We start from the raw sequence: 54,288 nt of genomic DNA on the forward strand, positions 1-54,288 counted from the left end.
CCCCGCTCTCGCGGGGGTTTCTTGTTCTGGAGGCGGAGGGGGAGGGATTCGAACCCTCGGTAGAGGGGGTACCCCTACAACAGTTTTCGAGACTGCCCCATTCAACCGCTCTGGCACCCCTCCGTAGGCCACAAGGGCCGACCGGCAGGGTACCGCGTCTTGCGCCAGAACGACGTCCCGACTGCCCCCGGGCCCTCCCGGACTGGCCGTTCGGACGAGCGAGGCGCGGTCCGACCGCCCGTCGCGAGCCCGTCCGGGACTCAGGCGACGAAGGCTAGGGCGGTCACCAGCACCGCCGCCTGGGCGAGTGCCGCCGCGGCGCCGCAGGTGTCGCCGGTCAGTCCCCCGAAGGCCCGCCGGGCCCCGATCGTCATCAGCACCCCGACGACCGCGGCCACGGCGACGGCGACCAGGCCGGGCAGGAGCCCGAGCGCGGCGACCGCGACGGCGACGGTGAAGACGGTGGCGGCGACCCCGGTCACCGGTGTGATCCGCATCAGGTGGACCGAGCCGTCCGGGCGAGCCGGACGGCCGAGCAGCGCGTGGACCAGGATCGTCCAGCGTGACGCCGCCCCGGCCACGACCAGGGCGAGCACCGCGTCCTCGGTGTCGAGGCCGCGCAGCGCGCTCCAGCAGACGAGCAGCCAGATCAGCAGGGCGGCGGCACCGAAGGTCCCGATCCGCGAGTCGCGGAGGACCGCCAGCCGCCGTTCGCGGTCGCGGAAGACGCCGAGGCCGTCGGCGCTGTCGGCGAGCCCGTCCTCGTGGAGGGCGCCGGTCAGGACGATCGTCGCCCCGAGCCCGAGCGCCGCGGCGACACCCGCCGGACCGGCTCCGGGCAGCAGCGCGGTCAGCGCCAGGACGCCACCACCGACGGCGCCGACGCCCGCGCCGACGAGCGGGAACCACGGAACCGCCGCCGCCAGCCGCGGCAGCTCGTCGGGGCCGAACGGCACCGGTATCCGGGTCAGGAACCCGACCGCGTGGCGGGGTCCGTCGAGCAGCGGCATCGGCATTGGGGACGGAGGCTATCCGCCGGGCCTCCGGCGGGTCCTGGGCCGCGCTCGCCGCCGGCGCTTGCAGACTCTTCGGATCGTCCGAAGAGTGTCCGACGGGCCTCGGCGCGTGACCCGTTCGGGTCGTCCGAAGGAGGTCCGACGATCGTGCGGTTGCCGCCCTCTCGGGTCGTCCGAAGAACCGACGAGCGCCGCGGTCCGGCACCGTGGAGCGGCGGGAACGGCCGGTTCGCCAAGCTGTTGGAGATGAGCGACGGACCAGAGCGATACGTCCGGCCGGCGACGCCGGAGGGGTTCGACGCGTCCCGCGCTCGCGAGCGCGCGGACGATCCCGCCGGTTGGCGCTTCCCCGACGCGGCCCGCGACGCGCTCCAGGAGGTGATCGCGGCCCGCCGCGACATCCGCCGCTTCCGTCCCGACCCGATCCCCGACGAGGTCCTCGAACGGGTCCTGACCGCCGCCCACCGCGGGCCGTCGGTCGGGCTGATGCAGCCGTGGCGGTTCCTGCTCGTGCGGGACGACGAGACCCGGGTCGCGATGCGCGGCCTGGCCCAGCGCGAGCGGCTGCGGCAGGCGGACCGCTTCAGCGACCGCGCCCGGCACTTCCTCGACCAGAAGATCGAGGGGATCGTCGACGCACCGCTCGGGCTCGTCGTCTGCTGCGATCCCGGTCGGCCCGACGTCGAGGTGCTCGGCCGCGGGACGATTCCCGAGACCGACGTCCACTCGACCGCCTGCGCGATCCAGAACCTGTGGCTCGCCGCTCGCGCCGAGGGCCTCGGCGTCGGCTGGGTCAGCTTCTACCGGCGGGAGGACCTGCGGAGCCTGCTCGGGATCCCCGATCGCGTCGACCCGCTCGCCTGGCTCTGCGTCGGCTGGCCGGACGAGCGCCCGGTTCGGCCGGGCCTCGAGGCGTCCGGCTGGGCGCAACGGGCCCCGCTCGAGGCGGTCGTCCTGCACGAGCGCTGGCCGGCGGAGGACGTCCTGCCGATCGGCGGGGCGGTGCCCGTGCAGGGGGCCGAGGACGAACACGGCGCTGTCGCCGCCGACGACGCCGAGGCAGGCGCGCTGGCGGCAGGTGGTTCCGGGGCCGCCGCCGGACCGGAGCGCGACGACGCGCGTTCGCGACCGGCGGCGCCGACCGTGGCGGTGACCGACGCCTCGCGGACGCCGCACGAGGCGCGCCCGACTCCCGCCGAGACGATCCCGGCCGAGATCGCCGCGTTGGTCGCGGCCGTCAGCGCTCCCGACGAGCGGGCCGCCGCCGCGGTCCGCGACCGCGCCGACCAGCTCGTGAAGCCGTCCGGCAGCCTCGGTGCGCTGGAGCAGACCGTCGAGCGCTGGGCCGCTTGGAGCGGCGACGTGCCGGCGAGCCCGCTGCGCCCGGCGATCCTCGTGCTCGCCGCCGACCACGGGCACGTCGCGCGGGGGACCTCGCTCTACGCGGGCGACGTGAGCGGGCAGATCGCCGCCGCGGCCGCGCGCGGGGGGACGGCGATCGGCGTGCTCGCCCGCCACCACGCCGGGATCCTGCTCGTCGCCGACCTCGGCCTCCACGGCCCGACCCCCGTCGGCGTGCGCCCCGCGCGCGTCCGCGACGGCGGCACCGGCGACCTGACCGTCGCGCCGGCGATGAGCGAGGCCGAGCTGGTCGCGGCGATCGCGACGGGGGCGCGGCTCGCGGGTGAGCTGCTCGACCGCGGTGCGCGCTGCCTGCTGCCCGGAGAGATCGGCATCGGCAACACGACCTCGGCGGCGGCGCTGGCCTGCGCGCTCGCCGGCCTGACCCCGGAGCTGGCCGTCGGCCGCGGGGCGGGGGCCGACGCGGCCGGGTTGGAGCGCAAGCGGGCGGCGGTCCGGGAGGGCCTGCAACGAGCGGGCTGGCCGGGGACGCCGCTGGCCGCCCTGCGGGAGGTCGGCGGGCTCGAGCTGGCGGGCCTCGTCGGGGCGATCCTCGAGGCCGGACGGCGCCGGATCCCGGTCGTCCTCGACGGGTTCGCGGTCGGCGTCGCCGCGCTGGCGGCGGTCCGGCTCTGCCCGCTCGTCCGCGAGGGCCTGGTGGCCGGGCACCGCTCGGCGGAGCCCGCCCACGGCGCGGTCCTGGCCCAGCTCGGGCTCGAGCCGCTGCTGGACCTGCGGTTGCGGCTGGGGGAGGCCTCCGGCGCGGCGCTCGCGCTGCCCCTGATCGAGCAGGCGGGGCGGCTGCACCGGGACATGGAGACCTTCGCCGAAGCCGGGGTCGACGGCCCGGCCGGCTGAGCCTGGAGCCACCGATCCTCGACCGACCATCGGTGGATCGAGGCTGAGGCCGCTCGCCGCCGCCCTACCCGGCGCGGTCGGGGGCGGGATCCGGCCCGTCCGCGGCGGGGGGCCCGGTCGCCGCGTCGCCCGCGGGCAGCTCCGGCGTCGGCTCGTCCTGCTCGCGCTGCTTCTCGCGCCGGCGGCGCCGGGACCCGGATCCCGGCATCTTGTCCGCCAGCGTGCTCAGCGGCTCGAGGTTGTCCTGCAGGCCCTCGGCGGCCTCGACCAGCCGCTCCAGCAGCGGCACGATCTGCTCCATTCGCAGCTCGATCTCGTCGACCTGCTTGTGGACCTCGCGGACCTCGGCGGTGAGGTCGTCGATGCTCGACATGCTGCGCCCGAAGTCGAGCATCAGGTTGTCGAGCAGGCCGATGTTGCGCAGGTGGCCGTCGACCCCGAGGCCCTCGGCCACGCGGGTCACCGCCACTTGGATCGGCCGGAGCGGGTTCGGGGGCACGGACCAACGCTACCGCGCCGCGATCGACCGAACGGCAGGTCGCCGATCAGCGGCGCTGCGGCCCGCGACGGGCGCGGAAGAACGCCCGCAGCAGCTCGGCGCACTCGTCCTCGAGCACCCCGCCGACGATCTCCGGCCGGTGGTTGAGGCGCGGCTCGCCGGTCACGTCGAGGACGCTGCCGCAGGCACCGGCCTTGGGGTCGGTGCAGCCGTAGACGACCCGCGGGATCCGCGAGAGCACGATCGCGCCGGCACACATCGCGCACGGCTCGAGGGTCACGTAGAGGGTGGCGTCGAGCACCCGCCAGGATCCGAGCTCGGCGGCGGCCCGCCGGAGCGCGAGGATCTCGGCGTGGGCGGTCGGGTCCTCGTCGCGCTCGCGCTCGTTGTGACCGCGGCCGATGATCGTCGCGTCGGGGCCCTGGCCGAGCACGACCACGGCGCCGATCGGCACGTCGCCGTGGCGTTCGGCCTCGTGGGCCTCCGCGATCGCCTCGTGCATCCAGCGGACGTCATCCTCGGTGGAGGCGACGACCAGCCCCGACGGGCTCGCGGGGGTGGGACGGGGGCTGTCGGCCGGTGCGGGCACCGGCCGATGATCGCAGGCCCTGCGTCCCGGATGCGGTCCCGGAGACGCATCCGGCGCCGGTCGGATCGGGCGCTAGCATCGGCCGCGATGAGCCTTCCTCGCTGGATCCCGGAGCTGAACACGATCTACCGGGCGGAGACCCTCGGGCAGCTCTCACTGACGTTCACGGGCGGTCGCACCGGGTCGGTCGACGTGCTCGTCGGCGACGCGGATCCGCCGACGGCGCTGGTCGGGACGTTTACGGCCCACCCCGGGGCCAGCTTCAGCACGGTCCTGCGGCCAGGCGAGTTCTGGACGCTGGTCGCGAGGACCAACCGCCGGGGGGTCGCGACCGTCGCGGTGCGCTGCGTCTTCACGCCGTTCGTCTGAGAGGCCGTCGGCGGTGGTCGCGTCGGCGGGCGGATCCGCGACGGCGGCGCGCGTCGGGCGGGGCGCGGGCCGGCGATGACGCCCGGCGCGCGACACCCGCCCGCTGGCCGCTAGGTCGTGCGGACGATCAGGACCGAGCAGGGCGCGTGGTGGCTGATCTTGTTCGGCACGGAGCCGAGCAGGAAGCGCTTGGCGCCGGTCATGCCCTTGTTGCCGACGACGATCAGGTCGCTGCCGAACTCCTCGGCGACGTCGAGGATCGCGTCGGCCGGATCGCCTTGACGGGCGTAGGTCCGGACGTCGCCGACACCAGCGGTGATGGCGTTCTGCTTGGCCTCGTTGAGGGTCAGCTCGACGTCCTCCCGCTCGTTGACCATCCATTCGACGTCGGCCGGGGCCTGCTTCGCCTCTTCACGCAGGCGGGTGCCCGAGACTGGCTCGTAGGCCGAGACGATCTCGAGACGGGCATTGAGGGCGGCCGCGATGCCGATCGCTTCTTTGACTGCCTGGTTGGCGGTCTCCGAACCGTCGGTTCCGACCACGATCGAGCCGAACATGGAACTCCTTGAGGGGCTGCTGACGGGTGCCGAACCGGCAGCCTCGCCGCCGGCCGGCCGATCATCGCACACGGATCGCTGCCGGCGTGCGTCTTTGTGTCCGATCTCAGGTCCAGATCGGCTGGCCGTCACGCCCAGAGCTTGATTCCGGCGATCACGATGCTGATGATCACGCAGACCACGAGTACGACCTGCATCCAGAACCACGTCGGCGGCATCGGGCAAGGGTACGGCGTGCGTGCGAGGATGGGCGGCGACGCATGGTCCGGCCAGATCGCCATCCCCACGTTCGCGGCCCCGGAGCGGGAGCGCGGGCGACCCGATGCTGATCGGACCGGACCGGAAGCGGGCCAAGAAGCGCGACCGCCCGAAGAAGGACAAGAAGCGGGCCAAGTCGGCCGCGAGGGCCGCGGCGGTCGCAACGACGCCGGTCACCGAGGTGTCGTCCGTCGCCGCTGCTCCTGCGTCGATCGCGAACGCCGGCGAGGCCTCGAGCCCGGCCGGCGACGTCTCCGCCGGCTTGGAGCGGGAGCCGATTGCAGGATCGGCGGTCGCGACGGGCAACCCTGGGTCGGTGACCACCGCCGCTGCCTCCGCGACGACCGCTGACCTGACGACGCTCGGCGCACCCGAGCCCGAGCCGATCGCGGACCCGATCGCGGTGCTGCTGGCCGGGATCGACCGAGCGCGCGACCGCGTCGACGGACTGCTCGACCTGGCGCAGACGCTCGCCGGCCCGCCGCTGGCGTCGCCGCCGGTCGGCCGGGGCCTCGGCCTGCAACTCGTGCCGGACCTCTCCCCGGAGCCGGCGGTCGACGAGGAGCCTGCGGCGACCACGACAGCGACCGCGACCGAAGCGCCGGCGCCGACGGTCGCAGCGGTGGCCGTCTCCGCGCCGGCCGCCACGCCGCCGACCGCGAGCGCGACGCTCGTGGCCCGTGAGCTGCTGGAGCGGGGGATGGACGCCAACGGCGTCCGGGATCGGTTGCGCGACGGCTACGGCGTGCCGGACCCGGACGCCGTGCTCGCCGCGCTGGCCTAGCCGGCGCCGAGCCCGGGGCGGCGTGCCGCTCCCGAGAACGGCCCGGCCGTCGCCGCGCCCCCGGAAGGGACGCGGCCGCCTGCGAGCGACTAGCTCGCGGCGGGGGCGGGCAGCCGCGAGAGCGAGGCGATCGTGCTCGCGCAGGCGCGGGCCGCCTCCTTGCCCTTGGTCACGAAGTGCTCCGAGAAGTACCGCAGGTGCTCCGCGTGCTCGTGGAAGTGGTGCGGGGTGAGGACGGTCGAGATCACCGGCACGTCGGTCTCCAGCTGGACCTGCATCAGGCCGCTGATGACGGCGTCGGCGACGAACTCATGGCGGTAGATGCCACCGTCGACGACCAGGCCCGCGGCGACGATCGCGGCGTACTGGCCGCTGCGGGCGAGGCGCTTCGCGTGCAGCGGGATCTCGAAGGCGCCGGTCACGTCGAAGACGTCGATCCGGTCCTCGGGCACGCCGAGCGTGGCGACCTCGGTGACGAACGATCGCCGGCACTGGGCGACGATCTCGTGGTGCCAGGAGGCCTGGACGAACGCGACGCGCAGATCGGTGACGGTCTCGGGGGCGGTCATGGGTGCTGCTCCTGTCCGGGGGGACGAGCCCCGTACGGGGCTCAGTCGCGGGTGGCGTCCCGCAGGTACCGATCGTAGCTGCGCGGGGTGGGTGCCCGACCGGAGACGGCGAGCAGCGCGGTCGGGCCGCTGGGCAACAGGGCGACGGCCTGGCGCAGCTCGCCGCGGTCGACGACGCCGGGCCGCGCGATCACGATGATCCGTCCGGCGGCGCCCAGAGCGAGCAGCTCGCGGGTGTCGGCGACGGGCAGCAGCGGGGCGGTGTCCAGCACGATCGTCACGTCGAGCGCGGCCAGCTCGGCGAGCACGCGGCCGGTGTCGGCGCTGCCCAGCAGCTCGGGGGCGTTCGGCGGCAGCTCGCCGGCCGGCAGCAGTCGCAGCCCGGGCTCGACCTCGACGAGCAGGTCGAGCACGGGCACGCCGCCGACGATCGCGGCGGTCAGCCCGCGCCTCGGGGCCGCGTTGGCCGGAGTCGACGCCGTGGGCGCCACGCCGAGCGCGCGGGCGAGCCCGGGCCGTCGCAGGTCGGCCTCGACGGCGACCACCGGACGGCCGGCGCGAGCGAGCGCGCGGGCGAGGCCCGCGGCCACCGTCGTCTTGCCCTCGCCGGGGGCTGCGGACGTGACGGCGACCGTGCGGGCGGCGGCGCTGGCCGCATCGTCGGGGGCGAGCGCGAGCGCGGCCCGCAGCATCCGGAACGCCTCCTCGGCGCGTCGCCGGTCGACGTCGCTCGTCCCCGGCGGGGGCACGTGCGCCACGAGCGGGAGCCCGGACAGGCGCTGGGCCTCGCTGCCGTCGTGGAGGCGTCGCCCGCCGCGGAGCAGCAGCAGCCCGAGCAGGCCACCGACGAGCAGCCCGGCGGCGGCGCCCGCGAGCGCTGGCCACCAGTGGTCGGGATCGAGCAGGACGCCGCCGGCGGCGCCGGCGACGACGAGCAGGAGGCCCAGGAAGAGCGCGAGGAGGCGGCGGGACACGGTTAGTCGGAGAGGTTGCGGAGGCCGTCGTTGATGCGGCGCCGCGCGGCGTTGACCTGCTCCTCGACCGCGGCGGTCTCGGTGTTGAACTCGGTCTTGGCGCGGAAGGTCGCTTGCAGATCACGATCCCGCAAGGCCCGGCGGAACGCGTCGAGCGGGGCCTTCCAGCGCTGGAAGGCGGCGATCAGCTCGGCGTGCGGCTTGGCCACGGCGGCGGGGGGCTCGATCGTCTCCAGCTCCCGCGAGACCTGGGCGATCCGGCGGCTCAGACGCTGGACGGCGCGCTCGACATCGGGCCGCTTCTCGGCCGCGTCGGCGGTCTGCTTGAGGCTGCCCAGGTCGCGCTCGAAGCGGGACTGGACCTGGTTGACCCGGTCCGCGTAGACCCCGGCCTGCCGGACCTCCTCGGCCTGCCCGCCGCAGCCCGCTAGCGCCCCTGCGGAGACGAGCAGCGCCAGCACGGCCAGCAGCGGGACGCGCAGTCGAAGGGCTCCCCAGCGGTGACCGAACACGCGCCGGACGATACCCGGGCTCCGGCGCCGCGGGCGAGCGGCGCGCGAGGCCGTCGTCGGTCGCGGGTCAGCGGGGCAGCAGCTTGCCCGGGTTCATCACCCCGACCGGATCGAGCCGGTCCTTGACGGCCCGGAGCAGGTCGACCCCGAGCTCGCCGAGCTCGTCGCGCATCCACGGGGCGTGGTCGGTGCCGACCGCGTGGTGGTGGGTGATCGAGGCCTGGTGGGCAGCGATCGCGTCACCCGCGGCCCGCTTGGCGACGAGCCAGCGGCTGCGCGTCTCGGCCGGATCGTCGCCACCCTTGGCGACGACGGTCAGGTAGAGCGAGGCGCCCTCCGCGTAGACGTGGCTGACGTGGCCCATCACCAGCACCGGTGCGCCGTCGGGGCTGCCGAGGGCCTCCTGGATCGCGCTGGTCAGGCCGGCGCGGAGCGCGTCCAGGCGCGACCAGAGGGTGACGGTCTCCAGCGTCTCGACGAGCACGCCGAGGTCGAGCAGGCCGTCACGCAGGTAGGGGGCGTGGAAGCGTCCGCGGTGCCAGGCCTCGCCGGGCTCGCGGCCGAGCGGGACACCGCCGTGGGCCCGCAGCAGCCGCGCGGCTCGCTCGGCGCGGCCGTCGACGGTCGCGGCGTCGGGGCCGTCCCAGCCGACGATCACCGTGCAGCCGCCCTCCACGGGGGCCTCGGCGGCCGGTCCGGCGCCGGTGCTGGTGGTGGCCGCGCCGAGCGAGACCTCGCCGGCCTCGGGCGGGTCCTCGGTGACGGTCGCCAGGCGCATCGCGGACTCGACCTCGTCCGACATCCGGACGACGGTCGGGCGCTCGCCGGAGCGGGCAAGGTCGCGGAGTGCGGCGGAGCCGGCGGCGAACGAGGGCAGCGACCAGCCTTCGTAGCGGCTGGCCTCGGGGAGCGGCTGGACGCGGAGGGTGACCTCGGTGATCACGCCGAAGGCCCCCTCGCTGCCGAGCAGGAGCTGGCGCAGGTCGGGGCCGGCGGCGTTCGGCGGGCGGTGGCCGAGCCGGAGCTCGCCGGAGGGCGTCGCGACCCGCAGGCCGACGACCATCTGGTCGAAGCGCCCGTAGCCGGACGACGCCTGGCCGCTGGAGCGGGTCGCGGCGTAGCCACCGATCGACGCCCGCTCGTAGGACTGCGGGAAGTGGCCGAGGAAGAAGCCGTGCGGCTCGAGCAGCGCGTCGGCCTGCGGGGTCAGCAGGCCGGCCTGGAGGGTCGCGAGCCGGTCGGTCGGGTCGAGCGCGACGAGCTGGTTGAGCCGCTGCAGGTCGAGGGCGACGACGGCCTCGAGGTCGCCGCGGAGCGCCCGCAGGCCGCCGACCACGCTGGTGCCGCCGCCGAACGGGACGACCGCCAGTCGCAGGCCGGCGCAGAGCTCGACGAGCGCTTGGACCTGCTCGGGGTCGGCGGGCGAGAGGACGGCGTCGGGGGCGTCGTCGAGCCGGCCCTCGCGGAGGTCGAGCAGGTCGGGGGTGCTCTTGCCGCCGGCGTGGCGGAGGCGGCTGTCGTGGTCCTCGCGGACGTGCTCGGCGCCGAGCAGGGCGACGAGCTGCTCGCGGGCGGCGGCGGGCAGCTCGGTCGCGGGCAGGCGGACCTCGGCCGCGGCCGGAGCGGCGGCGACGGTCTCGCCGCTGATGCCGAAGGCGCCGCGCAGCAGGTCGAGCATGCCGCCCGCGATCTGCTCGTCGTGGGCGGGGTCGCCCCAGCCGGACCAGGACATCGGGAAGGCGTCGCGGTGCGTCGTCGCGCGAGCGGAAGCGGACTGGGGGAGCGGAGCGGTCACGAGTGAACAGTTGCACTTTGGGTGTCAACTTGTCAATATCTGGTCGCGATGATCGATCTGCCTGACGTCCCGGGATCCCTCGATCCGCGGATGCGGTCGGAGCAGCTTGCCCGCCTGGGTGACGGTGCCGACGTCGATCTGGTGGTCGTCGGCGGCGGGGTGACCGGGGTCGGCACGGCCCTCGACGCCGCCTCCCGGGGCCTGCGGGTGGTCCTGCTGGAACGCCACGACCTCGCCTTCGGGACCAGCCGCTGGTCGAGCAAGCTCGTCCACGGCGGCCTCCGCTACCTCGCCTCGGGAGCGGTCGGCCTCGCCTTCGAGAGCGCCCGCGAGCGCCACGTCCTGCTGACCCGGACCGCGCCGCACCTGGTCCGGCCGTTGCCCAACCTGCTGCCGCTGAACGCCGCGCTCGGGCCCGTCGACGCGCTCGTGACCCGCGCCGGCCTGGCCTTCGGGGACCTCCTGCGGGTCGCGGCCCGGACCCCGGCGTCGGCGCTGCCGCGGAGCCGACGCGTGACCGCCGCCGAGGCCCTGCACCTCGCTCCCGGCCTCGACCAGGACCGCCTGCGCGGCGCGATCCTCGGCTGGGACGGGCAGCTCGAGGACGACGCCCGGCTGGTCGTCGGGTTGGCGCGGACGGCGGCCGCCCACGGCGCCACGATCCTCACCGGGATGCGGGTGACGCGTGCCGCCGCCGGCACGGTCGAGGCGGTCGACGAGGCCAGCGGCGAGACCCTCCGCCTCAGCCCGCGGGCGGTCGTCAACGCGACCGGGGTCTGGGCCGGCGAGCTCGACGACGGGATCGCCCTCCGCCCGAGCCGCGGCACCCACCTGGTCTTCGCCCCCGCGGCCTTCGGGGGCATGCTGCGAGCCCAGGTCTCGATCCCGTTGGAGGGCGAGTTCGGCCGCTTCCTGCTCGCGCTGCCACGCCCGGACGGGACCGTGATCCTCGGCCTCACGGACGAGCCGGTCGACGGTCCGATCCCCGACGTCCCCGAGCCCTCGGCCGCCGAGGTCGCGTTCCTGCTCGAACGGGGCTCGCAGGCCTTCCGGGTCGCGCTCGACGCCGACCAGGTGATCGGGGCCTACGCCGGCCTGCGCCCGCTGGTGGCGGGTGGTGCCGACGCGACGGCCGACCTCTCCCGCAGCCACGTGGTCCGCCAGGGCACGAGCGGCGTCGTCACCGTCACGGGCGGCAAGCTCACGACCTACCGCCAGATGGCCGAGGACGCCGTCGACGCGGCGGTTGCCGCCGCGGGGCTCGCGACGCGACCGTGTCGGACGACCGAGCTGCCGCTGATCGGGGCGGCCTCGCGGGCGACCCTCGCCCGCGTCGACGCGCCGCGACGGCTGGTCGAGCGCCACGGGACCGAGGCGGCCGCGATCGCGCGGATCGCCGCCGGCGACCGGGCACTGGCGGCACCGGTGGTGCGGGGCAGCGACGTGTTGACGGCCGAGCTCGTCTGGGCGATCCGGCACGAGGGCGCGCGGACGGTCGGCGACCTGCTCGACCGGCGGACCCGGATCGGCCTGAACGCCCGTCAGCGGGAGGCCGCGGTGCCGGTCGCGGAGCAGGCGCTCGACCGCAGCGGGGTCCCGGCCGGCAGCGGCGGTTGATCCCGGCGGGACGCAGTCCTTCCGCGCCGCCGGTCGAGACGGCATCATGAGAGGGCGATGACCGCGGCCGAGAGCGATCCACCGACGTCCGTCTTCGCGCGCCGGGCCAGCGCCGAGCTGCAGATCCTGCTCGACCGTCCCCCGGTGGCGCTGCGACTGCTGGCCGCCGCCCGCAGCTGCACGCTCGACCGCGGGATCGCGCGGGTCACGATGAGCGACATCGCCCGCCGGGCGGACGTCAGCCGGACGACGCTCTACCGCCACTACCCGGACGTCGAAGCGGTCCTGCGGGATCTGATGACCCTCGACTTCGGCGGCGCCCTGGTCGACGCCGGCAAGCGCGCCGACGGGGCTCCGACGGCCCGCGAGCGCCTGACCGGGACGCTCGTCGACGGGTGCCGGGCGCTCCGCCGCGACACGCTCTTCCGCAAGATCATCGACGTCGACCCGGAGTACCTGCTCCCGTACGTCACGGCGCGCGCCGGTGCCTCGCAGCGGGTGGTGATGCGGCTCTTCGAGATCGGGATCGAGAGCGGTCAGGAGGACGGCTCGATCCGCTCCGGGGACGTCGGCCTGCTCGCGCGGATGCTGCTGCTCCAAGCCCAGTCGATCGTGTTCTCGATCGGGATCGTGACCGAGGGCGACGAGGCCTACGAGGACCGCTTGCTGGCCGTCGCCTCCGAGCTGCTCGACGCCCAGCTGCGGCCGCCCGAGGACGGCTGAGCCGGGGGTCCCCCTGGACTCCGGCCCCCTCGGCGTGGCAGGATGTTCGAGGCAGATGGACCCCGACGAATCTCCGGCGACCTCGGCCCGCGACGAGCGGGTGGTCGACCTCCGCGAGCTGCAGCGGGATCACCGCGTCCGTGACGCCCGCGGCCTGGCCGTGATCGAGGACGAGCCGCTGCTGCTGGCGGCGCTCGAGGCCGGTTGCGGGATCGAGCTGCTGCTCGAGGACGAGCGTCGCCGCGACGATCCTGCCCCGTGGCGGGCGCTGCTCGCCGGGGCCAGCACGGTCCTGGCCGGCCAGGACGCGTTGCGCGCGCTCTCGATGACGGGCCGGCTGCCGCGGGTGGTGGCGGCCGTGCGACGGCACGGGGACGTCGACGGCCCCGCTCCCGGCGGCGGGCTGGCGCTGGTCGGCGTCTCCGACGCCGGCAACGTCGGCGGGATCCTGCGCAGCGCGGCGGCGTTCCGCTTGCCGGCGGTGACCCTGCTCGACGGCTGTGCCGACCCCTGGGGGCGCAAGGCGCTGCGGGCGGGGCAGGGCGCGCAGTTCACGGCCGGTCTCGTGCGGATGGCGCCGGACCTGGCGGCGCTGCGCGAGCACACGCACGGACCGCTGGTCGCGGCGGTGCCCCGCGGGGGCGAGGACCCGCGGCTGCTGCCGGTCGACGCGACGGTCCTCTTCGGGGCCGAGCACCGTGGCCTCGACCGTGGTGACGTGGCGCGCTGCGACCTGACGGTCAGCGTGCCCGCCGACGGCTTCGAGTCGCTCGGGGTCGCCGCGGCCGCGGCGGTGATCGCCTACAACCTCGCGGAGGTGCGCTCGAACGCGCGGATCGAGGCTCGCGAGGGCGACGTCTCGCGGGCCTGACCGGCTCAGGCGCGTTCGACGATCGTGAGCGTGGCGACGCCGAACTGGTCGGCTTCGCGCAGCTCGACGCGCCAGCCGGCGGCGGCCACCCGGCCGGCGACCTCCTCCGGAGTCCCGTCGCCGGTCCAGGCCTGCTCGTCCTCCAGCAGCGCACGGGCGATCTCGCCGCGAGTCGCCTTGGCGTCGTGGCTGACGACGATCCGCCGTCGACCGCTCTCGCGGACGACGTTGACGACCAGGGCGACCGCGCCGGACGGGCTCCGCCACATCTCGCGGTAGGGGGTCGAGCGCATGTCGACGACGAGTCGGTCGGCGGGCAGCACGCCGTCGAGCGCGTCGCGCCAGATCTGCTTGGTCGTCGGCAGCCCGGGCAGGCGGGCCGTCGCCGGATGCCGGTACGCCGGGATCCGGTCGAAGGGGCGGACGACGCCCCAGAGCGCGCTGGCGATCAGCAGGTGCTCGTCGGCGCGCTCGCGGGCGCTGCCGGAGAGCGTGTCGAGGCCGAGCCGCTCGAAGAGCACGCCCGAGTAGACCTCGCTGGCGGGGGCCGCCGGGGCGACCCGCAGCGTCTGGTTGTAGACCAGCTCGCTGCGACTGCGCGGCCCGAGCTTCAGCTGCCGCAGGGCCTGGTCCTGATCGCCGTAGGAGAGCTCCTCGAGGGCTTCGACGACGCGCTCGCGGATCGACTGCAGGCCGGGGAAGGCCAGCCGGCCGAGATCGACGGGAGCGCCGTCGGACGGAGGGGTCTTCCCTTCGGACGGCGGAACGAGGATCAGCACTACGTCAAAGCTACGCGAGCGCCAGCCGTAGCGCGGTGCCGGACGGGTCGCGGACGATCGCGGCGTCGTCGGCCTGCGGCTCGACGGCCACGCCGGCGTCGTCGAGCCGGTCGAGGGTGACGCTGCGGATCGCGGCGTCGGCGAGCAGCAGCGTCGCGTGGCGGAGCCCGCGGGCACCGGCGACGGCCGGGCGGCCGGCCGAGTTCCAGGTGTTGAGGCCGACGTGGTGGTGGTAGCCGCCGGTGGCGACGAACAGCGCCTGCGGGTAGCTGTCGACCATCACCTCGAAGCCGAGCGGGCCGGCGTAGAAGGCGCGGGTGGCGGGGATCTCGGCGACCTGGAGGTGGACGTGGCCGACGGTCGCCCCGGCCGGGATCACCGGGGTCGGGACCGGGGCCGAGGCGGTCTGCAGCAGGTCGTCGAGGTCGAGCGGGAGCGTGGCCATCGCGATCTGCCCGTCGGCCTCGCGGCGCCACTCGTCGCGCGGCCGGTCACGGTAGAGCTCGATCCCGTTGCCCTCGGGATCGCGCAGGTAGACGGCCTCGCTGACCAGATGGTCGGAGGCGCCGTCGAGCCGGCCGCCGGCCTGGACCGCGCGCAGGATCGCGTCGGCCAGCTCGCGCCGGGTGGGGTAGAGGATCGCGACGTGGAAGAGCCCCGAGGCCGCCGGGGCGACGGGGGCGTCCGGCGTGTGATGGAGGGCGACGAGCTCGTGGGCCTCGGTCCCGAGGCGGACGATCGTGGTCGTGCGGTCGCGCTCCTCCAGGCCGAGCGCGTCGCGGTAGAACCGGGCGAGGCCGTCGAGGTCGTGGACGTTGAGGCTGACCGGTCCAGCCGCGAGCGGGGCGGCCGGGAAGGCGCGTACGGCGGAGCTCACGGGAGAGGGCATGCCTCCACCGTACCACCAGTTGTTTGTGCGCGCAACAATTAATCGGCGGTGGTCGGGCCTGCGCGGCGCCGTAGACCCCGGGACGCTCGACGGTCCCGGGCGGGAAGAACGCCGCCGTTCGCGGCGTTCCGGGTGCTGCCGGTCCTCGGAACCTGTCTCGGAATGATCGGCCGCCGTGGGACGGCCGCTGATTCCGAACAGGTTCTCAGTCCTCGTCGGAGGACAGCTCGGGGCCGTTCTCGCCCTCCTGGACGTTCGAGGCCATCTGCTCGGCGAGCTGGGGGAGCAGGTCGGCGACCTGCATGCCGAGGACCTGGGCGAAGGTCGCGACGACCTGGTTCTCGCCGTCGGGCCCCGGGACCTCTTCGATCTGGGGCGAGAAGATCGCCTCGGCCTGGACCTCGCCCGGCTCCTGCGGGTGGTCGGAGAGGATGATCACGGCGCGGCCGGGACCGTCCTTCTGGACGCTTCCGCCGAGCGTGTCGCGGACGGCACCGAGGATCTCGGCCACCATCTCCGTCCAGAGACGGCGGGCGTCCTCGCGCTCCGCATCGTCCATGTCGGCCAGGTGGTGGGCGTTACGACGGGCCAGGGCCTCGAGTCCAGCAGCCACCGCCCGCTGCTCGAGCAGCTGGTCGATGTGCAGCGGAACGGACGGCTCGTGCTTGGGGACGGAATCAGACTCGCTCATGCACTGTCCACGCTACGCGATTGGCGCTCGTTCCGCAGCCGAGTCGCGGCCGGGCGCGCGCGGCCGGGCCGTCACGGCGCCGTCCGGGGGCGCCTGTGTCCGGTGCGCACTGGCCACAAGGGCGATCCCGGAGGGGATCGGCCGGGGCCGGCGGGTCTGGCCGATCGTTGGATCGGCGGGGACGACCTCCGCGTCCCCGCCCGTGCACGGAGCACGGACGGGAGAGGGGGAGATCGTCGGAGTCGGTCGCGGACGGCGGCGCCGGAGCGCCGCCGAGGGGCCTAGCTGCGGCCGGCGAGCTCGACGATCAGGTGCTCGGTGATCGGCACCTGGATCTCGTGACGCTCCGGGAGGCGCAGCACGCGACCCGAGAGGCCATCGTGATCGGCCTCGAGCCAGGCCGGGACGACGGCGATCAGCTCGGTCGACTCGGTGGCGATGTTGCGGACGGGCGAGCCGTCCTTGATCGTCACGACGTCGCCCGGCTCGAGGCGAGCCGACGCGATCGTGTGACGCACGCCGTTGACGAGCACGTGCCCGTGCGAGACGAACTGACGCGCCTGCGCCCGCGTCGAAGCGAAGCCGAGACGCACGATGACGTTGTCGACCCGCTGCTCGAGCAGCTGCAGCATCCGCTCACCGGTGACGGTGTTCTCAGCGTTGCGCTTCGCGGCCTCGGTCATGAGGCGACGGAACTGCTTCTCGCGGATGCCGTAGTAGCGCTTGGCGCGCTGCTTCTCACGGAGCTGCTGGGCGTAGACCGAGGTCTTGACCCGGCGTCCACCACCGTGCTGCCCCGGGGGCAGCGCTCCACGACGCTCGAGAGCGCCCTTACCTGCAAGGCGACGAGCGCCCTTCAACTCGAGGTCGACTCCCTCGCGACGCGAGAGCCGTTCGACCGGCCCGGTATAACGACCCATTGGGCCTCCTAGCTTCCAACTCCGACGAAACGATCCGATCTAGGGTAACGAGATCGTGCCCTACGGTGTCGAGCGGCACCAAACGGGTCGCCGACGGCCGGGAGGAAGGAACCGCGTCGGGAGCGGACAACAACGCTCCGAGCGGCCTCTGCAGCAGTGCTGCCGTCGAACCCCAGAGGCCGAGCGTACCGCTTCCCCCGTATGCACGATCCCCCGAGTGCCCCCGAACCCTCCGCCGAGCGCGACGACGAACCGGTCGACCGCGACGACGCCCCGACCGCCGCAGGCCCCAATGGCCGGCAGGCGGGGGCGACCGACGAGTCACCGGTCGCCCCGCCGATCGTCGGCTGTCCCCGCTGCGAAGCCCGCCTGACCCTCGGCTCGCGCTACTGCTCCAGCTGCGGTGCGCCCCAGGTGCGGTCCGGCGAGCAGGCCGCGGCCGCGCTCTCGCGGACCCGCCGCAACGCGCCGCAGGCGGTCCGGATCGGCGTTCCGCTGCTGGTCGCGGTCGTCGTCGTGGTGGCGTTGCTGGTCGCGTCCCACGATTCGGCCAGCGATGGCCGCCGCGACGTCGCCGGCCAGCTGCGTGCGGCGAGCGAGGCCGAACGCACGGAGACCCGCCGCCAGGTGCCGAAGCCGGCCGACGCGTCGGCCGGTCGTCCGTCGCGGATCCCGGCCTCGCGTCCGAAGCCGAAGGCCAAGCGCTCGTCGCCGTTCCTGACGTCGGTCGACCGGGTCGTCGACGCGAGCCAGTCGACGTACGCCAAGCAGACGCGGGTGTTCGCGTTGCTGCGGGCGGCGCGTGACGGCGCCGGTGGCTTTCCGACGACGGGCGCTGGAGCCTCGCCGACGTCGGCGAAGGCAGCGCTGGCCGAAGCCGAGCGGCTGGCCGCCGAGATCGCCACGGAGCGGACCGCTGCCGCCGGCCGGGCGCGCGAGATCGGCGCGCGGCAGGAGAACCAGCAGGCGATCGTCCTCAAGCTGGCGCTCTTCTACGAGGCGGGGGCCGCGACCGCACGGCAGCTCGGCTCGTGCCTCGGCTCGTTCTCGGCGACGGCTCCGGACGAGGTCGCGCGGCGCTGCCTGGAGCAGGCGCGCGACCTGACCGGCCCGGAGGCGAGGCAGCTCCAGGCCTTCCGCGCCTCGTACGCGCCGGCCCGCAAGGCGGCCGGCCTGCCGACCCTGAGCGCACGGCTGTAGGGGCCGCTCCCGGCCTCCCGCCGCCGAGCCCCGGTCGGGCTCAGGCCAGCGCGGGCGGCCGCAGCGTCGCCAGCACCAGGGTCCGGACGGTCTGGCGGAGCCGGTCGTCGTCGACCGGGAAGAACCACGGCAGGCCGCCCGGCAGCTCGCGGATGCCGTTGCCGACGCGGGCGAGGTGGGCGAGGCCGAGGATCTGGACGTAGATCGCGTTGACCGTGTAGTCGGGGTCGTCGATCGTGAACTCGTCGCCGGCGTTGCCCTCGCGCAGGAGCCCGACCGCCCCCTGCATCGCTCCGGCGACGGCGCGACCCATCCGCAGCATCGCGGCCTCGCTGATCTGCTCCAGCAGCTCGGCGCCCGGCTGGCGGAGCATCGCCATCGCGCAGTCGATGAAGGCCGGGTAGCGGAGGCAGAAGTCGAGGAAGGCGTCGGTCATCGCCGTCAGCCGCTCGGTCGCGCTGCCGGTCGTCGGCAGCCCGGCCATCTCGGCCGTGAGCTCCTCCGTGTAGTCGACGATCGCCAACGCGAAGAGCTCCTCCTTGCCGCTGAAGTGGCGGTAGATGATCGCCCGGTTGAGGCCCGCCTCGCGGGCGACGTCCTCGATCTGGGCGTCGCGGACGCCGCGCTCGTCGAACAGGGTCCGGGTCGCGGCGAGGATCTCGCGCTCCTGGTCCCGGCGGCGCGCGGCCGCTCCGGGGCGTCGCTCGGGAGAGGGGCTCGTGGCGGCCATCGCGGCGAATCCTACTGCGGGTTGCATGTGACTGTAAACCCTGGTTACATTCCGTGTCCGCGGTTTGGCCCTGGCCCCCGACTGCGCCCTTCCGTCCACCGAGGAACCGCGAACATGAGCACCACATCTGACTTCATGACCATCGCCGGCGAGATTGCGCAGGAGCGCATGAAGCCGGAGTGGCAGACCTTCTCGCTCGAGCTCAACGAGGAGCAGCAGACGCTCCGCGACTGGGTCCACGAGTTCGCCGAGAAGACGATCCGTCCCGCCGGTCCCGAGTGGGACGAGCGCGAGGAGTTCCCCTGGCCGATCGTCAAGGAAGCGGCCGAGATCGGCCTCTACGGCCTCGAGAGCACCGTCTCGATGTTCCTCGACCCGACCGGGCAGCTGACCCCGGTCCTGCTCGAGGAGATCTTCTGGGGCGACGCCGGCATCGGCATGGCGCTCCAGGGCACGAACCTCGCCGTCTCCGCGATCTTCGGGCAGGGCACGCAGGAGCAGATCTCCGAGTGGCTGCCCCGCTGCTACGGCACGGTCTCCGAGCCCGCCGTCGCCGCCTTCTGCTCGTCCGAGCCCAACGCCGGCTCCGACGTCTCCAACATCCGCACGACGGCCAAGTACGACGAGGCCACCGACGAGTGGGTCCTGAACGGCTCGAAGTCGTGGGCCACCAACGGCGGCATCTCCGACGTCCACGTCGTGATCGCCACCGTCGATCCGGCGCTCGGCTCCCGCGGGCACGCCGCCTTCATCGTCCCGATGTCCGAGGTCAAGGGCATCTCGCAGGGCGCGAAGGTCAAGAAGCACGGCATCCGTGCCTCGCACACCGCCGACGTCAACCTCGACGACGCGCGGATCCCGGGCAGCTACCTGCTCGGCGGCAAGGAGAAGCTCGACGCGCGCCTGGCCAAGGTCCGCGAGGGCAAGTCGGCCCACGGCAACGCCTCGATGGCGACCTTCGAGGCCTCGCGCCCGGCGGTCGGCGCGATGGCCCTGGGCGTCGCCCGGGCCGCGTACGACTACGCGCTCGACTACGCCAAGGAGCGCGAGCAGTTCGGGCGCAAGATCATCGAGAACCAGGCGATCGCGTTCAAGCTCGCGAACATGAAGACCGAGCTCGACGCCGCGCGGCTGCTGGTCCAGCGCGCCTCCTGGATCGGGGCGGCGACGCTCCGCGGCCAGACCCCGGAGTTCAAGAACGCCGAGGGCTCGATGGCCAAGTACAAGGCCTCCGAGGCGGGCGTCAAGATCACCGAGGAAGCGATCCAGATCCTCGGCGGCAACGGCTACACCCGTGAGTACCCGGTCGAGCGGTTCCACCGCGACTCGAAGATCATGACGATCTTCGAGGGCACCTCCGAGATCCAGCAGCTGGTCATCGCCCGCACGATCTCGGGCATCCGCGTCCCGTAGGACCTGCTCGCGGCGCCGCGAGTGCCGGCCCCATCCGCCGCGGATGGGGGCCGGCGCTCGCTCACTGCTGGAGGGCCTTGCAGGAGGGGGCCTTCTTCCGCATCTCCGCCGGGAACTCCTTGCCCCCGGCGAGCGTCGCCCTGTCGACCGAGTCGACGAGCGTCGTGAACTCGTCGGACGTCTTGACCTTGGGGATCCCGTCCTTGACGGAGGCGACGGACTTGTTCACCCGCTCCGCGTTGTCGTCGACGGCCTTCTGGAAGGCGGCGAACCTCTCCGGGGCGTCGGCGCCGGCCATCACCCGGTTCTGCTCGTCCATCGTGGTGAACAGCGCGAGCATGGCCTGCTTGAGCTGCTCCGTCCCCGACCGAGACTCGATGTCGACCCCGGACATGTCGGCCTTGTAGGCGTTCATCTGGTCGGCGATCGCCTTGCAGGCGGTCTCGTAGGTCTTGAGGTAGGCGGCCTCGTCGCTGCCCTTGTCGTTGCCGTCGTCGCTGCTGCCGCAGCCGCTGACGGCGAGGCCGGCGGTCACGAGCAGGGCAGGGAGGGCGAGGCGTAGTCGGGAGCGTGTCATCGGGCCGGGAGCGTACCCGCGCTCCCGGCGTTGCCCCCGTGCGGTCAGCTCCCGAGGGTCTTGCAGGAAGGAGCCTGCTTGGCGAGCTCCGCCGGGAGCTTCTCGCCCCCGGCGACCTTCAGCTGGCCGAGCGTGTCGCCGAGGGTCGCGAAGTCGTCGAGGGTCTCGACGTTGGCGACCGTGTCCTTGGCCTGGGCGACGGTCTTGCGCACCTGTTCCGCGTTGTCGCTGATCGACTTCTGGAAGTCGGCGAACTTCTCGGGCGCGTCGGCGTCGGCCATCACCTGCAGCTGCTCGCCCATCGTGGTGAACAGCGTCGTCGCGCCCTGCTTGAGGTCGGCGGCCGCCGCCTTGGGATCGTCGGCCGCCGTGGCGGCGATCTTCGCGGTCTCGGCCTCGAAGGCCTTCGTCTGGTCGGCGACCTTCTTGCAGGCGGTCTCGTAGGTCTCGACGTAGGCGGACTCGTCGCCGCCCCCGTCGCTGCTGCCGCAGCCACCGACGGCGAGGCCTGCGGTCACGAGCAGGAGGGGAAGGGCGAGCCGCGAGCGGACGTGGTGCATGGGTCGAGGGTATCCCCGGCTCCGGCGCCTACCACCCGGGCCGGGGCCGACCGGGGCGGCGACGGACGTCCGGGCTCGCGTCGTAGGCTGAGGCGGTGACGAACTCCTCCCCGAGTCCGGCCGCGGAGGCCGCCGACGGACCGGCTCCGGTGCCGGGCCTGCCGCCGGTCCGCCCCGGGACGGCCGTGCCGCTCGCCAGCCTCACGACCCTCCGCCTCGGCGGCCCCGCCGAGCGGTTGCTGGTGGCCGAGGACGAGCCGGCGCTGGTCGCCGCGGTCGGCGACGCCGACGCGGCCGGCCGGCCGCTGCTGCTGCTCGGCGGCGGGAGCAACCTGGTGATCGGCGACGGCCCCGTCGCGGGTGACGTGCTCGCGATCCGCACGACCGGGATCGACGACGCCGACGGCCCGGCGGACGCGGAGGCCCTCGACGGGCGGGTCCTGCGGACGGTCGCCGCCGGCGAGTCGTGGGACGCCGTCGTGGCTGGCGCGATCGCCGACGGGCTGGCCGGGATCGAGTGCCTCTCCGGGATCCCGGGGGCGGCGGGAGCGACCCCGATCCAGAACGTCGGGGCCTACGGGCAGGAGGTCGCCGACACGATCGTGTCGGTGCGGGTCCTCGACCGCCGGACGGGGGAGACCGCGGTCTGGCCGGCCGCGGCCTGCGGCTTCGTCTACCGCGACAGCGTCTTCAAGGGCAACCACGACCACGTGGTGCTGGCGGTCACCTTCGCGCTCGAGCGCTCGCGTCAGGGCCGTCCGCTCCGCTACGGCGAGCTGGCGCGGACGCTCGGCATCGCGGCCGGCGAGCGGGCGCCGACGACGGCCGTGCGCGAGGCGGTCCTCGGGCTGCGGCGGGGCAAGGGAATGGTCCTCGACCCCGAGGATCCGGACAGCTGGTCGGCCGGTTCGTTCTTCACCAACCCGATCCTCGAGCCGGACGCCTTCGCCGCGCTCGAGGCGCGCGTGCTCGAGCACGTCGGTCCCGATGCCCGTCTGCCGCAGTACCCGGGCGACGACGGCCGGATCAAGACGTCGGCGGCCTGGCTGATCGAGCGGGCCGGGTTTGCCCGCGGCTACGCCCGCACCGGGGCGGCGATCTCGTCCAAGCACACGCTGGCGCTGACCAGCCGTGGCGGGACCACCGCCGACCTGCTCGCGCTCGCCACCGAGGTCGCCGACGGGGTTCGCCGGGTCTTCGGGGTCAGCCTGCGTCCGGAGCCGGTCCTGCTCGGGACCGGCGCCGCGTTGGCCTAGCCCCGCGGCGACGGGCGCCGCAACCGGCGGCCGTGGCCGGTGGCTTCCGGGTCCGGCTCGGTGCTCAGCCGAGCGCCGTGCAGACCGGGGCCCGGTCGCGCAGATCGGCCGGGGCCGAGACGGCGGCGGGACCGAAGCCGCCGAGCGAGAGCGCGCTGAAGGCGTCGGCGTCGCCGGCCTGGACGCGACGGGCCGCGTCGTCGACGACGGCCCGCTGACGGTCGAGCCCGCGCAGCGCGCTGCGGTGCCAGGCGGACCAACGGGCCGGCGGCTCCAGCGCCGCGGCGTCGGCGAAGGGGCCCTGGAGCGCCCGGCCGAGCTTGCGCACCGGCCGGCCCAGCTCGGCGCTGACCGCGGTGGCCGGCAGGGCACGGGCGGCCGCGGCGTCGCCGGCGTCGGGGGCCGACTTGGCGGCGCTGACGACGTCGGTGCGGAAGCTCCGGTAGGCGTCGCGCACGTCGCCGCAGACCGTGTCCCAGCCCGCGGCGTAGTCGTCCTCCGCGTTGGCGCCGCAGCCGGCGACGGCGAACGCCGCCACGGCCAGGAGCGCGGCGGCGCCGCCGCGCATGGACGAACTGGTTCCCGGCATCGTCGCCATCGTACGGCGAACGTGCCGCGGCCGGCTCAACGGACGGCCACCCGGCAGGCGGGCGCGTCCTCCAGGATCGACTCGGGGATGTTCGGCATCGCGGCCGGACCGGTCTGCTGGAGCTGGGTCGCCAGCTCGGTGCTCAGGCGGCCCTTGCGGGCGGCCGCGGTGGCGTCGCGCATGCCGCTGGCGTGGGCGCGCAGCTGCTTCACGACCTCGTCCCGGAACGCCAGCTCCTTCTTCGGCGGGTCGGCGGCGGCGAACCGCTTGGCGGCGGCGTCGACGTTGCGGGCGTAGACGTCGATCGCTCCGGTGAGCGCACCGGCCTCGCTCGTTCCGGTCCGCCGGACGAGGTCCTGGCGGAGCGTGGTCACGGCGGTCGCGACGTCCCGGCAGGTCCGATCGGTCGCGGACGCGAAGGCGGTCGGGTCGCCGCCGCCCCCGCAGCCGGTGACCGTGAGCGTCGCCGTCACGGCGATCGCGAGCCCGAGGGTGCGTCGTGTCGGAGCCATGGAGGTGGAGGCTAGTCGCTTCCCGGCCGATCCCCGCGTACGCTCCCGGGCATGGACGTACCGCTGGAGCAGCTCGCCGCCGTCTCCGAGGCCATCGGCCGCAGCGAGGAGGCGGTCGAGGAGCAGGCGTGGACGTCGGCCCGCGAGGCGCTCGACCTCGCCGACCGGCTCTTCGACGACCTGCGCGAGGTCTATCGCGCGCTCGACAAGCGCGAGCAGGTGACGCTCGGGGCGATCGCCGGCCCGCTGCGGGCGCGTCGCGACGCGGCCGCAGCGCAGGTGCCGAAGCCGAGCGCGGTCAGCGACGGGGCGCCGGTCCACGACCCGGAGCAGGACGACGAGCCGGACGCGGTCGCGGCACCGTAGTCGCGCTCCGGCCGGGCGCCGGTCGAGGGGGTCGGTCGCAGGAGCACGCCCGCGGACCCCGACCGGCGGTCAGTTGACCGACGGGTCCTCGGGGGCGTGCGCCAGCAGCGCGAACGGTCCGCCGAAGCGCTCCAGGGCGACGTGCCAGAGCCGCGAGGAGTCGGGGTGGAAGAGGTCGTCGGGCTGGGCGGGCAGCACCAGCCAGTCGTCGTTGGCCAGCTCCTGGTCGAGCTGGTCGGGCGCCCAGCCGGCGTACCCGGCGTAGGCCCGTGCCCGGTCGACGGTCGGGACCCGCGGCGCCTCGTCCCCGCGGACCATGCCGATCCGGCCGAGCACCAGCAGCGCGGAGTCGGCCGGGTCCTTGAACTCGGCGACCGTCAGCAGTGACTCGGGCTGGACCGGGCCACCGTCGTGGATCACGTCGTCGGCCCCGAACATCGCGGAGATGTCGGGCACGACCGCCTCGACGGCGGTCTCGGTCGGACGGTTGAGGACGATCCCCAACGCTCCGTCGCGATCGTGGTCGACCACGAGCACGACCGTGCGCGAGAAGCTTGGATCGCCGATGGTCGGGGAGGCGACCAGGAGCTGTCCGGAGAGCCGACGCGACATCCCGATGGATGCTCTCAGGTTCGGCGGGCCGACGAGGTACAGGGGGGAGAACGGTGCCCCTGGGGGCCTATGCTGCGGGGATGCGGCTGGCTCGGATTCGGCATCCCGATCACGATCTCCCCCTCGTCGCCGAGGTCCACTCCGATCGGGTGGTGACGTTGGTCGACTACTCGACGGTGATCGGCCGGTTGGAGAGCGGTGACCGGTCGCGGGCGGTCGGGCAGACCCTGGCGCTCGAGGACGTCGAGCTCCTGGCTCCCCACCAGCCCCGCGCGATCTACGCCGTTGGACGCAACTACCCCAGTCACATCGCCGAGCTCGGGAACGAGACCCCGGAGTCGCCGCTGATCTTCATGAAGCCGCCGACCGCGGCTGTCGGTCCGAGCGGGCCGGTCGTGCGGCCGGCGATCGTCGAGCAGCTCGACTACGAGGTCGAGCTGGCGGTCGTGATCGGCCGGATGCCGGACGGGACGATGGGGCCCGCCGGCTTCGCCGTCGCCAACGACCTGACCGCGCGCGACCTCCAGGCCGGCGACGCCCACTGGACGCGGGCGAAGGGGGCCGACGGCTTCTGCCCCTTCGGTCCCTGGGTGACGACGTTCGAGGACGTGCCCGATCCGGGTGCGCTCCGTCTGCGCTCGTGGGTCAACGGCGAGCTGCGTCAGGACGGCAACACCGCCGAGATGATCTTCGGGATCGACGCGCTGATCGAGCACCTCTCGGCGACCATCAGCCTGCAGCCGGGAGACCTGCTCCTGACCGGGACGCCGAGCGGCGTCGGTCACGCGACGGAGCGAGCGGACGGGGGAGGCCGCGGGGCGCACCTGCAGCCGGGCGACGTCGTCCGGCTCGAGATCGAGGGCCTCGGCGCGATCGAGCACGCGATCGTGGGGCCAGGGGAGCGGACCGACGACGGCCCGGCCGAGACCTCGGAGGGGCCGGCCGCCGGCTAGCCGGCGGCCGGGGTGGGGGCAGCGGCGCCGCCCCCGCGACCGTCAGCGGCGGTCGTTGTCCGGCTTGACGCTGAGATCCGGCAGCGAGCTGCCGAGGACCTGGTCGATGAGGCCGTACTCCTTGGCCTCGTTGGGGCTGAAGAAGCGGTCGCGCTCCATGTCGCGATCGATGACCTCGATCGGCTGACCGGTCAGCTTCACGTAGATCTCGTTCAGCTTCTTGCGCGTCTTGAGCAGCTCGCGAGCGTGGATCTCGATGTCCGACGCCTGGCCCTCGAAGCCGCTGACCGACGGCTGGTGGGTGAGGATCCGGCTGTTGGGCAGCGAGGACCGCTTGCCCTTGGCGCCGGCGGCGAGGATCAACGACCCGGCCGACATCGCGATCCCGACGCAGATCGTGCGCACGTCGGGCTTGACGAAGTTCATGGTGTCCATGATCGCCAGGCCCGCGGTGACCGAGCCACCGGGCGAGTTGATGTAGATCGAGATGTCCTTGTCCTCGTCGTCCGAGGCCAGGTGCAACAGCTGGGCGACGATCAGGTTGGCGACCTGATCGTCGATCCCCGTACCGAGGAAGATGATCCGCTCGTTGAGCAGACGGCTGAAGATGTCGTACTCGCGCTCGCCACGCGCGGTGCGCTCGACGACGACGGGGACCAGAGGCATGGGCGACACCTTATACGGCCCGCCCTCCGACCTCCGCACTGCGGCGATCGGCGATCGTCGGCGGGCGATCCCGAGCGGCCCGGTCAGCGGCCGCCACGGACCATTCCCTACAGGGAGAGGGCCTAAGTGATGGCGTCATCTACAGTGGATGTCGTGTGCGCTCAGTCGACCGTTGACCCCAAGCGCACCGATCACAGCGTCCCAGCGCTGTCCGTCCGGGGCTTCACGAAGACCTACGCCGGTGGCTTCACGGCGGTCGAGGATCTCGACCTCGAAGTTCCCGACGGGGCGTTCTTCGGCCTGCTCGGACCGAACGGTGCGGGCAAGACGACGTTGATCGGCGCGATCTCCAACCTCGTGCGGCCCTCCGGTGGCCGGATCGAGGTCTTCGGCCACGAACACGACTCGCGCGAGGCGCGGCGGCTGGTCGGGCTGGCGGAGCAGGACATCAACCTCGACCGCTTCATGGACGTCGACGAGGTCCTGATCTACCACGCCGGCTACTTCGGGATGGGCCGCAAGCACGCTCGCCGCCGCGCGAACGAGCTGATGGACGTGTTCGACCTCTCCGCCAAGGCGAAGGTCCGTCCGCCCGCGCTGTCGGGCGGCATGCGCCGGCGGCTGCTGCTGGCCCGCGCCCTGATGCACCAGCCGCGGCTGCTGATCCTCGACGAGCCGACCGCCGGCGTCGACGTCGAGCTGCGGACCGAGCTGTGGGAGTACACCCGCCGACTGCACGCGGTCGGCACCACGATCCTGCTCACGACGCACTACCTCGAGGAAGCCGAGGCGCTCTGCCAGGAGATCGCCCTGATCCGCGGCGGCAAGATCATCGCCCGCGACAGCGCCGACGGTCTGCGCGCCCGCTACGGCGCCAGCGACATCGCCGACGTCTACCTGCGGGCGATGGCCGAGGCCGAGGCCACCGACGGCGAACCGACCACCGGCACGGAGGTGGCGGCATGAGCCTCGCGCCTCCGCCCCCGTACGACGCGCCGTTCGTCGAGGAGCGCCGTGGCGTGCTCTGGCTCTGCGAGCGAGAGGTCGTGCGGTTCCTCAAGCTCTGGATGCAGACGCTGGTCGCCCCGGTCGTCTCCGCGCTGCTCTTCATCGTCGTCTTCGGCCTCGCGCTGGGGGACAAGATCGCCAGCGTCGACGGGGTCTCGTACGACCAGTTCATCGTGCCGGGCCTGGTCGTCCAGGCGGTCCTGACCGCGGCCTACTCGAACAACTCCTCGACGCTCTTCCAGGCGCGCTCGGACCGCTTCCTCAACGACGTCCTGACGAGCCCGCTGCGCTGGTGGGAGATCAACCTCGGCCTCGCGATCGGCGGGATCGTCCGCGGCCTCCTCACGGGCGTCCTCCTGACGGGCCTGGCGATGGCGATGACCGGGATCTCGATCGAGCGTCCGCTGATCCTGTTCGTGGCGACCGCGCTGGTCCTGATCTCGTTCGGGCAGCTCGGCGTGATCGTCGGGGTCTACGCGAAGTCGTGGGACTTCATGGCCTTCGTGACCAGCCTCGTGATCGTCCCGCTGACGTTCCTGGGTGGCGTCTTCTACTCGGTCGACCGGCTGCCGGAAGGCTGGCAGGCGGTCAGTCACGTCAACCCGATCTTCTACCTCGTGCAGGCCTACCGGATCGGGTTCGTGGGGCACGGGGACGTCTCGACGGCGCTCGCGCTCGGCGTCGTCGCGGCGCTCTCGATCCTGCTCAGCCTCTGGTGCGCGTGGCTGTTCAAGACCGGGCACCGGCTGAAGCCGTGAGCGAGGCGCCGGGCTCGCACACCCGGGGCCCGGATCTGCTCCTGGTGCTCGGGTCGATCATGTCGATCCAGGTCGGCGCGGCGCTCGTCACCGGGCTCTTCGACGACATCGGCGCGGCCGGGGCGGCGCTCGTGCGGCTGGCGCTGGCGGCGCTGGTGCTGCAGATCGCGATCCGTCCCCGCCGGCGGACGACCAGCCCCGGCGACCGCCGGGCGCTGATCGCCTACGGGCTGGCGCTCGGGCTGATGAACGTGAGCTTCTACCTCGGGATCGACCGGGTCCCGCTGGGGACCGCGGTCGCGATCGAGTTCCTCGGCCCGCTGACCGTCGCGGCGATCCTCGCCCGGCGGCCCCGTGACCGCTGGTGGGTGGCGCTCGCGGCGGTCGGCGTGCTCGCCCTGACCGAGCCGTGGAGCGCGGCGGGAGCCGACCTCGTCGGCGTCGCCTGGCTGCTGCTGGCGGCGACCTGCTGGGGCGTCTACATCCCGCTCGCGGCGCGTGCCGCACGCGACCGGCCGGGGCTCGAGCCGGTCGCGATCGCGATGACGATCGGGGTCCTGGTGGCGCTCGTCCCGGGCCTGGTCGAGGCCGGGTCGGCGCTGCTGAGCTGGCACGTGCTGGCGATCGGGGCGATCGCCGCGATCGCGGGCTCGGTCGTCCCGTATTCGTTGGAGCAGCTGGCGCTGCGCCGGATCCCGGCCGGGGTCTTCGGCGTGCTGATGGCGCTGGAGCCGGCGGTCGCGGCGATCGCGGGCCTGCTGATCCTCGACCAGCAGCCGAAGCTGATCGGGGTGGTCGGGATGGCGGCCGTGATCGTGGCCGGGATCGGGGTCACCCGCGCCTCGCGGGCGCCCGCGGTGCCGGTCGCTCCCTGAGTCGTGTCGGCGGCGGGCGGTCGGCCCCGGACCGGTCCGGCCTGGTCCTGCCGAGCCGCCTCCGGCCGCGTCGCTCAGCCGCCGGTGCTGGCGCGGACCCGCAGCTCGGCGCTGACCAGCCGCGGCGCGTCGGCCGGCAGGCCCGAGAGTCGGTCGACGAGCAGGTCGACGGCGGCGACCCCGTGGGCGGTCGGGTCGAGGTCGATCGCCGTCAGCGGCGGCTCGGTCTCGCGCGTGTGGGACGCGTCGACCCCCGAGGCGACCATCACGTCCTCCGGCGTCCGCAGCCCGCGCTCGCGGACGGCCCGCAGGACTCCGCCGGCGTGGCGCTCGGCGAGCGCGATGATCGCGTCGGGACGCGGATCGCGATCGAGCAGGAGGCCGGCGCAGTGGTGCGCGGTCATCTCGAGGTCGTGCATCACGGTCGGCTCGATGATCGGCTCGCGGCCGTTCTCGGCGCACCAGGCGCGGTAGGCGTCGGAGGTCTCGATCGACCAGGCCCAGGTCGGATCGGCGGCGAGCAGCGCGATCCGCTCGGCCCCGGCTGCGGCGATGTGGTCGAGCAGCTGCCGGATGTTGGCGGCGTTGTCCCCGTGGACGTACGAGCGGTGCTCGGGACGGCCGGCGTCGCGCTCGATCGAGACGACCGGCAGTCGGAGCTCGAGGAACAGCCCGAGCCGGGGGTCGTTCTTCTCCGGGTCGCAGACGATCCCGCCGTCGACGCCGAGATCGCGGAGGTCGGCCAGCACGGTCCGCGGGGACACGAGCAGCAGCGAATGCTCACGGGCGAAGGCGGCGTCGGCCGCGCCGGCGGCGACCCGCATGTAGTACTCGAGGCCGAGGGTCTGGCTGCTGCGCTCCTCGGTGGCGGTGATCCGCGGCAGGATCAGCGCGATCGAGGCGGTACGGCCGGCACGAAGGGCACGAGCGGTGCGGCTGGCGCGGTAGCCGAGCTCGGTGGCGACGCCGGCGACGCGGCGGCGCGTCTCTGGGTCGACGCTGCCCTTGCCGTTGAGCGCATGCGAGACCGTCGTGACGGAGACGCCGGCCTCGCTCGCGACGTCGCGGATGGTGATCCGGCGGCGTTCGCGAAGCGGCTCCATCTCACACAAGCTAGCCCGTGGAGAGAAAGTCCTCTCCCAAATCGATTTGGAGTACGGTGCTCGATCTATGGTCGCCACGCCCGTCGCCACCACTGCCGATCTCGCCGTCGTCGGGGCCCGGGTCCGGACGCTCGACCCGGACCGCCCGTTCGCAGAGGCGATCGCGGTCCGTGACGGCGTGATCGTGGCGGTCGGCGCCGACGACGAGATCCGGCGTCTCTGCGGTTCGACTACGACGATCGTCGACGGCACCGGCCACGCGCTCGTTCCGGGCCTGACCGACGCGCACATCCACCCCGTCTGGGGCGCCGAGCTGACCGTCGGCGCCGACCTCAACGGGCTCAAGACGATCGAGCAGGTCCGCGCGGCCCTCGCCCGCGAGCGGGAGCGCGTGGGCGGCGACGGCTGGGTCCGCGGCTGGGGCCTCGACTACGCCGCCTTCGGCGACGGGCCGATCCGCGGCTCGGCGATCGCCGACGCGGTCGGCGACGCGCCGACCTTCGTGCTCTTCTACGACCTCCACACCGCGCTGGCGACGCCGCGTGCGCTCGAGCAGGCGGGGGTCAGCGGGCCGCGGACGTTCGGCGACGCGTCCGAGATCGTCTGCGACGACCAGGGGCCGACCGGCGAGCTGCGCGAGGCCAGCGCCTATCGGCTCGTGCTCGGCGCCGCCCCGGCGCCGACCGCGGCCGAGGAGCGCGCCCGCGTGCTGGCGACGCTCCGGCGGCTCAACACGCTCGGCCTGACCGGCGGGCACGCGATGGACGGCAGCCCGGAGACGTTCGCGGCGATGCGCGAGCTGGAGGCGGCGGGCGAGCTGCCGATGCGGCTGGTCGTGCCGCTCTGGCAGGAGCCGGACGTGACCGACGAGCAGATCGAGGCCCAGCTCGGCCTCCGCGACGAGCGCGGGCGCCGCTGGCGGGGAGGGGTCGCGAAGCTGTTCGTCGACGGCGTGATCGACTCCGGCACCGCCTGGCTCTACGCGCCCGACAGCGAGGGCGCCGGCAACGCCTCGTTCTGGCCGGATCCGGCGCGCTACGCGGAGGTCGTCGCGCGCTACGCGAACGCCGGCTTCCAGTGCGTCACGCACGCCGTCGGCGATCGCGCGGTCGCGGCCGCGCTCGACGCCTACCGAGCTGCCGGTCGCGCCGTGAACGGGGCCCCGCACCGGATCGAGCACCTCGAGACCCTCACCGATGGGGACCTCCGCCGACTCGCCGACGAGGGCGTGGTCGCCTCGATGCAGCCGCTCCACATGCAGTGGCGGCAGGGCGACCTCAGCGACAGCTGGGCGACCCGGTTGGGTCCGGAGCGGGCCGCGCTCGGGTTCCGGATCCGCGACGTGCTCGACGCCGGCGCGGCCGTCGCCCTCGGCTCCGACTGGCCGGTCGCGCAGGACGACCCGCGGTTGGGGATGGCGTGGGCACGGCTGCGGCGCACGCCCGGCGTCCCCGACGCCCCGGTCTTCGAGCCCGATCAGGTCCTGACCGCCGACGAGGCGCTCGCCGGCTACACGAGCTGGGCGGCGGCCGCCGTCGGCGACGGCGATCACCAGGGGCGGATCGCCCCCGGCTACGTCGCCGACCTGACCGCGCTCGCCGTCGACCCGGTCGAGGCCGGCCCCGACGAGCTGCTCGAGGCCCCGATCCTGCTCACCGTCGTCGACGGCGAGATCGTCCACCGCGCCGAGCGTCCCTGACGGACGCGCGACCGACACCGGCAACACGTTGCTGCTGCCGCCGCTGCCGGTGCTGTTCCCGCTCGGCGTCTGGCAGGCCTTCCGGGTCCGCTCGCGGGATCCGGAGGCGTACGACCGCCCTCACCACCACTGAGGCGGTCACAGCCGACGTCTGAGGCCCCAGGGGCCGTCAGGGCGGTCGCCCCAGGTGGTTCGCGGCGCTGGCATGGGGTCGATCGGTCGCGGACCGGTGCGGCCGCGACGGGGCGCCGCGGCCGGTCCCGGCCTGCGGTCCCGGGGGCCGAAACGAAGCGTCGTCCCGCAACCGCGATACTCCTGTTGGTGCCGCCGATGAACCTGCCGAACGTGCTGACCGTGGCGCGCATCCTGCTGGTGCCGGTCATGGTCGTCGCGCTCGCGGAGCGAACGACCACCGGCGACGTCGTCGCCGCGTTCGTCTTCTGGCTCGCCTCGGTCACCGACTTCGTCGACGGCTGGCTGGCGCGGCGGTCGGGCCTGATCACCGACTTCGGCAAGCTCGCCGATCCGATCGCCGACAAGCTGCTGGTGCTGTCGGCCCTGGTGATGCTCGTCCACCTCGATCGGGTGGCGCTGTGGGTCGCGATCGTGGTCATCGGCCGCGAGCTGGCGGTCACGGTGACGCGGATGCTCGCGGCCTCGCACGGCGAGGTGATCGCCGCCGCCTGGCTCGGCAAGGTCAAGACGGCGTTCCAGCTGCTCGTGATCTTCCTGCTGATCCTGGTGACGCCGACGCCGGTCTGGCTCGACCTGCTGGTCTACGCGATGGTGGCGATCACGCTCTACAGCGGGTTCGACTACTACCTCGGGCTGCGCCGGGCGCAGCGCACCGCCAGCTAGCGGCGCCGCGCCGCCCGCGGGGTCAGCGCCCCGCGGCGTCGAGCCACTGCCGCAGCGAGGTGTGCTGCTCGGGCTCCTCGCCGCGCGCCAGCTCGCCACGCAGCTCGCCCATCGTCCCGTAGCGCTCGGCGATCACGTCGTGCTGGTGGATCGTCTCGAGGTTCTGCTGGCGAGCGAGCACGAACGCGTCGTCGGAGAGGCCGCCGAACTGGCCGACGACCCCGCTGAGCATCTCGCGGACGACGTCCTCGACGAAGCGCGGGTTGCGGTGGGCCTTCTCGACGACGGAGCCCTCGTCCGAGCGCTTCATCAGCTCGTAGATCTCGGAGCTCATCGACTGCTCGATCACGCGGACCACGTCGAGCACGTCGACGTCGACGCCCACGGAGCCCTCGGTCCGGCCGAGGTAGATCGTGCCGAGGCCACGCTGGTTGTGGGTCGCGACGGGGACCGCCTCGAGGATCGTGGCGATCTGCTCCTCGCTGAACCCGGCCTCGCTCAGGCGCCCGGCCGAGGACTCGCGCAGATGCTCCTGCGCGCAGGGGCAGGCGGTGATGCCCTGGGCGGTCGCGCCGGTGACGGTGCGGGTGCCGGCCTCGGTGGCGACCGCGATCCCGTGGAGGGTGAAGATCTCCTGCGTCGCGATCCCGGAGACGGGCGCGGTCCGCTCCTCGGGGTAGCGGGCGGTCAGGCGGACCTCCGCGCGGCGCGCGCCCTGGCGGTCGCGGATCGCGACGGCGACCCGTCGGGCCAGATCCTCGGCCCGGATCGCCGGGGCACCGCTGACGACCTCGTCGCCGATCGCCTCGTTGACGACCTCCTCGAAGCGCGACATGTGGGCGCCCTTCTGGTGCGGTCCGAGATCGACGACCGTCTCGAGCGTGGCGAGGTACGGGACCTCGGCGCCGGGCTGCCCGACGCGCACGATCTTCTCGACGCCGGCCACGCCGACGCGGGAGAGCGCGACGTGGACCGTGGGCTGCTCGTTCTGGACGTCGAGGCGGAAGCGGGTGGTCGTCATTGGGGGTCCTCGGGTGGGGGTCGGCCGGGCGCCGGAAGCGGCGCGGGCGGTTCGGCGACGTCCACATACCGTACGACGCCGCGACCTCCGGCCCGTTGACGACGGACGGAGGCAACGCTTAAGAACCCCTTAGAACCTGGGTTTCGTGTGACGAGCGTCACCCTCACGGCGCCCCTCGCGGATCCTTGTGCTATTCCTTGCAAGCACGACGACACGAACGCGTCGGCTCCGCGGGGACGCAGCCCCAGGGCCACGACTGAGGGTCGACGGTGTGGAGACATATCGTGATCAGCCCACCGGCCTTGCCGGATGGGCGTCGAACCGACGAGGGGAAGGTTCCGACGTGAGCAACAACGAGGCCCTGCTGGCCGACGAGACGCCGATCACCGAGATCGAGGAGCTGCGAGCGCTCATCGCCGAAGGTCAGGAGAAGGGATTCCTGACCGTCGCGCACATCGCCGCCTCGCTCGAGGAGGCAGAGGTCACCAAGGAGCAGCTCCAGGGCCTGCACGCCCACCTCGAGGAGCTGGGCGTCGACGTCCTGCACGGCGAGGACGCCAGTGACACCACCGGCCGGGCCGCCCGCGAGGCCGAGCGCCTCGAGCAGGCCGGCTCGCGCAAGGACCGGGAGTCCGGCGCGGCCACCAAGGACCGCCCGCAGATCGACCTGACGGTCGAGCCGAGCCTGGACTCGCTGCGCATGTACCTGCGGTCGATCGGACGGGTCGCGCTGCTGACCGCCGATCAGGAGGTCACCCTCGCCAAGCGGATCGAGCGCGGTGACATCCAGGCCAAGCAGCAGATGATCGAAGCGAACCTGCGGCTCGTGGTCTCGATCGCCAAGGCCTACCTCGGCCGTGGGCTGAGCTTCCTCGACCTGATCCAGGAGGGCTCGCTGGGCCTGATCCGCGCGGTCGAGAAGTTCGACTACCGCCGCGGCTACAAGTTCTCGACGTACGCGACCTGGTGGATCCGCCAGGCCGTGACCCGCGCGATCGCGGACAAGGGCCGGACGATCCGGATCCCCGTCCACATGGTCGAGAAGCTGAACAAGGTCGTCCACGTCGAGCGTCAGCTCGTCCAGACGCTCGGCCGCCAGCCCTCGCCGGAGGAGATCGCGGAAGAGGTCGACATGCAGGTCCGCGACGTGCGCGACATCCTGCGGATGTCGCAGCAGCCGATCTCGCTCGAGAAGCCGGTCGGCGAGGACGAGGAGTCCTCGCTCGGCGACTTCGTCGAGGACAAGGACGCCGAGTCCCCGTTCGAGATGACGAGCGAGCAGCTGCGCCGCGAGCACGTCCGCCGGGCGCTCTCGACGCTGCCCAAGCGCGAGCGCGAGGTCATCGAGATGCGCTTCGGCCTCTCCGGTGACCAGCCGAGCACGCTGGAGGAGGTCGGCCGCGCGTTCGACGTCACCCGTGAGCGGATCCGTCAGATCGAGAGCCACACGCTCAAGAAGCTCGAGTCGCTGCCCGAGTCGCAGCGGCTCCGCGACGCCGTCTAACGGCGCATGGTCTGAGGCGCCCGTAGACGCGTCGGATCTCGGCACGCGGCGAGCTCGGCAGTGCTTTCGCACAGCTCTCGCTCGCCGCGCACCGACCTCCTCGGTCTACGAGCACCTCAGACGCATACGCAGGGCTCAGGGCACGTTCGGTGCTCCTGGGCGTGTGTGCTGCGTCCGCGCTCGCCCCGCTTTTCCGCGCGGGTCGGCGAGAGCGCAAACTGGCGGCGGCATCGCTAAGATCCGTCGCCGCTCGGGGGGATGTCCGAGTGGTTAAAGGAGACGGGCTGTAAACCCGTTGGCTCTGCCTACACAGGTTCGAATCCTGTTCCCCCCACTGCGAAGAAGAGGCCCCGGTTCCAACGGAACCGGGGCCTCTGTCGTTCGGGGTTGCGGCGGCCGGCTGCCGCAACCCGCGGGCGTCGACGGTCGCGGGCTGCACCCGGACATCGTGTCCCGCTGCGGGGCGATCGTCGGTCCTCGGCATACATCTGCCGATCAATCCCCGGACGCGGCCGCAGGCCTCGCCGCTGGGGTCACGAGGTCCGGTTCCGGTTCCGGTTCCAGTTCGGGCACCGTCAACCGCGGCAGGAAGAGCTGGATCAGCGGGCCGATCGCGAGCGCGTAGGCGACGGTGCCGACGCCGACGGTGCCGCCGAGCAGCCAGCCGACGGCCAGCACGCTGGCCTCGATCAGCGTTCGGACCACCCGGATCGGCCACCCGGTCCGACGGACGAGCCCGGTCATCAGCCCGTCGCGGGGGCCCGGGCCGAGGCGGGCGCCGATGTAGGCGCCGCTGGCGAGCCCGTTGAGCACGACTCCGAGCGCGAACACCGGGATCCGGATCGACAGCGGCTCGAGCGGCGGCAGGACGGCGAGGCCGAGGTCGACCGCGAGGCCGACCACGATCACGTTGCTGACCGTGCCGAGGCCCGGCCGCTGCCGGAGGGGCACCCAGAGCAGCAGGACGGCGGCCCCCGTCACGATCGTGACGGTCCCGAAGCTCCAGCCGAGTCGCTCGGCCGCGCCCTGGTGGAAGGCATCCCACGGGTCGAGGCCGATGTTGCCGCGAAACATCAGCGCCATCGAGAAGCCGTAGAGCACGAGGCCGGCGTAGAGCTGGAGGAGGCGACGGCCGAGCATGCGGCCCACGATGCCCGACACTGGCCTTGAAAAGTAGAGCCAGTTTGCGGATAGTGGACCGTATGGCTTCACGGAGCATCACCGCCCCGGCGCTCGTGCGGCAGCTCGGCGCCTGGCGCGCCGACGGGGCCGGGGCGGTCTACCGCCGGCTCGCCGACGGGCTTCGCCTGCTCGTCCTCGATGGCCGTCTGCCGCTCGGCCTGCGGCTGCCGGGCGAGCGTGAGCTCGCGACCGCGCTCGGGGTCAGCCGGACCACCGTCAGCGGAGCCTTCGCGCTGCTGCGCGACGAGGGCTACCTCCGCAGCCGTCGGGGATCGGGCAGCCGCACCAGCCTGCCCGGTGGGGCGTCCGACCGGACGGGGGAGCCACTCGCCGACGACGAGCGCCCGGGGACCGTCGACCTCGGGATCGCCGCGTTGCCGGCGGTGCCGGCCGTCCACGGCGCCTACGCCGCGGCCCTGGCGGCACTGCCGGAGTACCTGCCGCGGCACGGCTACGAGCCGGTCGGGCTCGCGGTCCTCCGTGAGGCGATCGCCGACCGCTACCGCCGCCGCGGGCTCCCCACGACCCCCGACCAGATCGTGGTCACCTACGGCGCGCAGCACGCGTTCGCGCTGGTGCTGCGGCTGCTGGCCGGTCCGGGCGACCGGGTGATCCTCGACCACCCGGTCTACCCGCACGCGATCGACGCGGTCCAGCGGGCGGCCTGCCGCGTGGTGCCGGTCGCGCTGCCCGAGCACGGCTGGGACGTCGAGGGACTGATCGCTGCGATGCGCCAGACCGGGCCGCGGCTGGCCTACCTGCTGCCGGACTTCCAGAACCCGACCGGCCGTTGCATGGACGCGGAGACCCGTGCGGCCGTCGCGCGCGGCGCGGCGCGGACGCGGACCACGCTGGTCGTCGACGAGACGATGGTCGACCTCTGGCTCGACGCGCCGCCCCCGCCGCCGCTCGCCGTCCACGACGAGGGCGGGACGGTGATCACCCTCGGTTCGACCGGCAAGAGCTTCTGGGGCGGCCTGCGGATCGGCTGGATCCGGGCCGACGTCCGGACCGCGGCGGCGCTGGCGACGGTGCGGGCCTCGCTCGACCTCGGGACCCCGGTGCTCGAGCAGCTGGCCGCGGCGACCCTGATCGGGGGCGACGATGCGCAGCTCGATCCGCGACGGGCCGCGCTCCGCGAACAGCGGCAGCACCTGCTGGGCCTCGTCGCCGACCAGCTACCGGAGTGGCGGGTCACGAGCCCCCCGGGCGGACTGGCGCTGTGGGCCGAGCTGCCGGTCGCGGTCAGCTCCGCGCTTGCCGCGACCGCCGACCGCTACGGGGTGCGGATCGTGGCCGGCCCCCGGTTCGGTGCGACCGGTGCGCTCGAGCGGTTCGTGCGGTTGCCGTTCACGCGGCCGGCGGCGGAGCTCGACCTGGCGATCCCGCGCCTTGCCCGGGCGTACGCCGCCTTGCGACCGGGGGCGCCCGCCGCCTACGCGACGGCCGGCGTGAGCGAGGAGCCGACCGCGGTCGTGTGAGCAGCCGCGGTCGCTACGCTGCGCGGGTGCTTCGCGACGTCCAAGCGCTCCGCTACGTGACCCCGCTGCGCGAGGGCGGCTCGGTGCCGGCGCTGGTCGAGGCCGACGACGACGGGCTCTACGTCGTCAAGCTGTTCGGCGCCGCGCAGGGCCCGAAGGCGCTGGTGGCCGAGATCGTCGTCGGGGAGCTGGCGCGGGCGCTGGCCGAGGCCGAGCCCGGCCTCGGGCTGCTGATGCCCGAGCTGGTCCTCGCCGGGCTGCCGATCGAGCTGTCGCGGGCGGAGCCGGATCCCGAGATCCAGGAGCACCTGGCGGCGAGCGCCGGCGTCAACGTCGGCATGGACTTCCTCCCGCGGGCGCTGCCCTACAGCCCGGCCTCCGGTCCGCAACCGGACCCCGAGCTGGCCGCGGCGGTGGTCTGGCTCGATGCGCTCACGGAGAACGTCGATCGGACCCCGCGCAACCCGAACCTGCTGACCTGGCACGACCGGATCTGGCTGATCGACCACGGGGCCGCGCTCTACCGACAGCACGCCGGGCTCGATCCGGCTCGTGCCAACGGGCGTTTCGCGGCGATTCGGGACCACGTCCTGCTGCCCCGGGCCGGCTCGATCGTCGAGGCCGACCGGCGGCTCGCTCCGCACGTCGACGAACCGCTGCTGCGCTCGATCGTCGCCCGCGTGCCTGAGCGCTGGCTCGACCCGGCGGCCGCCGAGCTGCTCGTTGCCGACCTGCTCGCCCGCACCAGCGGTCCGCGGGACTTCGTCGAGGAGGCCGAGCGTGCCCGCACCGCCTGAGTCCCGCGACGGTTCCGGCTGCGGCGACGCCGAGGTCTTCCAGTACGCCGTCCTTCGCGTCGTCCCCTCGATCGAGCGCGGCGAGGCCCTGAACGTCGGGGTGGTCCTGCACTCCCGCCGCCACCGCTTCCTCGGGGCCCGGGTGCTGGTCGATCGTCCGCGGCTGGAGGCGCTCGACCCGCAGCTCGACCTCGACGGGCTGGAGCGCCACCTCGAGGGCCTCGTGCGGGTGGCCGAGGGGGACGCGGCGGCGGGCGCGGTGGCGCTGCTCGATCGCTCGGAGCGGTTCGGCTGGATCGCGGCGCCGTCGAGCACGATCGTGCAGCCGTCGCCCGTCCACACCGGGGTCTGCGGTGACCCTCAGGCGGTGCTCGACCGACTGATGGTCCAGTTGGTGCGCCGCGCAGGCTGAGGCTCTACTACCCTGCCGGGGATGCACGTACGCCGTTGGCTCCCTATCCCCCTCGCGCTGCTCGCGATCGCCGCCACCGGCTGCGGAGACGAGAAGACCGCGCAGGACGTCAAGGAGGGCACGACGACCGCCGCGACGACGACCGCTCCGGAGGCCACCACGGCCACGGACGAGAACGCCGCCGCTCCGAAGGAGAGCGGAGCGACCGCAGCGACGATCGACAAGCTCGTCGAGGCGGCGGGCACGGACGTGAAGAAGGCCCCGGAGCTCGGCAAGAGCACGGGCGCGCCGCCGAAGACGCTGGTGATCGAGGACGTCGTCAAGGGCGACGGGGCGACCGCGAAGCTGAACGACAACGTCGAGGTCCGCTACTCGTTGGGCGTCTGGGACGGCGAGAAGGCCGAGTCCTCGTGGGACCAGGGCGACGACCCGGTGGCCTTCCCGCTGACCGAGGGCGGCCTGATCGAGGGTTGGATCAAGGGCGTTCCCGGCATGAAGGTCGGCGGCCGGCGGCTGCTCGTCGTCCCGCCGGAGATGGGCTACGGCGCGCAGGGCCAGGGCACCGCGATTCCGCCGAACGCGACGCTGGTCTTCATCATCGACCTGGCGGGCGTCGGCAAGTCCTGAGCCATCGTCGGGGCGGCCCGCGCGGCCGGCCCCGGGTAGGTGGTCCCGTGCGGGACCGCGTTCGAGGGCGCCGATTCGGCGCCCTCGCCCGTTCGGGCTCCTAGAGCGCGGCGACCCGCGCGGCCAGCTCGGCCGGCCGTTGGCCGACGAGCTTCTCGCGGACCGCGTCCTCGACCGGCCCGCGCACGAGCATCCGCAGCATCCGGCCGGGATCGACCTCGACCTCATAGGTCGCCCGCGTGCGGCCGCCGCCGAGGTCCTCCAGGATCCACGAGCCGTCGAGCTTCTTGACGTCGCCCGACTCGACCGTCCACGAGAGCCGGTTCGGGGCCTGGCGCACGAACCGCGCCCGGACCTTCAGCTCCTTGACCTTGGCGTCGCTGACGATCTCGGCGAGCACCACCTGGCCGTCCGCGTCGCGCTCGAGGGCGGTGGCGGTGAGCACGCCGTCCTGCCACTCGGCGATCGCTGCGACGTCGCTGACCGCGGCCCACACCTGCTCGATCGGGGCATCGATCTCGCCCGTCGCCGAACCACCCAGTCCTGTCACGCGCTGCTCCTCGGTTGATCTTGCGTTCGGGCGGACGGTAGCCGACCGACAGGACCTCCCGGTGGCCCCCGGCTCCGGCTAGGGTCGGGATCCACCGTCGGACGAGGGGTCCCGTTGCGTCAACTCACGAGCCTCGATGCGCTCTTCCTGGCCCACGAGGGCGACCGCACCGTCGGCCACGTCTCCGCGGTCGCGATCCTGGACCCGGCCGACCTTCCCGGCGGCCGGCTGACGCTGGCCCGCCTGCGCGAGATGCTCGCCGGTCGGCTCGCGCTGCTGCCGCCGTTCCGCTGGCGGCTCGTCGAGGTGCCGTTCAACGTCGACCACGGCTACTGGGCGACCGATCCCGCCTTCGACCTCGAGCACCACGTGCGCGAGCTGCGGGTCGACGAGCCCGGCGGCGAGGCGGAGCTGAGCGCGCTGGTCGGCCGGCTCTTCTCGCGTCCGCTCGACCGCACCCGGCCGCTGTGGGAGATCTGGCTCGTGCAGGGGCTCGGGGCCGGTCGCTGCGCGCTGGTCTCGAAGGTTCACCACGCGCTCGTCGACGGCGTCTCGGGGGCGGAGATCATGGGCGCGATCTTCGACCTGACGCCGGAGGGGCGGGAGTCGGTCGTGGTCGAGGAGCAGGCGACGGAGCTGCCCCCGACCCCGTTGCGGATGCTCGCGCGCGGGGTCGCCGGCGCCCCGGGGCGGATCCAGGAGCGAGCCCGGAGCCTGCCGCGGTTCGTCGCCCACGCCGGCAGCCTGCCCGGGGCGGGCTGGATCCCGGGGATGACGACCGCGGGGCGGGTGGTCCGGAGCGTCGCCCGGCCGCTGACCGGGGACGAGCGGCCGCTGCTGGAGCCGTTCGTCGGCTCGGCACCGGAGACGCCCTTCAACCAGCGGCTCTCCGGCGAGCTGCGGATGGCCCACGTGCGGCTCGACCTCGATCTGGTCAAGGCGGTCAAGGCGGCGCTCGGCACGACCGTCAACGACGTGATCATGGCCGTTGCCGCCGGTGGCGTCCGCCACTGGCTGGTCACCCACCATGCGCTCCCGCCCGAGCCGCTGCTGGCGCTGGTCCCGGTCTCGGTCCGGACGCCGGAGCAGAACGGGACGTTCGGCAACCGGGTCGGCGGGATGGTCGTGCCGCTGCCGACCAACCTCCGCGAGCCGGGCGAACGGCTGACCGCCGCGCGGGCGTCGATGCAGAGCGCGAAGCAGCGGCACGCCGCCGTCCCGGCCGATCTCCTGATCGACGCGACCCGGTTCCTGCCGCCCGCGCTGTTCACGCGGGCGACCAAGATCACGCTCGGGATCGCGGGCCGGGCCGGGATCCGGCCGCCGATGAACCTGATCGTGTCGAACGTGCCGGGCCCCCAGATCCCGCTCTACTGCGCCGGGGCCCGGATCGAGACGGTCGTGCCGGTCTCCCCGGTCACGCACGGGGTCGGCATGAACATCACGGTGATGAGCTACTGCGGTCGGGTCGACGCGGGGATCGTGGTCGACCGCGGGCAGGTCCCCGATCCGGAGCTGATCGGCGACGGCATGCTCGCGGAGCTCGAGGCGCTGCGGAAGCTGGCGGGCGTCGCCTGAGCGGCACGCGCGGAGCGGCTCCGGACAGCCGGTGGGCGCGGCGTTCGGGGCCTCTCCGCGCAGCCTCCGGGCTATCGCGCAGCGTTTCCGGCCGCGGACCGCTACTCTTTCTCGCGCGTTGCCCTCTTAGCTCAGTGGTAGAGCACTTCCATGGTAAGGAAGGGGTCGTCGGTTCGAGTCCGACAGAGGGCTTACAAGCGTCGGGGACTGGTGATCCAGGCTCCCGGCGCTTTTTTCGTTCTGCACCGTCTGCACCGATCGTGGGGCGGATGTGGGGCGTTTCTCGCCGAACGGCGAGCCGGGCAAGCGGCCAATCGTTCGGTCGCAAACGCGGAACGCCGTTTGTGAGGAGGCGATCTGCGGGGCCGCGGGCGCGACGCACGGCGACTCCCCGGTTCTCGGTCGGGGAAGGTCTCTCCGGGCGTTCTCGGGGCGCTCAGGGCGCTCGTGCGGGTCACGCCCGGGCAGGGCCCGACCCGTTGAAGGCCAGCCGGCCCACATCGGGTCGCCGGCCGCGCGCTCGGTGGGCCGTCGTGATCGGTTCGTGAACCGGGGGGCCGGCGCCCAGTAGCGTGACGGCGTGGACCTCTCGGATCTCTTTCTCCACGGGACGCTGGCCCTCGACGTCGTCGGCCTGGTCGTCCGCCTGGCCGCCGTGGTGATCGTGCCGGTCAACCGCCGCCCAACGTCGGCGATGGCCTGGCTGCTGGCGATCTTCTTCATCCCCTACCTGGGGGTCCTGGCGTTCCTGCTGATCGGCAACCCGAAGCTGCCCGAGCACCGGCGCCGCAAGCAGCGCGAGGTCAACCAGCGGATCCTCGAGCTGACCAAGGGGATGGACAACGTCCCCGAGGACGATCCCGGTCCGTCGTGGCTGTCGTCGGTCGTGCAGCTGAACCGCAACCTCGGTGCGATGCCGCTGATCACCGGCAACCACGCGCGCCTGATCGAGGGCTACGACGACTCGCTGCGGCAGATGACCGAGGCGATCGACGCCGCCCGCGAGTACGTCCATTGCGAGTTCTACATCATGGCCTCGGACGCGACGACGGCCCCGTTCTTCGCCGCGCTCGAGGCCGCCGTGAAGCGCGGCGTCTCGGTTCGCGTGCTCTTCGACCACATCGGCTCCCGCCGCTCCCCGCACTACCGCCAGACGGTCAAGCACCTCAAGCGGACCGGCGTCGACTGGCAGCCGATGCTGCCGGTCCAGCCGCTCCGCGGGAAGTACCAGCGCCCCGATCTGCGCAACCACCGCAAGCTGCTGGTGGTCGACGGCGACGTCGCCTTCCTCGGCTCGCAGAACCTGATCGACCGCAGCTACAACAAGCGCGGCAACGTCCGCCGGGGCCTGAAGTGGCAGGAGCTGATGGCGCGCTTCGAGGGCCCGATCGTCGGCGGAATCAACGCGATCTTCGTGACCGACTGGTACAGCGAGACCGACGAGGCGCTGGAGGGCGAGATCCACCAGGTCGACCCGCGCGAGGCGATCGACGCGCTCGACTGCCAGGTCGTGCCGAGCGGTCCGGGGTTCGAGGACGACAACAACCTCAAGCTGTTCAACTCGCTGATCTACTACGCGGAGCGCCGGATCAGCATCACGAGCCCCTACTTCGTGCCCGACGAGTCGTTGATGTCGGCGGTCACCACCGCCGCCGACCGCGGCGTCGCGGTCGAGCTGTTCGTCTCGGAGATCGGGGACCAGCCGGTCGTCTTCCACGCGCAGCGGTCCTACTACGAGGCGCTGCTGCGGGCCGGCGTGCGGATCTACCAGTACCCGGCGCCGTACATCCTCCACGCGAAGCACATGACGGTCGACGAGGAGGTCTCCGTGATCGGCTCGAGCAACATGGACATGCGCTCGTTCGGGCTCAACATGGAGGTCTCGCTGATGGTCAGCGGCGTCGAGTTCGCCGACGAGATGCGGCGGGTCGAGGACCACTACCGCTCGATCAGCACCGAGCTGACGCTGGAGAAGCACCTGTCGCGGCCGTGGGCCGGCCGGGTCGTCGACAACCTCGCCCGGCTGACCTCGGCGCTGCAGTAGGCCTGCTCGACCCGCTCAGCCTCCCTCGGCCGGCTGGTCGAGCCGCTCGCGGCGGGCGGTCGACGAGCCGGTCGCCGGGTCGACGCTGACGAGGTCGACCGCCAGCGGCGCGAAGCGGGGCCGGTCGCGGTAGAGCAGGCGCGCGATCCCGACGGCGGTCGCGTCGCCACTGAGGTTGCCGGTCCCGCCCGCCCCGACGCTGCCGCCGTTGATCACGGTCACGTTCTTGAGACGCTCGAGCGCCGCGCGGTGGGTGTGGCCGACGGCGAACACCAGCGGACGCTTCGGCGGGCTGCGGCGCAGCTCGGCGAGCGCCACGTCGAGCATCTTCTGCTCGTGGACCATGACCACGTCGACGTGGCCGACGAGCGGCTTCAGCCAGGCCGCGAACGCCTGCTGGTTGGCGACCGACGGACCGCGGTCGACGTAGCGGTCGCGGTAGTGCTGGGACCGCAGCCGCACGAACGGGTCGCCGTAGCCCGCGACCCGCATCCCGGCGACCCGCGCCACCACGTTGCGCGGGTGACGCGGCCGGCCGTTGCGTCCGAGCGGGCCGTACCGGCCGAGCACGACAGCCCCCCGGCGAGCGAGCGAGCGCGTGAGCGCATCGGAGTCGTGGTTGCCGGTCACGAAGACGAACGGGCGGCCGAGGTGGGTGACCCGCTCCAGCAGGCTGCTCTCGAGCGGCGTCCCGCGGTCGGTCAGGTCGCCGACGAACAGCAGCGGGTGGCCGGCGGAGACCCGCTGGAGGATCGGCAGCGCGAGCACGTTGTTGTGGAGGTCGGACGCGATCGTCGCCATCGGCGCATCCGTCAGGGGACCCCGCTGGGCGGGATCGGAGACGAGCCGCGCGAGGCCGACCAGCTGGGCGTCGAGCTCCTGGTCGAGCACTCCCGACGAGCGCTGGGCGTCCTCGAGGATCCGCAGCGCCCGCGGGATGTCGGGGCCGAAGGCGTAGTACTGCGGATCGTCGAGCCGGCCCCGCGGCGGCAGCAGCACGACGAGGGCGACCCCGATCAGCAGCGCCAGGCCGACCGCCACGCCGCTGGTCCAGCGCAGCCGCGGACCGGCCCGCGAGCGGACCGCCAGCGCGACCAGCAGTCCGGCGAAGGCGGCGACCAGGACCACGACGACGATCACGGTCCGGAGGTAGCGTGCGATCGCGTCGCGGGCCTCGGTGCGGACCGAGCGGGCGTCGAGGGTGCCCTGCTTCGCGATCTGCTGGACGACCGTGCGATCGACGGTCCGCAGGTCGACGTTCAGCCGTACCGGCAGCCGGATGGCGTCGTACCGGACGCCCCAGTCGACCAGCGGCACGTAGAGGTCGAGCGACCCGCGGTGGCCGGGGTCGATCGAGAGTCGGACCTGGCCGACCGAGAGCTGCTCGGTCTGGCCGTAGACCCAGATCGCCCCGGTCGCCCCGGCGAGCGTCCCCGCCACGACGGCGAGGACGGCCAGGATCTGGCGTGCGAGCGGCGGGATGATCGTGCGCCTCGCTCCCTCAGCTGGCCTCGGCGGCCGCGGCGCTCTTGGCGACGTCGAGCATCTCGTCGACCCGCGTCAGCTTGACCCGCGGGCGGCCCTGGGGCTCGCCGAGGGCCTGCTCGTGGGCGTCGATCCGCTGCCAGCCCGCGTAGTCGACGTGATCGAGCTCGTGGGCGGCCAGCAGCTCGGGCAGGTCGTCCTCGGTGACCGTCGGCTCGGGTAGCTTGCCGGCGACGAGGTCCTCCAGCAGCACGTCGACGGTGCCCTGGGCGTCCTTCTTGTTGGTGCCGATGATCCCGGAGGGGCCGCGCTTGATCCAGCCGGCGGTGTAGACGCCGGGGACCTGCTCGTCGTCGTTCTCGTCGATCACGCGCCCGCCGACGTTGCGGATCGTCGCCCGCTGGTCGTCGAACGGGACGTCGTGGAGCTTGCTGCCGCGGTAGCCGATCGAGCGCAGGACCAGCCCGCACTCGATGACCTCGGTCTGGTCGGTCGGACGGGCCGAGATCCAGCCGTCGTCGTCGGCGACCAGCTCGTTCTTGACGATCCGGATGCCCTCGACCTTGCCGTCGCCGACGATCTCGACCGGGGAGGCGAGGAACCGCAGGACGATCCGGCGCTTCTTGCCCTCGGGGGTGCGGGTCGAATACTCGCTGGCGATCTCGACGTTGCGCTTCTCGCGGACGTCGGCCTCGTCGCTCTCCAGCCAGCGGGCGCTGTGCTCGTCGAGGGCGACCTCGGACGGGTCGACGACGATGTCGGCGTCGGCCATCTCCCCGAGCTCGCGCAGCTCCGGGTTGGTGAACGCGGCCTGCGCCAGTCCCCGGCGGCCGAGCACGACGATCTCCTCGATGCCCGAGGAGGCCAGTGCCTCGATCGCGTGGTCGGCGGTGTCGGTCTCGCGCAGCTCGTCGACCGAGAGGCCGAGCATCCGGGCGACGTCGACGGCGACGTTGCCGTTGCCGATCACGACCGCGCGCTTGGGGGAGAGGTCGAACTCGTGGTCGCGGGCGGCCGGGTGGCCGTTGTACCAAGCGACGAACTCGGTCGCCGGGTGCGATCCGGGCAGGTCCTCGCCGGGAATCCCCAGCCGCCGGTCGTGCGAGGCACCGGTCGAGTAGATGACCGCCTGGTAGCGGGCCGTCAGCTCGTGGTGGCTGATGTCGGTGCCGACGTCGACGTTGCCGAAGAACCGGAAGCCGGGCTTCTTGGCGATCTTCTCGTAGACCCGCGTGACCGACTTGATCTTCGGATGGTCCGGCGCGACGCCGAAGCGGACCAGCCCGAACGGGGTCGGCAGCTTGTCGAAGAGATCGACCTCGGCCGCGACGCCCTTGGCGGCGAGCAGCTGGCCGGCGGCGTAGAAGCCGGCCGGGCCGGCGCCGACGATGGCGACGCGGAGCGGGCGGTCGGGAGTATCGGGCTGGTCGGTCACGGTGTCTCTCGCCGGGGTCGGTAGGGAAGGAGTGGCGCCTGGGAACGTGTTCTTAGGGCAACCGTATCGTTCCTCGGAGAAGGGAATGCCGATCAGCATTCGCCCCTTCTCCTGCATCGTACGAGCCCGCGGGCGGTTCCCGTCGTCCGCAGGGCTGGCGGGCGGTCGCCGTCCGCACCCGATCGGGGAACGAAGCTGGCTCAGGAGCCCCGCTTCTCCGCCAACCGCAACCAGATCTCGGAGCGGGTCGGGAAGGTCGGGACCGCCTGGTCGAGCAGGTCGAGCGGGACCCGTCCGGCGACGGCGATCGTCGCCGCGTGCAGCTGCTCGGCGACCCCGGAGCCGACGAACGTGACGCCGACCAGTACCTCGGCGGCCCGGTCGAGCACGAACCGGGTGGTGCCGCCGGCGTCCCTGCCGACGAAGCTCGCGCCGGCGTTGCCGTCGCTCGGGACGTCGATCGCCTGCGCGTCGATCCCCGCGGCGAGCGCAGCCTCGAGCGTGTAGCCGACGGCCGCGACCTGCGGCTCGGTGAACGTCACCCGTGGGCTGCGGCCGCCGTCGGGCTCGGTCTCCGCGAGCGCGGCGGTCGCGTCGCCGAGGATCCGGTCCGCCGCGACCCGGGCCTGGCGCTTGCCCTGGTGGGTCAGGAGCGCGCGGCCGTTGACGTCGCCGACCGCGTAGAGCCAGTCGCTGCCGCCGACCCGGAGCGACTGGTCGGTGGTCAGGAAGCCATGGTCGCCGAGCGTGATGCCCGCCCGCTCGACGGTCAGGTCGTCGGTGTTCGGCACCCGTCCGGCGGCGACGAGCAGCTCGTCGGCCTCCAGCGACTCGCCGCCCTCGAGGGTCAGGACGACCGTCTTGCCCCGGCGGTCGGCACGGGTCACGGTGATCCCGGTCCGCACGTCGACGCCCGCGGCGCGCAGCCGCTCCGTCACCTGCGCGGCGGCGTAGGCCTCCTCCTTGGCGAGGATCCGCGGCAGGGTCTCCAGCAGCACGACCTGCGACCCGAGCGACGACCAGGCCTGGGCGAGCTCGCTCCCGATCGGGCCGCCGCCGAGCACGAGCAGCCGTCCGGGCACCTGCTCGGAGGTGGTGCCCTCGCGGTTGGTCCAGCCGCCGACCTCGTCGAGGCCCGGGATCGGGGGCAACGACGGGCGGGTCCCGGTCGCGACGATCACCGCGCGGCGGGCGACGATCCGGTCGGTCCCGCGGGCGTCCTCGCCATCGTGCTCGAGGATCTCGACCGTCCGCTCGCCGGCCAGACGGCCGTGGCCGCGGATCAGCCGGATGTCGCGATCCTCCAGCCACGGCAGCTGGGCGGCGTCGTCGAGCTCGTGGATCACCTCGTCGCGACGGTCGAGCACGATCTGGGGGTCGATCTCGCCGTGGACCAGCTCACGGACGCCGGGGACTCGCTGGGTCTCCGCGAGCAGCTCGGCCGGGCGCAGCAGCGCCTTCGACGGCATGCAGCCGAAGAACGAGCACTCGCCGCCGACGAGTCGCGGCTCGACGAGGACCACGTCGAGACCGGACTCCGCGAGGCGTCCGGCCGCGACCTCACCGGCCGGCCCGGCGCCCAGCACCACCACGTCTGCGTCGGTCTCGTGCACGGAAGCTCCTCAGGTTGGGGACCACCGGCCGCGACGGACGGGCCGCGGTCGGGAGGGTCAGCGTACGTCGACCCTCCCGTGCATCCTCGCGGGTCCGGCGGCGGGCCCCGGCGGCGGGTGCGATTCCCCGTGGCTACTTGAGGTTCTTGTACGTCGTCCAGGTCTGGCGGGCGCCGCCGGTGCGGTTCTGCAGGCCGGACTGCCAGTTCTCGCCGGTCGACTGCGGGTCGCGCAGCTGGTACCAGACGAAGCTCTTGGCCTTGTGCTTCTTGGCGATCGACCAGGCGCTCTTGAGGTAGGTCGAGGCGCGCGAGACCGGGATCGTGTCGCTGCTCTTGGGCTTGGTCTTGTACGCGAACTCCGTCAGGTAGATCGCGTTGACCGCCGACGACGGGATCCGCTTGGTCTTCGCCGCCCGCTTGAGGGCCGCCTTGGCGTAGCCGAGGTTGGCCTGGGTCCACTGGTCGCGGCTCTTGCGCTTCTTGTTCGGGTTGGCCTTGAAGTCGTACGTGTGCAGCGCGACCCCGTCGGCCTTGATCCGGTAGGTCGAGGACTTGCCCTTGGCCTTCCAGTTGCTCTTGAGGCCGAGCACCTCGCGCACGAAGGCGCCGGCGTCGGCGGACTGGCCGCGCGGGTAGTTCTTCGAGAGCGGGCGGCCGTAGGGCAGCAGCTCGCCGAACAGGACCTTGGCGCTCGGGTCGACCTTCTTGATCTCGCCGTAGGCCGTGTTGTGGAGCTTGCGGTAGACGGTGGCGCCGCCGCGCTTGGGGATGTGGCGGTACCAGTTGGGCTCGTTGAGCGCCGTGTAGTAGCGGGTGGTGGGCAGGTCCTTGAGGCTCTCGGCGAGCGACCGGATGTAGGTCTTGTAGGCCGAGACGGAGATCTTCGAGGCGGCCGTCGGGCCGGCCTTCTTGCCGCGGGGGTTGAAGGAGGAGCCGCCGGTCACGGTCGGTGCGACCTCGATCGAGGCGATCGGGGTGCCGGCGGCCTGCGCCTGGAGGACGGTCCGGCGGATGCCGTTGACCTGCCACGGCGGCGGGACGGTCGACTTGCCGTCCCAGCCGGTGTTGAACCGGACCATCCCGACCTTCGCCTCCTGGACGTTGGTCAGGAACGAACTGGTCAGGTCCGGGTGGTTGATCGTCATCTCCTGGTCCTGCAGACCCTTGACGACGGCAGCGTTGGCCGCGCCGGCCGGCACCAGGAAGGCGGCGGACGCCGCGGCGGTGGCGACGGTAGCGAGGGCGAATGTGGCTCGGTTGCGAGTCATGTGTCCCCGGAACCCGCCGACGCGCCGAAGAGAGCGGTCCTCCCCGGAAACCACGCCGGGGGAGACCGTCCGGGCTACTTCAGTGACCTACTTCAGCCCCTTGAAGGCGGTCCAGGTCGCGCGGGTGCCGCCGGTGCGGGTCTGCAGGCCGGACTGCCAGTTCTCGCCGGTCGACTGCGGGTCGCGCAGCTGGTACCAGACGAAGCTCTTGGCCTTCTGCCGCTTGGCGATCGACCACGCCGTCTTGAGGTACTTGGCGGCCGTGTTGACCGGGATCGTGTCGCTGCCGCCGGGCTTGGTCTTGTACGCGAACTCGGTCAGGAAGACGGAGTTGGCCGCCGAGGAGGGGAGCCGCTTGGTCTTCGCCGCCCGCTTCAGCGCCGCGGTCGCGTAGCCGAGGTTGGCCTGCGTCCACTGGTCGCGGTTGGCGCGCTTCTTGGCCGGGTTGGCCGTGAAGTCGTAGGTGTGGAGCGAGACGCCGTCGGCCTTGACGGTGTAGGTCTTGCTGCTGCCCGTGGCCTTGCCGCTCTTGTTGAGGCCGAGCACCTCGCGGAGGAAGGCACCGGCGTCGGCGGACTGGCCGTGCGGGTAGTTCTTCGAGAGCGGGCGGCCGTAGGGCAGCAGCTCGCCGAAGAGCACCTTCGCCTGCGGATCGACCTTCTTGATCTCGCTGTAGGCGGTGTTGTGCAGCTTGCGGTAGAGCGCCGCGCCACCGCGCTTGGGGATGTAGCGGTACCAGTTGGGCTCGTTGATCGCGCTGTAGTAGCGCGTGACCGGCAGGTCCTTGAGGCTGGTCGCGAGCGACTGGATGTAGCTCTTGTAGGCCGAGACGGAGATCTTCGAGGCGGCCGTCGGGCCGGCCTTCTTGCCGCGGGGGTTGAACGAGTCGTTGCTGGAGATGGCCGGCACGACCTCGATCGACTTGATCGTGCTGCCGGCGGCGATCGCCTGCGTGACGGCGGCGTGGATCCGTGCGACCTGACCGCCGTCGGGGCTGCTGGACTTGCCGTCCCAGCTGGTGTTGAAGCGCACCATCCCGACCTTGGCCGCCGTCGCGTTCTCGATGAACGGCGCCGTCAGTTCCGGGAAGTTGACGGTCATCTCCTGGTCCTGCAAGCCCTTCACGACGGCGGCGTTGGCGGAGCCGGCGGGGACGAGGACGAGGGCGGAGGCCGCCGCAGCGGCCAGGGCGAGTGTGGCTCGATTGCGAGTCATGTGGTCGGACATCGTAGACCCCTGTTCGCCGTCTTCGCGTGGGTTCCCGGTCCAGCTGGCGATCGGCGCGCTGCCGCTGGCGGTGACGGCCGACGCGGTCCCCCGGTGGTCCTCCTCGTGGTCCGGCGGGAACCGCCATCGCGGCCCGGAGGCGGCTTTCGGACCCGTCGGACGGGTGGAAACGGGGGCGCGACAGGCCCGGCCGGAGGTCACGGAGGGCTAGCCTGATGGGATGGCCTCGTCCGAGCAACCCCCCGCCGCGCACCAGTCGGCCGCGGTCCTGGCCGCCGACGCGCTCGGGATCTTCGTCCGGGCGATGTCCGGGATCGAGGAGGCGACCCCCGACAGCGCGACCTTCTACGACCGCCTCTGCGAAGCGGTCTGCGGCGCGGTCGGCGTCAACCGTGCCGTGATGTTCCTCTACGACGAGGGCCGCCGCCGGGTCCGTGCGGTCGGCACCCACCGGATCGACCGCGAGCGGTTCCCGCCGGAGGGCGTCGGGATCGAGGACGCACCGCTGTCGCGGGTCGCGCTCGAGGAGGACCGGGTCGTCGACTCGCTCGACACCCCCGGCGAGCAGGTCAGTCGTCCGGACCTCGCGCATCTGCCCGAGGGCGACCTGGCCTACGTGCCGATCGCCGCGGGAGGCACCTGGTACGGCGTGATGGTCGTCGAGCAGACGACCGGGCTTCCGCTGCCCGTCTCCGCCCGCGACGCGCTCTGGATCGCCGGCAAGGTCGTCGCGTTCGCCGCCGAGGCCCGCCGCGCGACCCGCCACCAGGAGCAGGCGCGGCAGATGGAGCACCGGTTGACGCTGGTCCGCCAGGTCCACGAGCAGGTGATCCAGCGGCTGTTCGGGCTCGGGTTGGTGTTCGCCTCCGACGAGCCGCTCGACGGCGAGGCCCGCGAGCGCGCCCGGATCGAGATCGAGGCGACCCAGGCCGACCTCCGCCAGCTGCTGCACGGGCCCCGGCTCGAGGTCGCCGCCCCGACCGAGATGCGACTCGGCGAGGAGATCGACCGCCTCCGCCGGGCGCACGCGACCGTCGAGGTCCGGGCCGACCTCGATCCGTCGGTCGAGCTGCCGCGGTCGTTCGAGCCGCTCGCCCAGTCGGTGCTTGGCGAGGCGGTCCGGAACGCGCTCAAGCACGGCGCGCCGACCGTCCTCGACGTCTCGCTGACGCGGGTCGCCGACGCGATCGCGATGACGATCGACAGTGACGGCGCGAAGAAGGGCGAGGCCGGACGGACCGGTCTGGGCCTGCGCCTGGCCGCCGTCGAAGCGCTCCAGGCCGGCGGTCTGCTGGAGTTCGGGTCACGGGGAGAGAACGGATGGCGGGTGCGGCTGTTGCTGCCCGCGACCGACGAGCGGGAGGACGTTGCATGACGCGGGAAGTCGGACGGACGGTGGTGTTGCTGGTCGACGACCACGAGGTGGTCCACTGGGGCCTGCGGTCGTTGCTCTCCGGTCAGCCGTGGGTCGCCCGCTGCCTCAGCGCCCACAACGGCCAGGAGGCGGTCGAGCTGGCCAGCCGCTACTCGCCGCACGTCGCGCTCGTCGACCTGTTCCTCGGGACCGAGTCGGGGGCCGAGCTGTGCGAGCGGCTGCGGGCCGCCGAGCCGCGGACGAAGGTCCTGCTGCTGTCCGGCGCGGGCCGGATCTCGGCCGCGGCCGCGAAGGCCGCGGGTGCCTCCGGCTTCGTGCCGAAGGACTGGCCGGCGGCCGACGTCTGCCGCGCCGTCCGCGCGGTCGCGGCGGGCCGGACCGTCTTCGAGGGCTCTGCCGGTCCGGCGACTCCGGCCGGCCTCAGCCCCCGCGAGCGCGAGATCCTCGGCCTGATCGCGACCGGGGCGACCAACCCCGAGATCGCCGCGGCGCTGCACCTCTCGCCGCACACGGTCAAGGAGCACACCAGCTCGCTCTACCGCAAGCTCGACGTCCGCAACCGCGCCGAGGCCGTCCGCACGGCCGACCAGCTCGGGCTGCTCTGAGCCCGCTCCCGGCCGACCATCTGGTCGGTCAGGAGCGCTTCGCCCGGGTCGCCCCGAGCGGTCCGGGCCCGGCGTCGCCGCCCCCCGGAGAGGGGGTCGGAAACCCCGTCGGCTAGCAGCTCGTCGGGGTGGCATGGCAGGCTGTTCCGTCGTGAGCACCTCCACGGCGATCCTCTTCCCCGGACAAGGCACACCGATGGACGGAGCCGGCGACGAGGTCGCCCGTCTTCGTCCCGACCTGCTCGAAGCGGTGATCGAGGCCGTCGGCGAAGACCCGTTCCCGCGGACCGCGGAGAGCACCCGCTTCGCCCAGCCGGCGATCGTCTGCTCCTCGCTGGCCCGCTACTCGGCCCTGGGCCTGCCGCGCCCCGACGCGCTCTTCGGCCACTCGCTCGGCGAGATCGTCGCGCTCGCGCTCGGCGGCGTGATCGACGAGCGCGAGGCGCTGATCCTGGCCGCCGCCCGCGGCGCCGCGATGGCCGACGCCGACCCCGAGCGGATCGGCAGCATGTCGGCGCTCCGCAAGGGCGACCTCGACGAGGCCCAGGCGCTCGCCGACGAGCACGGGCTCGTGGTCGCCTGCGACAACGCCCCCGGCCAGGTGATCCTCGCCGGGCGGATCGACGCGCTCGACGCAGCGGCCGAGACGGCCAAGAGCCGCGGGGGCCGGATGCGCCGGCTCGACGTCGCGGGGGCCTTCCACTCGCCGCTGATGCAGCCGGCGATCCCCGGCCTCCAGGCCGCGATCGACGCGACGACCTTCCGCGAGGCGACGATCCCCGTCTGGTCGGCGGTGACCGCGGCCCCGATCGACGATCCGCCGCGGCGGCTGATCGACAGCCTGACCCACCCGGTCCTCTTCCGTCCCGGCCTGCTGGCCCTGCACGCGTCCGGGGTCCGGCGGTTCGTCGACGCCGGCCCGGGGGACGTCGTCGCCGGCCTCGCCCGCCGGACCTTCGCCGACGGCTTCGAGGGGCCCGACGCGGTCGAGGTCGAGGTCCCGGAGCCGGCCGCCGAGGGGCCGACGACGCCGACCGGGGACAATCCCACTCATGCCTGACGCTCCGACGCCCTCCGCCGCCTCGGCGGAGGCACCAGCACCCGTGCGCCCCGTGCGCGTCGCCCCGCTCGGGATCGGCGCCGCGCTGCCGGAGACGATCGTCACCTCGGCCGAGATCGAGGAGCGCCTCGGCCTCGAGCCCGACTGGCTCGTCTCACGGACGCACATCAAGCAGCGGCACATCCTCGCCGACGACGAGAAGATCACCGACTTCGCGCTGCTCGCCTCGCAGCGGGCGCTGGAGGACGCCGGGATCGACGGCAGCGAGGTCGACCTGGTGATCGCCGCCTGCCTGATCAGCGACGACATCGCGCCGTCGATGTCGGCGGTGGTCTCCTCGCAGCTCGGGGCCGGCCACGCGGCGAGCTTCGACGTCTCGTCGGGCTGCAGCGGCTTCGTGGCCTCGGTCGCGACCGCCACGGCGATGATCGAATCGGGTCGCTTCCGGACCGTGCTGGTCGTCGCGGCGGAGGCGATGAGCCGGCTGACGAACCGCAGCGACAAGGCGACCGCCGGGCTGCTCGGCGACGGCGCCGGCGCGATCGTGCTCCAGGCCCGCCAGGACGAGGGCGTCGGCCGCGTCGGCCGCTCGGTGATGGGCTCCGACGGGGCCAAC

The 54,288-nt window shown here is 73.4% G+C and carries 55 protein-coding genes and 3 tRNA genes (1 of these 58 only partly in view); 29 read left to right on the forward strand and 29 right to left on the reverse strand.

Features of this window, described 5'->3' with window-relative positions:
• Positions 1 to 33 precede the first annotated feature (33 nt).
• Positions 34 to 123, reverse strand: a tRNA-Ser gene (locus tag ACVUH9_RS06430).
• A gap of 137 nt (positions 124 to 260) precedes the next feature.
• Positions 261 to 1,016: an adenosylcobinamide-GDP ribazoletransferase gene (gene cobS, locus ACVUH9_RS06435; protein ID WP_475755094.1), complete on the reverse strand. Its 756-nt coding sequence runs from the start codon at positions 1,014 to 1,016 to the stop codon at positions 261 to 263.
• A 246-nt stretch (positions 1,017 to 1,262) separates the two neighbouring features.
• Here cobS and cobT point away from each other — a divergent pair, with 246 nt between their 5' ends.
• On the forward strand, positions 1,263 to 3,275 hold the full coding sequence (cobT, locus tag ACVUH9_RS06440; protein ID WP_475755096.1) for a nicotinate-nucleotide--dimethylbenzimidazole phosphoribosyltransferase: 2,013 nt from the start codon (positions 1,263 to 1,265) through the stop codon (positions 3,273 to 3,275).
• Positions 3,276 to 3,339: 64 nt separating this feature from the next.
• Here the strand turns inward: cobT and ACVUH9_RS06445 are convergent, their stop codons facing one another.
• A complete protein-coding gene (locus ACVUH9_RS06445) occupies positions 3,340 to 3,774 on the reverse strand; it encodes a hypothetical protein (protein WP_475755098.1) in 435 nt (144 codons plus the stop codon).
• 46 nt (positions 3,775 to 3,820) lie between these two features.
• The gene (gene tadA, locus ACVUH9_RS06450) at positions 3,821 to 4,363 is read right to left on the reverse strand and encodes a tRNA adenosine(34) deaminase TadA (protein WP_475755100.1); all 543 of its coding nucleotides are present in this window, start codon (positions 4,361 to 4,363) and stop codon (positions 3,821 to 3,823) included.
• Between the two features lie 87 nt (positions 4,364 to 4,450).
• On the opposite strand from tadA, the gene ACVUH9_RS06455 reads away from it, so the two are divergent.
• A complete protein-coding gene (locus tag ACVUH9_RS06455; protein WP_475755102.1) occupies positions 4,451 to 4,732 on the forward strand; it encodes a hypothetical protein in 282 nt (93 codons plus the stop codon).
• 110 nt (positions 4,733 to 4,842) lie between these two features.
• Here ACVUH9_RS06455 and ACVUH9_RS06460 read toward each other — a convergent pair whose 3' ends face one another.
• Entirely contained in the window at positions 4,843 to 5,289 is a 447-nt protein-coding gene (locus ACVUH9_RS06460) for a universal stress protein (protein ID WP_475755104.1), read from the reverse strand.
• 322 nt (positions 5,290 to 5,611) lie between these two features.
• Here ACVUH9_RS06460 and ACVUH9_RS06465 point away from each other — a divergent pair, with 322 nt between their 5' ends.
• Entirely contained in the window at positions 5,612 to 6,331 is a 720-nt protein-coding gene (locus ACVUH9_RS06465) for a hypothetical protein (protein WP_475755106.1), read from the forward strand.
• A gap of 89 nt (positions 6,332 to 6,420) precedes the next feature.
• On the opposite strand, the gene ACVUH9_RS06470 is transcribed toward ACVUH9_RS06465, so the two are convergent.
• From ACVUH9_RS06470 to ACVUH9_RS06485, 4 genes are all read right to left on the reverse strand, one after another.
• A complete protein-coding gene (locus ACVUH9_RS06470) occupies positions 6,421 to 6,900 on the reverse strand; it encodes a 6,7-dimethyl-8-ribityllumazine synthase (RefSeq protein WP_475755108.1) in 480 nt (159 codons plus the stop codon).
• 41 nt (positions 6,901 to 6,941) lie between these two features.
• Positions 6,942 to 7,874, reverse strand: a complete 933-nt coding sequence (locus ACVUH9_RS06475; RefSeq protein ID WP_475755110.1) for a nucleotide-binding protein — start codon at positions 7,872 to 7,874, stop codon at positions 6,942 to 6,944.
• Positions 7,875 to 7,876: 2 nt separating this feature from the next.
• Positions 7,877 to 8,386, reverse strand: a complete 510-nt coding sequence (locus tag ACVUH9_RS06480; protein ID WP_475755112.1) for a hypothetical protein — start codon at positions 8,384 to 8,386, stop codon at positions 7,877 to 7,879.
• A gap of 67 nt (positions 8,387 to 8,453) precedes the next feature.
• Positions 8,454 to 10,181 (reverse strand): FAD-binding oxidoreductase, encoded by a 1,728-nt coding sequence (locus ACVUH9_RS06485; RefSeq protein ID WP_475755114.1) that lies wholly within the window; start codon positions 10,179 to 10,181, stop codon positions 8,454 to 8,456.
• Positions 10,182 to 10,229: 48 nt separating this feature from the next.
• Between ACVUH9_RS06485 and ACVUH9_RS06490 the strand changes: the two genes are divergently transcribed.
• Genes ACVUH9_RS06490 through ACVUH9_RS06500 form a run of 3 tightly spaced genes read left to right on the forward strand, consistent with a single transcriptional unit; the run spans position 10,230 to position 13,392 of the window.
• Positions 10,230 to 11,798 carry a glycerol-3-phosphate dehydrogenase/oxidase gene (locus ACVUH9_RS06490; protein WP_475755116.1) on the forward strand — a complete coding sequence of 523 codons (1,569 nt, stop codon included), beginning with the start codon at positions 10,230 to 10,232 and terminating at the stop codon, positions 11,796 to 11,798.
• 57 nt (positions 11,799 to 11,855) lie between these two features.
• Complete coding sequence (locus ACVUH9_RS06495) at positions 11,856 to 12,521, forward strand: TetR/AcrR family transcriptional regulator (RefSeq protein WP_475755118.1); 666 nt, start codon at positions 11,856 to 11,858, stop codon at positions 12,519 to 12,521.
• A 55-nt stretch (positions 12,522 to 12,576) separates the two neighbouring features.
• Positions 12,577 to 13,392, forward strand: coding sequence for a TrmH family RNA methyltransferase (locus tag ACVUH9_RS06500; protein ID WP_475755120.1), 816 nt, complete (start codon positions 12,577 to 12,579; stop codon positions 13,390 to 13,392).
• A 5-nt stretch (positions 13,393 to 13,397) separates the two neighbouring features.
• Here ACVUH9_RS06500 and ACVUH9_RS06505 read toward each other — a convergent pair whose 3' ends face one another.
• The 4 genes from ACVUH9_RS06505 to rpsD form a co-directional block, all read right to left on the reverse strand.
• Positions 13,398 to 14,171 carry a YaaA family protein gene (locus ACVUH9_RS06505; RefSeq protein WP_475755122.1) on the reverse strand — a complete coding sequence of 258 codons (774 nt, stop codon included), beginning with the start codon at positions 14,169 to 14,171 and terminating at the stop codon, positions 13,398 to 13,400.
• Between the two features lie 10 nt (positions 14,172 to 14,181).
• On the reverse strand, positions 14,182 to 15,060 hold the full coding sequence (locus ACVUH9_RS06510; protein WP_475755124.1) for a VOC family protein: 879 nt from the start codon (positions 15,058 to 15,060) through the stop codon (positions 14,182 to 14,184).
• 205 nt (positions 15,061 to 15,265) lie between these two features.
• Entirely contained in the window at positions 15,266 to 15,751 is a 486-nt protein-coding gene (locus ACVUH9_RS06515; RefSeq protein WP_475755126.1) for a hypothetical protein, read from the reverse strand.
• A 281-nt stretch (positions 15,752 to 16,032) separates the two neighbouring features.
• The gene (gene rpsD / locus ACVUH9_RS06520) at positions 16,033 to 16,671 is read right to left on the reverse strand and encodes a 30S ribosomal protein S4 (RefSeq protein WP_475755128.1); all 639 of its coding nucleotides are present in this window, start codon (positions 16,669 to 16,671) and stop codon (positions 16,033 to 16,035) included.
• Between the two features lie 201 nt (positions 16,672 to 16,872).
• On the opposite strand from rpsD, the gene ACVUH9_RS06525 reads away from it, so the two are divergent.
• On the forward strand, positions 16,873 to 17,871 hold the full coding sequence (locus tag ACVUH9_RS06525; RefSeq protein WP_475755130.1) for a hypothetical protein: 999 nt from the start codon (positions 16,873 to 16,875) through the stop codon (positions 17,869 to 17,871).
• Positions 17,872 to 17,911: 40 nt separating this feature from the next.
• Here ACVUH9_RS06525 and ACVUH9_RS06530 read toward each other — a convergent pair whose 3' ends face one another.
• On the reverse strand, positions 17,912 to 18,601 hold the full coding sequence (locus ACVUH9_RS06530; RefSeq protein ID WP_475755132.1) for a TetR/AcrR family transcriptional regulator: 690 nt from the start codon (positions 18,599 to 18,601) through the stop codon (positions 17,912 to 17,914).
• 168 nt (positions 18,602 to 18,769) lie between these two features.
• Here ACVUH9_RS06530 and ACVUH9_RS06535 point away from each other — a divergent pair, with 168 nt between their 5' ends.
• Entirely contained in the window at positions 18,770 to 20,014 is a 1,245-nt protein-coding gene (locus ACVUH9_RS06535) for an acyl-CoA dehydrogenase family protein (RefSeq protein ID WP_475755629.1), read from the forward strand.
• A gap of 61 nt (positions 20,015 to 20,075) precedes the next feature.
• Here the strand turns inward: ACVUH9_RS06535 and ACVUH9_RS06540 are convergent, their stop codons facing one another.
• Both ACVUH9_RS06540 and ACVUH9_RS06545 read right to left on the reverse strand, forming a co-directional pair.
• The gene (locus ACVUH9_RS06540) at positions 20,076 to 20,591 is read right to left on the reverse strand and encodes a hypothetical protein (protein ID WP_475755134.1); all 516 of its coding nucleotides are present in this window, start codon (positions 20,589 to 20,591) and stop codon (positions 20,076 to 20,078) included.
• Positions 20,592 to 20,635: 44 nt separating this feature from the next.
• Complete coding sequence (locus tag ACVUH9_RS06545; protein ID WP_475755136.1) at positions 20,636 to 21,151, reverse strand: hypothetical protein; 516 nt, start codon at positions 21,149 to 21,151, stop codon at positions 20,636 to 20,638.
• Between the two features lie 158 nt (positions 21,152 to 21,309).
• Here ACVUH9_RS06545 and ACVUH9_RS06550 point away from each other — a divergent pair, with 158 nt between their 5' ends.
• Positions 21,310 to 22,407 carry a UDP-N-acetylmuramate dehydrogenase gene (locus tag ACVUH9_RS06550; protein ID WP_475755631.1) on the forward strand — a complete coding sequence of 366 codons (1,098 nt, stop codon included), beginning with the start codon at positions 21,310 to 21,312 and terminating at the stop codon, positions 22,405 to 22,407.
• 64 nt (positions 22,408 to 22,471) lie between these two features.
• Here ACVUH9_RS06550 and ACVUH9_RS06555 read toward each other — a convergent pair whose 3' ends face one another.
• Entirely contained in the window at positions 22,472 to 22,996 is a 525-nt protein-coding gene (locus ACVUH9_RS06555; RefSeq protein ID WP_475755138.1) for a hypothetical protein, read from the reverse strand.
• Positions 22,997 to 23,031: 35 nt separating this feature from the next.
• Positions 23,032 to 23,508 carry a hypothetical protein gene (locus tag ACVUH9_RS06560; RefSeq protein WP_475755140.1) on the reverse strand — a complete coding sequence of 159 codons (477 nt, stop codon included), beginning with the start codon at positions 23,506 to 23,508 and terminating at the stop codon, positions 23,032 to 23,034.
• A gap of 51 nt (positions 23,509 to 23,559) precedes the next feature.
• Between ACVUH9_RS06560 and ACVUH9_RS06565 the strand changes: the two genes are divergently transcribed.
• Positions 23,560 to 23,874, forward strand: a complete 315-nt coding sequence (locus ACVUH9_RS06565) for a hypothetical protein (protein ID WP_475755141.1) — start codon at positions 23,560 to 23,562, stop codon at positions 23,872 to 23,874.
• Between the two features lie 69 nt (positions 23,875 to 23,943).
• Here ACVUH9_RS06565 and ACVUH9_RS06570 read toward each other — a convergent pair whose 3' ends face one another.
• Positions 23,944 to 24,486 (reverse strand): YqgE/AlgH family protein, encoded by a 543-nt coding sequence (locus ACVUH9_RS06570; protein WP_475755143.1) that lies wholly within the window; start codon positions 24,484 to 24,486, stop codon positions 23,944 to 23,946.
• Between the two features lie 80 nt (positions 24,487 to 24,566).
• On the opposite strand from ACVUH9_RS06570, the gene ACVUH9_RS06575 reads away from it, so the two are divergent.
• Positions 24,567 to 25,439: a fumarylacetoacetate hydrolase family protein gene (locus ACVUH9_RS06575; RefSeq protein ID WP_475755145.1), complete on the forward strand. Its 873-nt coding sequence runs from the start codon at positions 24,567 to 24,569 to the stop codon at positions 25,437 to 25,439.
• Positions 25,440 to 25,481: 42 nt separating this feature from the next.
• On the opposite strand, the gene ACVUH9_RS06580 is transcribed toward ACVUH9_RS06575, so the two are convergent.
• Positions 25,482 to 26,105, reverse strand: coding sequence for an ATP-dependent Clp protease proteolytic subunit (locus ACVUH9_RS06580; RefSeq protein ID WP_475755147.1), 624 nt, complete (start codon positions 26,103 to 26,105; stop codon positions 25,482 to 25,484).
• A 153-nt stretch (positions 26,106 to 26,258) separates the two neighbouring features.
• On the opposite strand from ACVUH9_RS06580, the gene ACVUH9_RS06585 reads away from it, so the two are divergent.
• From ACVUH9_RS06585 to ACVUH9_RS06595, 3 genes are read left to right on the forward strand one after another with little or no spacing between them, the layout of a single operon-like run.
• Positions 26,259 to 27,071 (forward strand): ABC transporter ATP-binding protein, encoded by an 813-nt coding sequence (locus ACVUH9_RS06585; RefSeq protein WP_475755149.1) that lies wholly within the window; start codon positions 26,259 to 26,261, stop codon positions 27,069 to 27,071.
• On the forward strand, positions 27,068 to 27,871 hold the full coding sequence (locus tag ACVUH9_RS06590; RefSeq protein WP_475755151.1) for an ABC transporter permease: 804 nt from the start codon (positions 27,068 to 27,070) through the stop codon (positions 27,869 to 27,871). Before ACVUH9_RS06585 ends, ACVUH9_RS06590 begins: the two co-directional genes overlap by 4 nt.
• Positions 27,868 to 28,746, forward strand: a complete 879-nt coding sequence (locus tag ACVUH9_RS06595; RefSeq protein WP_475755153.1) for an EamA family transporter — start codon at positions 27,868 to 27,870, stop codon at positions 28,744 to 28,746. Before ACVUH9_RS06590 ends, ACVUH9_RS06595 begins: the two co-directional genes overlap by 4 nt.
• Positions 28,747 to 28,820: 74 nt before the next feature.
• On the opposite strand, the gene ACVUH9_RS06600 is transcribed toward ACVUH9_RS06595, so the two are convergent.
• On the reverse strand, positions 28,821 to 29,849 hold the full coding sequence (locus ACVUH9_RS06600) for a LacI family DNA-binding transcriptional regulator (RefSeq protein WP_475755155.1): 1,029 nt from the start codon (positions 29,847 to 29,849) through the stop codon (positions 28,821 to 28,823).
• 67 nt (positions 29,850 to 29,916) lie between these two features.
• Between ACVUH9_RS06600 and ACVUH9_RS06605 the strand changes: the two genes are divergently transcribed.
• Entirely contained in the window at positions 29,917 to 31,548 is a 1,632-nt protein-coding gene (locus tag ACVUH9_RS06605; RefSeq protein WP_475755157.1) for an amidohydrolase, read from the forward strand.
• Between the two features lie 330 nt (positions 31,549 to 31,878).
• The gene (gene pgsA / locus ACVUH9_RS06610; protein ID WP_475755633.1) at positions 31,879 to 32,406 is read left to right on the forward strand and encodes a CDP-diacylglycerol--glycerol-3-phosphate 3-phosphatidyltransferase; all 528 of its coding nucleotides are present in this window, start codon (positions 31,879 to 31,881) and stop codon (positions 32,404 to 32,406) included.
• 22 nt (positions 32,407 to 32,428) lie between these two features.
• Here pgsA and mptA read toward each other — a convergent pair whose 3' ends face one another.
• Complete coding sequence (gene mptA, locus ACVUH9_RS06615) at positions 32,429 to 33,427, reverse strand: GTP cyclohydrolase MptA (RefSeq protein ID WP_475755159.1); 999 nt, start codon at positions 33,425 to 33,427, stop codon at positions 32,429 to 32,431.
• A 343-nt stretch (positions 33,428 to 33,770) separates the two neighbouring features.
• Here mptA and rpoD point away from each other — a divergent pair, with 343 nt between their 5' ends.
• Together rpoD and ACVUH9_RS06625 are read left to right on the forward strand one after the other, a co-directional pair.
• Positions 33,771 to 34,931, forward strand: a complete 1,161-nt coding sequence (rpoD, locus tag ACVUH9_RS06620; protein ID WP_475755161.1) for an RNA polymerase sigma factor RpoD — start codon at positions 33,771 to 33,773, stop codon at positions 34,929 to 34,931.
• Positions 34,932 to 35,183: 252 nt separating this feature from the next.
• Positions 35,184 to 35,265, forward strand: a tRNA-Tyr gene (locus ACVUH9_RS06625).
• 161 nt (positions 35,266 to 35,426) lie between these two features.
• Here ACVUH9_RS06625 and yczE read toward each other — a convergent pair.
• The gene (gene yczE / locus ACVUH9_RS06630; RefSeq protein WP_475755163.1) at positions 35,427 to 36,071 is read right to left on the reverse strand and encodes a membrane protein YczE; all 645 of its coding nucleotides are present in this window, start codon (positions 36,069 to 36,071) and stop codon (positions 35,427 to 35,429) included.
• Positions 36,072 to 36,133: 62 nt separating this feature from the next.
• Between yczE and yczR the strand changes: the two genes are divergently transcribed.
• From yczR to ACVUH9_RS06650, 4 genes are read left to right on the forward strand one after another with little or no spacing between them, the layout of a single operon-like run.
• On the forward strand, positions 36,134 to 37,594 hold the full coding sequence (gene yczR / locus ACVUH9_RS06635) for a MocR-like transcription factor YczR (RefSeq protein WP_475755165.1): 1,461 nt from the start codon (positions 36,134 to 36,136) through the stop codon (positions 37,592 to 37,594).
• A gap of 26 nt (positions 37,595 to 37,620) precedes the next feature.
• On the forward strand, positions 37,621 to 38,391 hold the full coding sequence (locus ACVUH9_RS06640) for a HipA family kinase (protein ID WP_475755167.1): 771 nt from the start codon (positions 37,621 to 37,623) through the stop codon (positions 38,389 to 38,391).
• On the forward strand, positions 38,375 to 38,803 hold the full coding sequence (locus ACVUH9_RS06645; RefSeq protein ID WP_475755169.1) for a DUF3037 domain-containing protein: 429 nt from the start codon (positions 38,375 to 38,377) through the stop codon (positions 38,801 to 38,803). Before ACVUH9_RS06640 ends, ACVUH9_RS06645 begins: the two co-directional genes overlap by 17 nt.
• Before the next feature lie 21 nt (positions 38,804 to 38,824).
• Positions 38,825 to 39,430, forward strand: a complete 606-nt coding sequence (locus ACVUH9_RS06650) for an FKBP-type peptidyl-prolyl cis-trans isomerase (protein ID WP_475755171.1) — start codon at positions 38,825 to 38,827, stop codon at positions 39,428 to 39,430.
• A gap of 100 nt (positions 39,431 to 39,530) precedes the next feature.
• Here the strand turns inward: ACVUH9_RS06650 and ACVUH9_RS06655 are convergent, their stop codons facing one another.
• On the reverse strand, positions 39,531 to 39,980 hold the full coding sequence (locus ACVUH9_RS06655; protein ID WP_475755173.1) for a type II toxin-antitoxin system RatA family toxin: 450 nt from the start codon (positions 39,978 to 39,980) through the stop codon (positions 39,531 to 39,533).
• Between the two features lie 114 nt (positions 39,981 to 40,094).
• Here ACVUH9_RS06655 and ACVUH9_RS06660 point away from each other — a divergent pair, with 114 nt between their 5' ends.
• From ACVUH9_RS06660 to cls, 3 genes are all read left to right on the forward strand, one after another.
• A complete protein-coding gene (locus tag ACVUH9_RS06660; RefSeq protein ID WP_475755175.1) occupies positions 40,095 to 41,558 on the forward strand; it encodes a WS/DGAT/MGAT family O-acyltransferase in 1,464 nt (487 codons plus the stop codon).
• Between the two features lie 120 nt (positions 41,559 to 41,678).
• Positions 41,679 to 41,750: transfer RNA gene (locus ACVUH9_RS06665), tRNA-Thr, on the forward strand.
• A gap of 388 nt (positions 41,751 to 42,138) precedes the next feature.
• Positions 42,139 to 43,602 (forward strand): cardiolipin synthase, encoded by a 1,464-nt coding sequence (cls, locus tag ACVUH9_RS06670; protein WP_475755177.1) that lies wholly within the window; start codon positions 42,139 to 42,141, stop codon positions 43,600 to 43,602.
• A 15-nt stretch (positions 43,603 to 43,617) separates the two neighbouring features.
• Here the strand turns inward: cls and ACVUH9_RS06675 are convergent, their stop codons facing one another.
• From ACVUH9_RS06675 to ACVUH9_RS06695, 5 genes are all read right to left on the reverse strand, one after another.
• Complete coding sequence (locus ACVUH9_RS06675) at positions 43,618 to 45,042, reverse strand: metallophosphoesterase family protein (RefSeq protein WP_475755179.1); 1,425 nt, start codon at positions 45,040 to 45,042, stop codon at positions 43,618 to 43,620.
• 61 nt (positions 45,043 to 45,103) lie between these two features.
• Positions 45,104 to 46,522: an FAD-dependent oxidoreductase gene (locus tag ACVUH9_RS06680; RefSeq protein WP_475755181.1), complete on the reverse strand. Its 1,419-nt coding sequence runs from the start codon at positions 46,520 to 46,522 to the stop codon at positions 45,104 to 45,106.
• Between the two features lie 200 nt (positions 46,523 to 46,722).
• Positions 46,723 to 48,135 carry a dihydrolipoyl dehydrogenase family protein gene (locus ACVUH9_RS06685; protein ID WP_475755183.1) on the reverse strand — a complete coding sequence of 471 codons (1,413 nt, stop codon included), beginning with the start codon at positions 48,133 to 48,135 and terminating at the stop codon, positions 46,723 to 46,725.
• A gap of 133 nt (positions 48,136 to 48,268) precedes the next feature.
• Positions 48,269 to 49,405 carry a hypothetical protein gene (locus tag ACVUH9_RS06690; protein WP_475755185.1) on the reverse strand — a complete coding sequence of 379 codons (1,137 nt, stop codon included), beginning with the start codon at positions 49,403 to 49,405 and terminating at the stop codon, positions 48,269 to 48,271.
• Positions 49,406 to 49,492: 87 nt separating this feature from the next.
• Entirely contained in the window at positions 49,493 to 50,620 is a 1,128-nt protein-coding gene (locus ACVUH9_RS06695; RefSeq protein ID WP_475755186.1) for a hypothetical protein, read from the reverse strand.
• A gap of 232 nt (positions 50,621 to 50,852) precedes the next feature.
• Between ACVUH9_RS06695 and ACVUH9_RS06700 the strand changes: the two genes are divergently transcribed.
• The 4 genes from ACVUH9_RS06700 to ACVUH9_RS06715 form a co-directional block, all read left to right on the forward strand.
• Positions 50,853 to 52,007, forward strand: a complete 1,155-nt coding sequence (locus ACVUH9_RS06700) for a GAF domain-containing sensor histidine kinase (RefSeq protein ID WP_475755188.1) — start codon at positions 50,853 to 50,855, stop codon at positions 52,005 to 52,007.
• Positions 52,004 to 52,612 (forward strand): response regulator transcription factor, encoded by a 609-nt coding sequence (locus tag ACVUH9_RS06705; protein ID WP_475755190.1) that lies wholly within the window; start codon positions 52,004 to 52,006, stop codon positions 52,610 to 52,612. Before ACVUH9_RS06700 ends, ACVUH9_RS06705 begins: the two co-directional genes overlap by 4 nt.
• Positions 52,613 to 52,763: 151 nt before the next feature.
• Positions 52,764 to 53,672: an ACP S-malonyltransferase gene (locus ACVUH9_RS06710; RefSeq protein ID WP_475755192.1), complete on the forward strand. Its 909-nt coding sequence runs from the start codon at positions 52,764 to 52,766 to the stop codon at positions 53,670 to 53,672.
• Positions 53,665 to 54,288, forward strand: the 5' portion of a protein-coding gene (locus tag ACVUH9_RS06715) for a 3-oxoacyl-ACP synthase III family protein (protein WP_475755194.1). It continues 444 nt past the right edge of the window; only the first 624 of its 1,068 coding nucleotides appear in the window; its start codon is at positions 53,665 to 53,667; the stop codon falls past the right edge of the window. Before ACVUH9_RS06710 ends, ACVUH9_RS06715 begins: the two co-directional genes overlap by 8 nt.

This window comes from Patulibacter ginsengiterrae (genome assembly GCF_056269115.1).

Bases quoted from the DNA above. Each gene is read 5' to 3' on its own strand.
- cobS (WP_475755094.1), bottom strand. From the start codon at position 1,016: ATGCCGATGCCGCTGCTCGACGGACCCCGCCACGCGGTCGGGTTCCTG.
- cobT (WP_475755096.1), top strand. From the start codon at position 1,263: ATGAGCGACGGACCAGAGCGATACGTCCGGCCGGCGACGCCGGAGGGG.
- ACVUH9_RS06455 (WP_475755102.1), top strand. From the start codon at position 4,451: ATGAGCCTTCCTCGCTGGATCCCGGAGCTGAACACGATCTACCGGGCG.
- ACVUH9_RS06460 (WP_475755104.1), bottom strand. From the start codon at position 5,289: ATGTTCGGCTCGATCGTGGTCGGAACCGACGGTTCGGAGACCGCCAAC.
- ACVUH9_RS06465 (WP_475755106.1), top strand. From the start codon at position 5,612: ATGCTGATCGGACCGGACCGGAAGCGGGCCAAGAAGCGCGACCGCCCG.
- ACVUH9_RS06470 (WP_475755108.1), bottom strand. From the start codon at position 6,900: ATGACCGCCCCCGAGACCGTCACCGATCTGCGCGTCGCGTTCGTCCAG.
- ACVUH9_RS06490 (WP_475755116.1), top strand. From the start codon at position 10,230: ATGATCGATCTGCCTGACGTCCCGGGATCCCTCGATCCGCGGATGCGG.
- ACVUH9_RS06495 (WP_475755118.1), top strand. From the start codon at position 11,856: ATGACCGCGGCCGAGAGCGATCCACCGACGTCCGTCTTCGCGCGCCGG.
- ACVUH9_RS06500 (WP_475755120.1), top strand. From the start codon at position 12,577: ATGGACCCCGACGAATCTCCGGCGACCTCGGCCCGCGACGAGCGGGTG.
- ACVUH9_RS06510 (WP_475755124.1), bottom strand. From the start codon at position 15,060: ATGCCCTCTCCCGTGAGCTCCGCCGTACGCGCCTTCCCGGCCGCCCCG.
- ACVUH9_RS06515 (WP_475755126.1), bottom strand. From the start codon at position 15,751: ATGAGCGAGTCTGATTCCGTCCCCAAGCACGAGCCGTCCGTTCCGCTG.
- rpsD (WP_475755128.1), bottom strand. From the start codon at position 16,671: ATGGGTCGTTATACCGGGCCGGTCGAACGGCTCTCGCGTCGCGAGGGA.
- ACVUH9_RS06525 (WP_475755130.1), top strand. From the start codon at position 16,873: ATGCACGATCCCCCGAGTGCCCCCGAACCCTCCGCCGAGCGCGACGAC.
- ACVUH9_RS06530 (WP_475755132.1), bottom strand. From the start codon at position 18,601: ATGGCCGCCACGAGCCCCTCTCCCGAGCGACGCCCCGGAGCGGCCGCG.
- ACVUH9_RS06535 (WP_475755629.1), top strand. From the start codon at position 18,770: ATGAAGCCGGAGTGGCAGACCTTCTCGCTCGAGCTCAACGAGGAGCAG.
- ACVUH9_RS06540 (WP_475755134.1), bottom strand. From the start codon at position 20,591: ATGACACGCTCCCGACTACGCCTCGCCCTCCCTGCCCTGCTCGTGACC.
- ACVUH9_RS06545 (WP_475755136.1), bottom strand. From the start codon at position 21,151: ATGCACCACGTCCGCTCGCGGCTCGCCCTTCCCCTCCTGCTCGTGACC.
- ACVUH9_RS06555 (WP_475755138.1), bottom strand. From the start codon at position 22,996: ATGCCGGGAACCAGTTCGTCCATGCGCGGCGGCGCCGCCGCGCTCCTG.
- ACVUH9_RS06560 (WP_475755140.1), bottom strand. From the start codon at position 23,508: ATGGCTCCGACACGACGCACCCTCGGGCTCGCGATCGCCGTGACGGCG.
- ACVUH9_RS06565 (WP_475755141.1), top strand. From the start codon at position 23,560: ATGGACGTACCGCTGGAGCAGCTCGCCGCCGTCTCCGAGGCCATCGGC.
- ACVUH9_RS06570 (WP_475755143.1), bottom strand. From the start codon at position 24,486: ATGTCGCGTCGGCTCTCCGGACAGCTCCTGGTCGCCTCCCCGACCATC.
- ACVUH9_RS06575 (WP_475755145.1), top strand. From the start codon at position 24,567: ATGCGGCTGGCTCGGATTCGGCATCCCGATCACGATCTCCCCCTCGTC.
- ACVUH9_RS06580 (WP_475755147.1), bottom strand. From the start codon at position 26,105: ATGCCTCTGGTCCCCGTCGTCGTCGAGCGCACCGCGCGTGGCGAGCGC.
- ACVUH9_RS06590 (WP_475755151.1), top strand. From the start codon at position 27,068: ATGAGCCTCGCGCCTCCGCCCCCGTACGACGCGCCGTTCGTCGAGGAG.
- ACVUH9_RS06600 (WP_475755155.1), bottom strand. From the start codon at position 29,849: ATGGAGCCGCTTCGCGAACGCCGCCGGATCACCATCCGCGACGTCGCG.
- ACVUH9_RS06605 (WP_475755157.1), top strand. From the start codon at position 29,917: ATGGTCGCCACGCCCGTCGCCACCACTGCCGATCTCGCCGTCGTCGGG.
- pgsA (WP_475755633.1), top strand. From the start codon at position 31,879: ATGAACCTGCCGAACGTGCTGACCGTGGCGCGCATCCTGCTGGTGCCG.
- mptA (WP_475755159.1), bottom strand. From the start codon at position 33,427: ATGACGACCACCCGCTTCCGCCTCGACGTCCAGAACGAGCAGCCCACG.
- yczE (WP_475755163.1), bottom strand. From the start codon at position 36,071: ATGCTCGGCCGTCGCCTCCTCCAGCTCTACGCCGGCCTCGTGCTCTAC.
- yczR (WP_475755165.1), top strand. From the start codon at position 36,134: ATGGCTTCACGGAGCATCACCGCCCCGGCGCTCGTGCGGCAGCTCGGC.
- ACVUH9_RS06650 (WP_475755171.1), top strand. From the start codon at position 38,825: ATGCACGTACGCCGTTGGCTCCCTATCCCCCTCGCGCTGCTCGCGATC.
- ACVUH9_RS06690 (WP_475755185.1), bottom strand. From the start codon at position 49,405: ATGACTCGCAACCGAGCCACATTCGCCCTCGCTACCGTCGCCACCGCC.
- ACVUH9_RS06695 (WP_475755186.1), bottom strand. From the start codon at position 50,620: ATGACTCGCAATCGAGCCACACTCGCCCTGGCCGCTGCGGCGGCCTCC.
- ACVUH9_RS06700 (WP_475755188.1), top strand. From the start codon at position 50,853: ATGGCCTCGTCCGAGCAACCCCCCGCCGCGCACCAGTCGGCCGCGGTC.
- ACVUH9_RS06705 (WP_475755190.1), top strand. From the start codon at position 52,004: ATGACGCGGGAAGTCGGACGGACGGTGGTGTTGCTGGTCGACGACCAC.